A 56,426-nucleotide genomic window follows, 5' to 3' on the forward strand; every position below is an offset into this window, starting at 1 on the left:
AAGGCGCCCGAGGAGGACGCCAAGGAGTCACCTGAACCGAGGGAGCCAGGCGAGCCCGTTCGCAGGGGTGTCGCGGTGGTAAGGCGCGACGGAAGAGGGCTGCGGCGCCCGCCGCGATTACCGAGCGGGCGCGGGCTGTCATTTGCCGAGCTTGATCCGCGTCCAGCCGCGGTTCATCACGCGCTGGATGGCGATCGGCTGGTCGGGCACCGCGTACAGGGTGGCGAGCACGGCCTGCGGCGGGTACGAGGCCGGGTCGTTGCGGATGGCTTCGTCCACCAGCGGCGTGGCGGCGGCGTTGGCGTTGCTGTAGCCGAGGCTGTTGGTGACCTCGGCGATGATGTCCGGGCGCATCAGGAAGTTCATGAACAGGTAGGCGTTGTCGACGTTGGCCGCGTCCTTGGGCATGGCCATCATGTCGTAGAAGCTGCCGGCGCCTTCCTTGGGAATGCTGAAGGCGACCTTCTCCTTGTTACCGGCCTCTTCGGCGCGCGAGCGGGCCTGCAGCACGTCGCCGGAGTAACCCACGGCCACGCAGATGTTGCCGTTGGCCAGGTCGGAGATGTACTTGGAGGAATGGAAGTAGGTCACCGAAGGACGGATCTTCATGAACAGCGCCTCGGCCTCGAGGATCTGCGCCTTGTCCTTGCTGGTCACCGGGTAGCCCAGGTAGTGCAGGGCGGCGGGGAGCATTTCCGTCGGCGAGTCGAGGAAGCTGATGCCGCAGGCCTTGAGCTTCTCGGCGTTCTGCGGCTTGAACAGCAGGTCCCAGGAGTTGGTCGGCGCGTCGCTACCGAGCACCGCCTTGACCTTGTCCGGGTTGTAGCCGATGCCGATCGAGCCCCACATGTACGGGAAGGCGTGGGCGTTGTCCGGGTCGCTGGCGGCGGCGTTCTGCAGCAGCACCGGGTTGAGGTTCTTCCAGTTCGGCAGCCGCGACTTGTCCAGTGCCTGGTAGACCCCGGCCTTGATCTGCTTGGCCAAAAAGCTGTTGGACGGGACCACGATGTCATAGCCGGACTTGCCGGTGAGCAGGCGCGCTTCCAGGGTTTCGTTGCTGTCGAAGACATCGTAGATGACGTGGATGCCGGTCTCGGCCTCGAACTTTTTCAGGGTGTCCGGGGCGATATAGTCCGACCAGTTGTAGACCCGCAGCTCCTTGTCGCTGGCTTGAGCGCCGGTCACCATCGCGCCCATCAAGGACAGTGTTAGCAGAGTCCTGCCAAGCATTTTCATCACTACAACTCCATTTCTTATTGTGCAGAATTGCTGCATTCGCAATGCGCTGTGTCAGGGTGGGCGCCATCGCCAGCAAGCTGGCTCCTACAGGGACGGTGCATGTCTGTAGGAGCGAGCTTGCTCGCGATCCAGGCGCTGCCGTGTGTCGTGAACGCGATGGCCTAGGCCGTCGCAGGCGCTGGTGCAGCAGGTTTGCTGGCGGCCGCTGGCTGCCAGGCTTCGTTGGCGGTGTAGTCCATGGCTTCCTGGATCGCCCGCTTGCGGGCTGCTTCGGCGCGGCGGCCGAAGTACCAGACCAGGAAGGTCACCAGCGACACCGCCAGCAGGATCAGACTGGCCACCGCGTTGATCTCCGGCTTCACGCCGAGGCGCACCGCCGAGAACACTTCCATCGGCAGGGTGGTGGAACCCGGGCCGGAGACGAAGCTCGCCAGTACCAGGTCGTCCAGGGACAAGGCGAAGGACATCATGCCGCCCGCCGCCAACGACGGAGCGATCATCGGGATGGTGATCAGGAAAAACACCTTCCACGGCCGCGCCCCCAGGTCCATGGCCGCCTCTTCGATGGACAGGTCCAACTCACGCAAGCGCGCGGAGACTACCACGGCCACATAGGCGGCACAGAATGTGGTGTGGGCGATCCAGATGGTGACGATGCCACGTTCCTGCGGCCAGCCGATCAGTTGCGCCATGGCCACGAACAACAGCAGCAGCGACAGGCCGGTGATCACTTCCGGCATCACCAGCGGCGCAGTGACCAGGCCGCCGAACAGGGTGCGGCCCTTGAAGCGGGTGACCCGGGTCAGCACAAAAGCCGCCAGGGTGCCCAGGGCCACCGCGGCGATCGCGGTGTAGCAGGCGATCTCCAGGGAGCGCACCACCGAGCCCATCAACTGCTGGTTATCCAGCAGGCCGACGTACCACTTCACCGACCAGCCGCCCCAGACCGTCACCAGCTTGGAGGCGTTGAACGAGTAGATCACCAGGATCAGCATCGGCAGGTAAATGAACACCAGGCCGAGCACCAGCATCAGGCTGGAAAATCCAAAACGTTTCATGCCCGTCCCTCCATCTCTTTGGCCTGGCTGCGGTTGAACAGCAGGATCGGAATAATCAGGATCGCCAGCATCACCACCGCCAGGGCGGAGGCCACCGGCCAGTCACGGTTGTTGAAGAACTCCTGCCACAGCACGCGGCCGATCATCAGGGTTTCCGGACCGCCGAGCAGTTCCGGGATCACGAACTCGCCGACCACAGGAATGAACACCAACATGCAACCGGCAATGATGCCGTTCTTGGCCAAGGGCACGGTGATTTTCCAGAAGTTGTTGAAGTTGCTCGAACCCAGGTCCGACGCGGCTTCCAGCAGGCTCTGGTCGTGCTTGACCAGGTTGGCGTACAGCGGCAGCACCATGAACGGCAAATACGCGTACACCACCCCTATATAGACCGCGGTATTGGTGTTGAGGATCTCGATCGGCTCCGAGGTCAGGCCGCTCCACATCAGGAAACCGTTGAGCAAACCGTTGTTGCTGAGGATGCCCATCCAGGCGTAGACGCGGATCAGGATCGCGGTCCAAGTCGGCATCATGATCAGCAGCAGCAAGACGTTCTGGGTTTCCTTGTTGGCCTTGGTGATCGCGTAGGCCATGGGGAAGCCGATCACCAGGCACATCAGGGTGCTGAGCAGGGCGACCTTCAGCGAGCCGAGGTAGGCCGAGATGTACAGCTCGTCACCCACCAGCAACGCGTAGTTGCCGACATTGAGCAGCAGCTGGAATTTCTGTTCGGCGAAGCTGTAGATCTCCGAGTAGGGCGGAATGGCCAGGGCCGCTTCCGAGAAGCTGATCTTCATTACCAGGAAAAACGGCAGCATGAAGAACAGGAACAGCCAGAGGAATGGAATGCCGATCACCAGCTTGCGACCGCTGGGCAGCACACGGGACAAACGCTGATTGAGAGTCATGCTGGAGGTATTCATGCGCGCAGTACCACGCCGCTGTCGTCTTCCCACCAGACGTACACCTGGTCGTCCCAGGTCGGCCGCGCGCCGCGGCGTTCGGCGTTGGCCATGAACGACTGGACGATCTTGCCGCCGGGCAGTTCGACGTAGAACACCGAATGCCCGCCGAGGTAGGCGATGTCATGCACCTTGCCCCGGGACCAGTTGTAGCGGTGCTCGGGTTGGCTGGTGCTGACCAGCATCTTTTCCGGGCGGATGGCGTAGGTCACCGACTTGTCCTGCACCGAGGTGCTGACGCCATGGCCGACGTAGATCTGCTGTTCCAGCTCCGGGCAGTGGATCACCGCGTGGCCTTCCAGGTCTTCGATGACGGTGCCGTCGAAGGCGTTCACGTTGCCGATGAACTCGCAGACCATGCGGCTGACCGGGGCTTCGTAGATGTCGATCGGGCTGCCGATCTGGGCGATCCAGCCCAGGTGCATGATCGCGATGCGCTGGGCCATGGTCATGGCCTCTTCCTGGTCGTGGGTCACCATCACGCAGGTCACGCCGACCCGCTCGATGATCTCCACCAGTTCCAGCTGCATTTGCGAGCGCAGCTTTTTATCCAGGGCGCCCATCGGCTCGTCGAGCAGTAGCAGCTTCGGCCGCTTGGCCAGGGAGCGGGCCAGGGCCACGCGCTGGCGCTGGCCGCCGGACAGTTGGTGCGGCTTGCGCCTGGCGTACTGGGTCATGTGCACCAGGCGCAGCATCTCTTCCACCCGTGCGTCGATCTCGCTGGCCGGCAGGCGGTCCTGCTTGAGGCCGAAGGCGATGTTCTGCGCCACGGTCATGTGCGGGAACAAGGCATAGGACTGGAACATCATGTTGATCGGCCGCTCATAGGGCGGCATGTCGGTGATGTCCACGCCGTCCAGGTAGATACGCCCCTCCGTCGGCCGCTCGAAGCCCGCCAGCATGCGCAGCAGGGTGGACTTGCCGGAACCCGAGCCACCGAGCAGGGCGAAGATCTCGCCCTGGTGAATGTCCAGGGACACATCATCCACGGCCACGGTTTCATCGAACTTCTTGGTCACGCGGTCGACTCTCACCAGCACCTTCTGCGGTTGCGGGTGACCTTCCAGAGCCTTTCTGTACGTGCTGGAGGCGTTTGCCATGTGGAACTCCCAACAGATGTCAGTCGTCGGGCCAAAACGGCCCGGCTTAATAGATGGATGACAAACCCGCGGTGGCGGGTTTATTCGGCGCTGCCGTCCTGGCGGCCTGACGCTGGTTCTTGTTGTTAAAAGCAGGTTCTCGTAGTGCTGGGTGTGGCTTGAACCGCCCCACGGCCCGGGGCGGGCGCACAAAGGCGCGCCGCCGCCGGCCGGGGGCGTGGCAGTCAATTTCGTGGGTGAAGCTTTTGATCAGTGGCCGTTGCGCTGCGCCGCCCGTTGCCGGCAGGCATCGCCGAAGGCCTGGAAGATCCGCAGGTAGACCGGGTTCGACAGCACCTGCCATTCCGGATGCCACTGCACGCCCAGGGCAAAGGCCGTGCTGTGTTCCACCGACACCGCTTCGATCAGCCCGTCCGGTGCCAGCGCCTCGGCGCGCAGGCCGGGGGCCAGGCGGTCGATGCCCTGGCTGTGGATCGAGTTGACCTGGAATTCCTGGGGCAGGTCCAGGGCCTGGAACACGCCGCCCGCTTGCACCCTGACGGCATGGGCGGGGGCATATTGCACGGCCAGGTCCGGGTGGTCGGCTTCGCGGTGATCGAGGTAGCCCGGCAACTCATGCACCTTCTGGTGCAGGCTGCCGCCGAAGGCCACGTTCATTTCCTGGAAGCCGCGGCAGATGCCCAGCACCGGCACGCCGGCGGCAATCGCCGCGCGCAGCAGGGGCAGGGTGGTGGCATCGCGCTGGGGATCGTGGGCGGTGCCCGGTTCGCTGGCCGGGCCCTGATAGTGGAAGGGCTCCACATTCGACGGCGAGCCGGTGAACAGCAGGCCGTCCAGGTTCTGCAGCAGAGCCTCGGTATCGATGAGGTCCGCCAGGGAAGGAATGATCAGGGGCAGGCCCTCGGCCGCGCTGCTGACAGCACGCAAGTACTTGTCGCCGCTGACGTGGTAGGGGTGCAGCCCGATCTCTTTGACGCACGCAGTAACGCCGATCAATGGCTTGAATGCCATTTTTATCACCTCGAAATTCACGCTGGAACGAGTTTTTCGAGAGCTTATCCTCGTTGATTTTAATTAACAACTTTCGTGTAAAAAATTCTAAACGCAGTTCGTCGGATATTCGGTTTCTGCACGTCTATTGCCAGCTTGATCGGCCATATAGGGCAAAATATTTAACGATTAGGCCCCTCTGTTCGCTATTGACTTCACTTTCCCTTTCGGATTGACTGCTGCCACGAAATCGCTTTGAACATAATAATTAACACATAGGTGCATCATGTCGGTCCCACTGCGTGCCGTTCAGCTCAACGAAGCCAACGCCTTCCTGAAGAACCATCCCGAGATCCTCTACGTCGACCTGCTGATTGCAGACATGAACGGCGTGGTGCGCGGCAAGCGCATCGAACGTACCGCCCTGCACAAGGTGTACGAGAAGGGCATCAACCTGCCGGCCTCGCTGTTCGCCCTGGACATCAACGGCTCCACCGTGGAAAGCACCGGCCTGGGCCTGGACATCGGCGACGCCGACCGCATCTGCTACCCGATCCCCGGCACCCTCAGCGTCGAGCCCTGGCAGAAGCGCCCGACCGCGCAACTGCTGATGACCATGCACGAGATCGAAGGCCAGCCGTTCTTCGCCGACCCGCGCGAAGTGCTGCGGCAAGTTGTCAGTAAGTTTGATCAGTTGGGCCTGACCATCTGCGCCGCCTTCGAGCTGGAGTTCTACCTGATCGACCAGGACAACGTGAACGGTCGCCCGCAGTCGCCGCGTTCGCCGATTTCCGGCAAGCGTCCGCAGTCGACCCAGGTCTACCTGATCGACGACCTGGACGAATACGTCGACTGCCTGCAAGACATCCTCGAAGGCGCGAAAGAGCAGGGCATCCCCGCCGACGCCATCGTCAAGGAAAGTGCCCCGGCGCAGTTCGAGGTCAACCTGCACCACGTCTCCGATCCGATCAAAGCCTGCGACTACGCGGTGCTGCTCAAGCGCCTGGTGAAGAACATCGCCTACGACCATGAGATGGACACCACCTTCATGGCCAAGCCGTACCCGGGCCAGGCCGGCAACGGGCTGCACGTGCACATCTCGATTCTCGACAAGCAAGGCAACAACATCTTCGCCAGCGACGACCCGGAAACCAACGACGCCCTGCGCCACGCCATTGGCGGCGTGCTGGAAACCCTGCCGGCGCAGATGGCGTTCCTCTGCCCGAACGTCAACTCCTACCGCCGCTTCGGCGCGCAGTTCTACGTGCCGAACTCGCCGAGCTGGGGCATCGACAACCGCACCGTGGCCGTGCGCGTGCCGACCGGTTCGGCGGATGCGGTGCGCATCGAGCATCGTGTCGCCGGCGCCGACGCCAACCCCTACCTGCTGATGGCTTCGGTACTGGCTGGTATTCACCACGGCCTGACCAACAAGATCGAGCCCGGCGCGCCGGTGGAAGGCAACTCCTACGAGCAGAACGAGCAGAGCCTGCCGAGCAACCTGCGCGACGCCCTGCGCGTGCTCGACGACAGCGAGGTGATGGCCAAGTACATCGACCCGATGTACATCGACGTGTTCGTCGCCTGTAAGGAAAGCGAGCTGGCCGAGTTCGAAAACTCGATCTCCGACCTCGAATACAACTGGTACCTGCACACGGTCTGACGGCCGTTCCTTTTCCTGCGTTGAGTATTTGCCATGACTAAATCCCGCAGCGACTGGGAGCAGCGCTTCCAGTCCTTGACCCTCGAAGGTCGCGCCTTTATCGACGGCCAGTATTGCCACGCCGCCAGCGCGGCCACCTTCGAGTGCATCAGCCCGGTGGACGGGCGTTTTTTGGCCAACGTCGCCAGCACCGACGAGGCCGACGCCAACCGGGCGGTGCAGGTGGCACGCCAGGCGTTCGAGTCCGGCGTGTGGTCGCGCAAGGCCCCGGCCGAGCGCAAGCGCGTGCTGATCCGCTTCGCCGATTTGATCCTCGAGCACCAGGATGAACTGGCGCTCCTGGAAACCCTGGACATGGGCAAGCCCATCGGCGATTCCCTGAGCATCGACGTACCGGCCACCGCCAACGCGATCCGCTGGAGCGCCGAGGCCATCGACAAGATCTACGACGAAGTCGCGGCCACGCCCCACGATCAACTGGGCCTGGTGACTCGCGAAGCCTCCGGCGTGGTGGCGGCCATCGTGCCGTGGAACTTCCCGCTGATCATGGCCAGCTGGAAATTCGCCCCGGCCCTGGCGGCGGGCAACTCGTTCATCCTCAAGCCTTCGGAAAAGTCGCCGCTGACCGCGATCCGCATCGCCCAGCTGGCGCTGGATGCCGGTATCCCCAAGGGTGTGTTCAACGTGCTGCCGGGCTACGGCCACACCGTGGGCAAGGCCCTGGCCCTGCATATGGACGTGGACGTGCTGGCCTTCACCGGTTCCACCGCGGTGGGCAAGCAACTGCTGGTGTATTCCGGGCAGAGCAACATGAAGCGGGTGTGGCTGGAGGCGGGCGGCAAGAGCCCCAACGTGGTGTTCGCCGACGCGCCGGACCTGCGCGCCGCGGCAGAAGCGGCGGCCAGCGCCATCGCCTTCAACCAGGGCGAAGTCTGCACCGCCGGTTCGCGCCTGTTGGTGGAGCGCTCGATCCGCGAGCAATTTATTCCGCTGCTGGTGGAGGCCCTCAAGGCCTGGAAACCCGGGCATGCCCTGGACCCTGCGACCCGCGTCGGCGCGCTGGTGGATCAGCGTCAGCTGGAGAACGTGCTGCGCTACATCAGCATCGGCAAGGAGCAGGGCGGTCAACTGCTGGCGGGCGGTGCGCGGACGTTGGAAAGCACCGGCGGCCTGTATGTCGAGCCGACCATTTTCGACGGCGTGACCAACGCCATGACCATCGCCCGCGAAGAGATCTTCGGCCCGGTGCTGTCGGTGATCAGCTTCGACACCGAGGAAGAGGCGCTGACGATCGCCAATGACAGCATCTTCGGCCTCGCCGCCGGGGTCTGGACCAGCAACCTCAGCCGCGCCCACCGCTTCGCCCGTGGCCTGCGCGCCGGCAGCGTATGGGTCAACCAGTACGACGGCGGCGACATGACCGCGCCGTTCGGCGGCTTCAAACAGTCGGGCAATGGTCGCGACAAATCGCTGCATGCCTTCGACAAGTACACCGAGCTGAAAGCGACCTGGATCAAGCTCTAGGCGCTTTACGAAAACTCGTCGAGCGGCGATCAGGCAAGGCAAAAACAGGCGAGGAACGGCCGGGGTCGCGTTCGACTGTAGGGGCCTACATGAGCATTCCGAGCCTGTTTTTAACGCAGCATGATCGACGCGCAGACAGTTGTCGTTAAGACGACTACCTATAACAACGGCGGGGCGGGCTACGACCCGCACCTGCTGGGGAATTCGATAATGCAAACCTACGTAAACAGCTACTACGCCGCGACCCGCAACCCGACCAGCGACTTTCCGGTGCTGGAAGAACAGCTGGACTGCGACGTCTGCGTGATCGGCGCCGGCTACACCGGCCTGTCCTCGGCGCTGTTCCTCGCCGAGGCGGGCTACAGCGTCACCGTGCTCGAAGCGGCCAAGGTCGGCTTCGGCGCCAGCGGGCGCAACGGCGGGCAACTGGTCAACTCCTACAGCCGCGACGTCGACGTGATCGAGTCGCGCTACGGCGAAAAAAGCGCCGAAGTGCTGGGCAGCATGATCTTCGAAGGCGCCGACATCATTCGCCAGCGTATCCAGCACTACGACATCCAGTGCGACTACCGCTCGGGCGGGATCTTCGCCGCCATGAACAACAAGCAGCTCAAGGGCCTGGCCGAACAGAAGGCCAGCTGGGAACGCTACGGCAACCACAACCTGAAGCTGCTGGACCAGGCGCAGATCGCCCGGGAAGTCGGTTCCGACGCCTACGTCGGCGGCCTGCTGGACATGCAGGGCGGGCACATTCACCCGCTGAACCTGGCCCTGGGCGAAGCCAGCGCCATCATCGGCCTGGGCGGCAAGATCTTCGAGCAGTCGGCGGCGCTGGAAATCACCTACGGCGAACCGAACATCGTGCGCACCGCCAAGGGCGTGGTGCGTGCCAAGTACCTGCTGATCGCCGGCAACGCCTACCTGCAGCAGGACCTCGACCCACGGGTGACCCGCAAGAGCATGCCGTGCGGCTCGCAGATCGTGGTCACCGAACCGCTGCCTGCACAAATGGCCCGCAGCCTGATCCGCAACAACTACTGCGTCGAAGATTGCAACTACCTGCTGGACTACTACCGCCTCACCGCCGACAACCGCCTGCTGTACGGCGGCGGCGTGGTCTACGGCGCCCGCGAGCCCAACGACATCGAGCAACTGATCCGGCCGAAGATCCTCAAGACCTTCCCCCAGCTCAAGGACGTGAAGATCGATTACCGCTGGACCGGCAACTTCCTGTTGACCATGTCGCGCATGCCGCAATTCGGCCGCATCGAAAAGAACGCCTACTACATGCAGGGCTACAGCGGCCACGGCGTCACCTGCTCGCACCTGGCCGGCAAGCTGATCGCCGAAATGATCCGCGGCGACGCCGAACGCTTCGACGCCTTCGCCTCGCTGCCGCACATGCCGATGATCGGCGGCCGCACCTTCCAGGCCCCGCTGACCGCCATGGGCGCGGCGTACTACGCGCTGCGCGATCGTTTCGGTATCTGATCGCGAACCTGTTCCTGCGTTTGCCCGCGCTCGCGCGGGCTTTTTTCCAGCCGAATTCGCCGCCGCAACCGCTTCACCTGTAGCCGCTGGCGCAGGCTGCGATAAGGGCCGCAGGCCCTTCCAGCACCGGAAAAAATACCGCCGGTTTTCAACGCCTGGCACCACCCACGGCAAGGCCGGTCACCCGCGTCGCCCACCGCTACAGCTCCACCCACAAACGTGATTTAATAGCCGCCTTTCAGGTTCCGGGGCCACTGGATCGGCGAATTTCGCAACTAAAAGTCCCCGGCCGCACTCCAACGCGCAATACCCTCACGTACACCTCACACAAGGCTGCTATGGACACGGGCACTCGACTCAAACTCGTTCGCGAAAGCTACAAACTGTCCCAGCGCGAGCTGGCCCGACGCAGCGGCGTGACCAACGCCACCATCTCCCTGATCGAACAGAACCGCGTCAGCCCCTCCGTCAGCTCCTTGAAAAAGCTGCTCGAAGGCATTCCCATGTCCCTGGCCGACTTCTTCACCTTCGACCAGCCCCCGCGTGAACACCAATACGTCTTCCGCGCCAACGAACAACCCGACCTCGGCCGCGACGGCGCCCGCCTGCTGCTGATCGGCGCCGCCCTGCCAACCCGCCAGATGCGCTTTCTGCGCGAACAATACGCCCCCGGCGCCAGCTCCGGCGACGAGCCGATCGTGCATGCGGAAGGGGAGGAGTGCGGCCTTGTCACTCGCGGCACCGTGGAATTGACGGTGGATGGGCAGGTGAGCGTGTTGAATCCGGGGGATGGGTATTATTTTCCGACTACGCTGCCGCATAAGTTTCGGAATATTGGGGCGGATGAGGCGGAGATTATTAGTGCGAATACGCCGGCGAACTTCTGAGTCGAGCAGTTCCTGAAACTCTCTCTTGTCATGAGCGGCTATTGATCGCCGCTTATCACTGCTGTGATTTTACGGGGCGCTTTTGAGCGATCTCTCGGTTTTTGAATACTGGCGAGTAATGTAGATATCTGCTTGGTTGAGGGGCGTCCGCTTCCGGCCATAAGCAGTCAGTCGGAAATGTCCACGAAACCATGGGCGACTCATCACAATTTTTAACGTCATCAAGATCGCCTAAGTACTAGATACAAAGCCTTCAGCCCTACTAGAAATAGCAGGACTATAGGTCTCACAAATTTCTCTTAGAAACTAATCAAGTATACAAACGAAATGGTAGGTCTTCTGCGACGGCTTGCCCAGGAGTGCAGAGCCACTGCCATACTTGCTGTTGTGTTAGGCTTCCCTCGCACAATCGCAATAGAGCCTCACCCAAATCCCCGCTTTCAACTACGCTTAATCGGCCACAGAATGCAATTTGTTGTGGCACACTCGGATCTACTCCGGGATGGCAAAGAGTTACGCAAAAACAATCTCTAAAGCCATGTATTTCGGAGGCCGCTAAAACCTCTACTGCTTTATTGTAATCGACAAGCTTATCTCCCTCTTTCGATTTTAGCTCGACCACAACAGAAGGCGAATCGAAGAATTTGACTAAATAGTCGGGCGCACCAGTTTTAGTCTTGTCATCTAATTTCTCAAACGCTACACCTAGCTGTAAAAGAACCTGTTCGAACGCCACTTCAAACGCATCACCTTTTGCCTCGTAATAGTTCTCAATTAGAGCCTTGCTATCGCATCTGCTAGCTCGTTTTAGATGCCTCACAGATATTCGCTTTCGCTGGTCAACTTTCCAATCTCGACAAGCGTCTCGTACCCAATTTGCTTTAGCTTGAGCATTAGGCTTAGATTTTACAAAAGCTAAAATTCTTGCTGAGTTCGCCTCAGGACTGCCAAGCATAAGCAATTGCGGCGTTGTGACTCCATGCTGCTTCAAGAGCAACATTTCATGCCTATACAGCTTTAAAGCATTACCCGCCGCAGATACCCCTGTCATCCAGAGAATGTCGTCCGGCAATCCCTCTTGGACTCTGTATGCTAATCTTCGAATGTAGCGCGTCAACTTAGATATAGCGCGCAACAAAGTATCATCCACTCTTAATTGTGGCGGACGAAGAACTGGCGGCACGCGCTTATCGGCGGCGGACATAGCTATCCCAGCTAGGCCCTGTAGGACCCAGGATAGGTTTCTGTTCATCTCTTTTACAGCGCCAGCACTCAGAGATTTAACTTCACGCTCAATTGCCCTAATCTCAACACCGCTAGTCCACTTCTGGCACAACCATGCTGCATTAGTAGGTACTGGATCAACTTGCCAAATTGATTCCATTAGGTCATCTGCGAGGTGCTGCGCATCATAAACGGGATCTTTCAACTGATAAGGCAGGAACCGAGTAGGTTTAACTCCATTTCTCGGACGAAACTCAGGGCTGGATAAGCATGCGGAAAAGATAAGCATCTCTAGCCTGGACTTGAGATCCGCCGATTCAAGCTGCCCAATTAGTTCTGCCAAATAAAGTGACTTCCTAGACAGAAAGTTGATTAAAAACACCCCGGTTTCAGGTAGTAAACCACTGAACCCGACCGCTCGCCCCACTGGCGTAGGGCTCAGGTCCCCACCAGACGTTTCAACAACGAAGCCAGCATCAATCAACCCAGCCAGAGCAACACCTACTTTACTCGGCCACGTCTTAAATGCAGTTAAGTTACTATCTTCTTCCCTTAACGCACTAAAAGTTGTGCAAACAAGCTCTTCAAGCTCGACTCTGTTGTTGCACAACCCTGAAGATATCAGTTGCAGTGAAAGCTGACCAAACCTAGCAGGCACAATTCGCGCTTTGATTTCAGGAAGTTGCTCTATTGATAGATAACTTGTAGCTAATGCGCGTTGCGGCCCGGTACCAAAATATATTACACGCCCTTCTGCATGTTCAAAACCCATACGCCCGACCCGCCCGGACATGTTGTGGAACTCTGCACTATCTATCGCGACATACTGCCTTTGCTGGCCGTCCCAACGTTCCCAATTAGCAAATACTGCAGCCCCTAGAGGGAAATTCACACCTGCCGCTAAAGTACTTGTAGCAAATACAACATCCAGCTTATTTTCGGATAAGTAACGTTCAACTACTCCTCGCTCTTCGTCAGTCAAATCCGCGTTATGACTCGCAACTCGGAGATCGAGTATCTTCGCCAACATCGTGTTGGCTGAAGTTTCAGGCAAGGTATCAAACTCTAACGACAGCTGTCCTTGCTTACCCTTGTGGTATGAAGCTACAAAAGATTCAGCAAGATCATAAGTATCTTGCTTTTTCATGCAAAAAACTATGATTGGAAGCGGTGGACTATCTTGCTTAAGCAGATATGTTAAAGCTGAAATTGTTTCGGCTTTAACTCCAGTAGGCAGTCTCTTGTCCGATTCCATTACATCAGGCTTCGCACTACTTACTGAATAGATCTGATCGCCAATCCAACATTCATACCGTAAATGCTTTTCGCGCTTTTGCTCGAAAATAAGCTGAACCCGCAGCCAGTTTGCTAAGTCCTGGGCGTCCTTGCTTTTTAAAACTGCTGACAATCCTACAAACTGTTTCCAACCCGCATTCCGCATGAGTGTTAAAAGGACTTCAACATTTTGTCCGCGGTTTTCGTCTCCCATCAACTGAATTTCATCGCACACGACAATCGTATTTTGCATGCTTTTCGGCACCCCAGATGCCGACAGTAGCGCTAAATATTTTTCATATGTAGCAATTACCAGAGGAGCACTTAGAGGAGTCGCAGAATACTGTCCCGTGGCATCTTCGACGTAGTCCCCTGTGGCAATAACCATCGAAGCACCATCGCTCTCCAGATATCTGTCCAACAACAACGTTTTGAAGTCTTCAAATTTCTGCTTGGCCAGTGCGCGATGGGTCACCAGATAAACTGTTTTATTCCCAATGAGTAGTCCTTCAGCAATAGCCCAGAGCCCAATTTGAGTCTTTCCGGTGGAGGTAGGGGAAACCACCAGCATGCTTTGTCCATGCGCTACGCCAGACTCCAACGCAAGGTACTGAACATCAGTGAGGGAGATCGCCCCCTCAGATCGGTAGACCAACCCATCGGCCACAGATGCGGACAGACCGTGTTCTACTGGAAAGGTATCCCTCATGCCTAGCAACTCCTGTCATGCGTTTGGGTGCAAGCGCCCAGAGCAATCTGGGCGCCGAGTGTCCGAATCCGGCAGAAGCATACGTAGCATTAAATGGCCATATTGGCCATCCTACTTAGCGTCAGAGCGGCAATCTGGGAAAAGCAGGGCAGTAAAATGCATAGCCATATAATCTGTAACTACATAATTTTTAATAGAGTTACGCTGGATCATGTACTGGATTCGCTTTTTTCGGCCTCCCGCTTTGAATCGCTCCTAGTTTCTCAGAGACCGAATGACTGGTTATGTCCGAAAGTAGCCATTCACAAGCTGATCACGGCATATTTTTTGAAACGATAAACCGAACAGCCTGTCACCTAAAAACTGTCATCAGGCGAATACCGCTTCTATAGTTCAGCACGTCATTGCTGGCTGATGACTGGTCATCGCGGGCCAAAAACTATGTGCATAGCACCTCATTAATCAACAGCTTCTCTGTTTGGTTGGATGACAGAGGCAGGGCTTAAATACTCATGGAGCTTCACCAATGACCCGCACAGAAATTTGCAATCTCGTTCCACTCACCCGCAACGACACCGACCACCCGGTCCTCTACCTGGACGCCAACGCCTCACTCTCCGATCTCTACACCTGCGCCCAACAACGCATCGGCGCCGCCCGCAATCTGCTGGAAATCCTCGACTGTGCTGCCGGCGCCCAAGATATTGCCCAGATACGCTTTGCCATCGGCCTGCTGCTCAGCGACGGCTGTGATCTGTTGCGTACCCTGGGCGATAAGTCTCAGGCGCTGAACGCTTAATCTCGACAACCAACGACCGGGCAGAGCAAGCCCGGTCGTGACTTGGATAGGAGGCATCGCGAGCAGCGGAGGTTGAGTTATTTTCTTTTGCATTCCTCAAGCTCGTTCTGGCTTTTTAAGGTTGTAGTTATACCTAGCCGATACTTGCAGTATTGGATAACCAACTGCCGTTCCATATCACTTAGCTCACTCAGATTTTTGTCATCTGACTCATACGCGAAAATATTTTCAAATTTTATTTGAAATGTCGGGGCTTTCTTGATGAACAATACTTTTTCTGGGTCGGCGTCTTCCATCTTTTCGTAGAAGCCGATGTAGAGAGCGGCGACAAGTGCGATCGAGAGAATGATTTCATGAGGAAGGTGGTTGCAATAGTTGTGTGATGCATGCCGCTGGCTTCGCCATGCTTGACTCCCGGTCAACAAATTTGCCGGGGCCGACTGTATCAGACTTGTATGAAACCGACGCTAGGAACAGTTGTTCGACTGAATCGGATAACTGTTATTTCTCTTGCCGACTAAAACAAAAAAGCCCCGACAAGTCGGGGCCTTTTGCTTCAAGCCGCTGCCACCCGCTCAGTTCGTGCAAGTAAGCCGCGAATACTTCGGCGGATCGAGCAGGATCCCCGGGGTCATGAAGGTCGAGCAGTTGAAGACGCGGCCCTTGGCGGTGGTGGCTTTGAAGGTCAGTTCCGAGCCGCCGAGGAAGTCTTCCTTGCCTTTGGTGACGGGGCCCATGGTGAGTTCGTCGGTGGAGGCCAGGCCGATGGTTTCCGCGGTGACTTTGTGTATTTGCAAGACATTGGGGTTGGTCGAGCAACCGGCCAAGGTAGCCGCCAGAAGCAGTAACGCGGGGGCAAAGAGGTGGTTTTTGTTCATGGCATATCTTCCTTAATAGTGTTTCGCCCTGGTTATCAGCGATCCTCAACGGGGCACGTCAGAAAACGTGGAGTCAGGGAATCTGGCACGGCCGGCCCCTGTTAAATCTGACTCAATAGGGGGATTTATTTCAGCATGGCGTTGGAGGGGGGCATATAGGGCAAATGTGCTATGCCGAGGGCATTTCAGGGCTCTGCTAAAACCCGAGCCATTTCCTCGGTGCTGTACAACGCCTGTCGCCAAACTCTAAAATGAGAAGCATTATCATTAATGCGGATCTGACATGCACGACGACAGCTTTGCCTCGCCCGTCGCCCGGTTGTATGCGAACCATCACGGCTGGCTTCGCGGCTGGTTGCATCGGCGGTTGGGGCACAGTGCCGATGCCGAGGACCTGGCCCACGACACCTTTGTCCGGGTGATGCGCTCGCAGGAGGATGTACGTGAGCTGCGCCAGCCCATGGCGTTTCTCGCGACCATTGCCAATGGCTTGCTGATCAATCGCTGGCGGCGCCAGGCGATCGAGCGGGCTTACCTGGAAGCGCTGGCGGCGCGGCCGGTGGCCGAGGAGCCTTCGCCGGAAGAGCGGCACGTGATGATCGAAACCCTGTTGCAGCTGGATTCGCTGTTGGTGGGGCTGTCGTCGCGGGTGCGGCAGATTTTCTTTTTGTCCCAGCTCGACGGCTTGACCTACCCGCAGATCGCCGCGCGGTTGAACCTGAGCGTGGCCCAGGTGCAGCGGGCCATGGGCAAGGCGTTCAGTGTCTGTTACGCGAGCCGTTTTGAATGAGTGGCACCGTGGTTGATCCGCGGGTGCGGGACAGTGCCATCGACTGGATGGTCCGCGCGCAGTCCGGGTTGATGAGTGATGTCGAGCATCAGGCCTTGCAGCAGTGGCGGCAGGCGAGCGCCGAGCATGAAGACGCCTGGCAGCGGGTCAGCAGCTTGCCGCTGATGCTGCAGCCCGGGGCCAATCTGTTGGCCGATGCCACGGCGCGGCGGGCACTGGAGTCGGCCGGGGCCGATCCGCAGCGGCGTCGGCAGGTGCTCAAGTGTTTGCTCGCCCTGGGACTGTTCGGCGGGGTTGCCTGGCAAGGGGCGGATTCCACCCTGGTGCGTTCGGCCCTGGCGACTTACCGCACGAACATCGGCGAGCGTCGGCGCTGGGCCCTGGCGGACGGTGGCTCGCTGTGGCTGAACACCGCCAGCGCCGTGAACCTGGAGCTGACCGCGCAGCGGCGCAGTGTGCAGTTGGTCGAGGGCGAGCTGGCGCTGGATACGCCGGCGGAATCGGCGTCGCTGCAACTGCTGACCCCGGACGCGGTGCTGTACGGCCGCGGCGCCAATCTGCTGGTGCGCCACGACCGCCAGGGCACCCAGGTCACGGTGCTGCGCGGCCTGGCGCAGGTCAGTACGCGGCGCCATTGGCTACCGGTGCCGCTGCAGGCCGGTTGGCAAACCCGGATCGACAACCAGGGCGTCGCGGCGCCGAGTCGCGTTGACCCGTTTATGGCCCAGGCCTGGCTGCGCGGCATCTTGCCGGCCGAACGCATGCGTCTGGATACGTTGCTGGCTGAACTCTCGCGCTACCGCCCGGGTTTTTTGCGTTGCAGCGAAGCGGTCGCGGCCTTGCGCGTGACCGGCAGCTTCCAGCTGGACGACACCGATGCCGCGTTGGCGCTGGTGGCCAATACGCTGCCGGTGCGCATCGAGCGACGAACCCGTTACTGGGTGACTGTGGTGCCGGCCTGAAAATATTTTTTCCCCGGGGCGCAGTTTTTTCGATCTGGCTTGGCCTTCAGGTATGACCCACCGAGACAGGTGGGTGCCAACCCCTAGGAGCCTTGCATGATCTTCCCCGCCCGAGCCTTGTGTGCCCGCACCTTTGGCCTGCTTTTCCTCAGCCTGCAGCCGCTCTGCGGCGCGGCCGTTTTCGCGGCTGGCGAGCGCCAGCACTACAGTATCGACGCCGGCCCGCTGGACCAGGCGCTGTCGCGTTTCGGTGTGCAGGCAGGCATCAATATGGCGGGCAGCGCCACGCTGACGGAAGGCAAGCGCAGCCAGGGCCTGCAAGGCGATTTCAGCACTGAGGCGGGCCTGGCGCGGTTGCTGGCGGGAACCGGCCTGGGCTATCAGCGCCAGGTTGACGGCAGCTTCGAGTTGTATCGGGCGGGCGGGGATATGGTGCTGCCGTCGCAGAAAGTCGTCGGCGAAGACCTCGAGCAGAAGGAGGTGTACTCGGCGCCGCGCTCCTCGGTGTACATCTCCGGCGAGGACATGCAACGCTTTGGCGTGATCTCGGTCGGCGACGTGCTCAAGGGCCAGCCTGGGGTGCAGGTCGGCGACAGCCGCAACGGCGGCGGCCTGGATGTGAACATCCGCGGCATCCAGGGCCAGAGCCGGGTGGCGGTGACGGTCGATGGCTCGCAACAGGCGCTGGATGTCTATCGCGGGTACGCCGGCACCCAGCAACGCAGCTACATCGACCCGGACCTGATCAGCGACATCGCCATCGACAAGGGGCCGAGCCTGACCTCCAGCGCCATCGGCGGCACGGTGAAGATGCGCACCCTCGGCGTCGAGGACATCCTGCAGGACGGCAAGAACATCGGCCTGCGCTTGAAGGGCGACCTGTGGAACAACGGCGTCGCTCCCGCCTCGCGTGATAGCCATTCGATGACCGAGGAGCTGTTCTCGGAACCGCATCGCAGCCGTGGCGGCCTGTTCGGTTCGAAGGCCGAGTCCGGCAGTGCCGCGTTCGCCTATAGCCATGAGTTTTTCGACGTGGTGGCGGCCTACGCCCACCGCAACCAGGGCAACTATTTCGCCGGCAAGAAGGGCCAGGACCGCTATCGCACCTATGACCGTTACGGCGACGAAGAGACGAGTGTGGCCACCACCTATAACGCCGGCGAGGAGGTGCTGAACTCCTCTTCGGAGACTGAGTCCTTCTTGCTCAAGACCACCCTGCGCCCGGCGGACGGCCATACCTTCGACCTGGGTTACCGCCGCTACGACGGGCGTATCGGCGAAATCATGCCGTCGGACATTTTCCGTTTCGGCACCGGCGGCATTTACCAATACCCCCTGGGCCATACCAAGATCGACACCTACACCGCGCGCTACCACTACCTGCCGGACGGCAATCCGCTGGTGGACCTGACGGCCAGCCTGTGGATGACCGACGCGCAAACCAGCCAGCTGACCTCGGTGGCGGCGCCGGCTTCGCAAGCCTATCGCTCGGACCGCAGCTGGAGCCGCCAGGCCGACCGCCGCATCGGCGGCGACCTGGCCAACACCTCGCATTTGCAGAGCGACTATGGCGATTTCAAGCTGGACCTGGGCGGCTCGTTCCAGGTCGAGGACCTGCGCCCGCAAAAAAGCGTGGTCACCACCCAGCACGACATCAATGCCAACCGCATGCTGCGCGAAGGGTCGCGGCAGGAGTTCAGCCTGAATGGCAAGCTGGAATACCAGCCGGTCGACAGCCTGACCCTGTGGGGCGGCGGCCGTTATACCTACTACCGCACCCAGGACCACGTCGCCCATGCGACGGCGCGTCGGGAAGAACGCGACTTGCGCTACCTCAGCGTCTCCAACGCGCACAGCTACGGCAACATGATGTGGTTCCCGGACCAGAACGGGCAGTACACCGACGCCACCGACCCGCGGTTGAACAACGGCATTGTCTTCAACAACACCAACTATCCGTTCGAGGGCATTCGCTACAACGACTTCGGTGCGACCGACTCGACGGTCTATCCGTCGCAGGTGGGCGAGGTGGTCAGCGGTTATGACTATTCCGGCAAGCAGAGCAACAGCGGCGGCGCCTTTGCACCGGCCTTCGGCATCAATGTCGAGGTGCTGCCAGACACCTTCGTCTATGCGTCCTACACCCAGGGCCTGCGCATGCCCTCGCTGTTCGAAACCAGCCAGGGCGTGTTGCAGACCACGCCGGGCAAAGGCCTGAAGCCCGAGCGCTCCAGCAGTTGGGAAATCGGCGCCAGCACGATGCACAAGGGCCTGCTGCTGGACAACGACTCGGCGGCGATCAAGCTGGCCTACTTCAACAACAGCATCAAGAATTACATCACCCGCTACTACGACCCGAGCCCGGGCCTGATGGGGCAGATGCGCTTCAGCAATACCGACAGCTACAAGACCAGCGGCCTGGAGCTGCAATCGCACTACGACGCGGGTCGGGTGTTCGCGGACTTTTCGTCCACCTACTACCTGAAGACCGAAACCTGCGACTCGGCCTTCGCCGCGCGGCTGCGGGCCAGCAGCAATCGCTATCGGGACTTGAGCAATACGCCGGACTGTACGCCGGGCAGCTTCATGGGCTCGTACTCCAACACCCAGAACCCGCCACGCTTCTCGGCGAACCTGACCTCGGGCCTGCGCTTCTTTGACCAGTCCCTGACCGTCGGCGGGCGCGCCACCTACAGCTCCGGCCCGACGGTCAAGGCCGACGAGAACTGGCAGACCGGTGCGACCACGCCGCAGCTGGTCTACCGCGAGGTGGCGCTGTTCGATCTGTTCCTCAACTACAAGTTGAAGGAGCACACCCACCTCAATGTTTCGCTGCAGAACCTGACCGATCGCTACTACCTGGACCCGCTGGCGCAGAGCTTCATGCCGGCGCCGGGGCGGACGCTGCGGGTGGGGGTGCTGACGAAGTTCTGAGGGCAGGGTGGGGGCTATCGGTCGGCGGCTGGCGCTGGCCGATCCTTGTCTGTCAGCGGGCAGTGCTGGCGGTCAGGTCGCCGTCGTCTATCGGCGTCAGCCCTGTGACCAGGGCCTCCAGCAGGACCCTGACCTTGGGCAGCGTTTCACGACTTTTGACCCAGGCCAGGTTGATCGGCATTCCCTCGCTTGCCCGATGGGCGAGCACCTCCACCAAGGTCCCTTCGTCCAGCTGCCGCTGGATGAGCCAGGACGGCAACTGCGCGATACCGCAACCGGCCATGGCCGCCATCACGATGCCTTCGCCATTGCCCACCACGAGCTGGGCGGCGACCTGCCGGCGCGTCGTGGCGCCCTGGTCGTCGGCGAAGTTCCAGGGATTGGTTCGTCCGTCCACCCAGCCATAAGCGATGCACTGATGCTGCTGCAAATCGCTTTCGGTCAACGGGATGCCCTGCCTGGCCAGGTAGGCGGGGGAGGCACAGAAGAGGTGTCGTTCGCGGGCCAGGCAACGCTGCCCCAGCGTATCGGGCCAGGCATCCGCGCCGCCAATACGCACAACGATGTCCACGCCTTCCTTGAACGGGTCGACGAAACCGTCGGAGAAGGAAATATGCGGAGTCAGCGCCGGATGATCCTGGGCAAGGCGCAGCAGGATCGGCAGCACCTGGGCGCGGCCAAAAGCCCCTGGCAGGTCGATGCGAACGCTGCCGCGGACCTCGCTGGCTTCGGCCTTGAGTGCAAGCTCGGCGTCTTCCAGGTCGGCCAGCACGCCGGTGCAGGTGCGATAGAAGGTCATTCCCGCGTCGGTCAACGCCACGCGTCGCGTGGTCCGATGCAGCAGGCGAGTGCCCAGCCGGCCCTCCAGGCGCGCGATGCTTTTACTGACGGCGGAGCCTGTCAGGTGCATTTTCTCGGCGGCGGCCGTGAAGCTGCCAGATTCGGCCACGCAGACAAATACATCGATACCCTTCAAGCGTTCGGAGGAAAACATAGACATTCCTTATTCGTGAATCTGGCTCCACACACCAGGTAAAAACCATCAGCAATGAGAACTGGATTCAGCAGTATGCTTGATCCGCGCCGGGCTTTCCTGCGATTGCTACAGCGCGAACCCGACAAAAATAATGGCAATAACGATGAGGCAAGGATGCTGGCCACGCTAAGAAACTATCCGACCACGGTAAACCTGCTGCTTTCAGCGTCCCTGATCCTGACCCTCGCCCGCGCGATCACCCTGCCTTATCTGGTCATTTATTTATCGGGCCACTTCCACTTGAGCATCGCCGATGTCGGTTTGGTCATCGGCAGCACGCTGATCATTGGCTCGCTGTTGAGCCTGTATGGCGGGTTCCTGGTGGACCGGATGTCCAGCTACAGGCTGATCCTGGTCTGCAGTGGTGTATTCACCGCGGGTTTCCTCGGCACCTTTGTCGCGCGCGATCTCTGGCTGTTCTACCTGTGCCTGGTGTCGATCAACCTGGCCTACGCGGTCATCGATATCGCCGTGAAATCGGGCTTTGGCAGCCTGCTTCCCGCCGCTGGCCGGGGCGAAGTGTTTTCGATCAAATACACGCTGACCAATATCGGTTATGCCGTCGGCCCCTTTCTCGGCGCGGGGCTGGCCGGGCTGGATATCAGCCTGCCCTTTCTGTTGTCCGCGGGGCTGGGCGCAGGGTTCTTGTTTATCTACTTCGTGTGGGGCGACAGGGGCTTGGCGGGCGTTGAGCCAAGCCAGCCCCGCGCGCCGTTCCTGGCCGTGGGCAAGCTGTTGCTGAGCGATCGCCGGCTGGTGTGCTTTACCCTGGGCGGGCTGCTCAGCGCCGTGGTCTTCGGCCAGTTCAGCGCCTATCTCTCGCAGTATCTGGTGGTGACTACCACAGCCGAAACCGCCTACCGGATTATCAGCAGCATCGTGGCGACCAATGCCCTGACGGTGATCAGCCTGCAATACCTCATCGGCAGGAAAATCTCCCAGCAACACTTGAGCCTGTGGCTCGCCGGCGGGCTGGTTATGTTTGTCCTGGGGCTGGCGGGCTTCGCCCTGTCGACCACCCTGGTGTTCTGGGTCGGCGCCATGGTCATTTTCACGCTCGGCGAGATTATCGTGTTTCCCGCCGAATACATGTTCATCGACAACATCGCCCCCAGCCATTTGCGGGGCATGTATTACGGGGCGCAGAACCTGAACAACCTGGGCGCTGCATTGGGGCCGGTATTGTGCGGGGCGGTCTTGGCGGCGCAGCCGCCCCAATACATCTTCTACATGCTGATGCTGTTCATCATCGCGGGCGGGATGCTGTACTTCCTCGGGGCTTCCATTGCCGGCAATACGGCGCCGGGGGAGGAAGGTGTCGCCGGGGGCTAGCAGGGAAGGGGTTGGACGGTCGCTGAGAAGTAGCTGGTTCGAGCCGGCAGCGGGGTGGGTCCGGCGGGTTGGCCCGCTGATCGCCCGGGCCATTTCCTATGCCTGTGGGGCCAGCGCCTGTCGATTCAACGGCGGGCGCTGTTCCCCGGCCTGGCCATCAGCTGGAAAGTGCCGCGACCCTGGCCCGCGCCGCGTGCAGCTTCTTGTAGCTGTCGATCAGGCGCAGGTGGCGGTCGATCCCTTCCAGCTTCATGCTGGTCGGCGTCAGCCCATAGAAGCGCACATCGCCATTCACCGAGCCAATCACCGCATCCATCCGCTCGTTGCCGAACATGCGGCGGAAATTGGCTTCGTAATCCGCCAGGTCCAGATCTTCGTCGAGCTCCATCTCCAGCACCGCATTCATCGCCTGGTAAAACAGGCCGCGCTCGGCGGTGTTGTCGTTGTACTGCAGGAACATCTCCACGCACTCCTTGGCTTCTTCATATTGCTGCAAGGCCAGGAAGATCAGCAGCTTCAACTCCAGGATGGTCAGTTGGCCCCAGGCGGTGTTGTCGTCGAACTCGATGCCGATCAGGGTGGTGATATCGGTGTAGTCGTCCAGTTCGCTTTCTATCAGGCGCTCGAGCAACGCCTGCAATTCTTCCTCGTTGAGGCTGTGCAGGTTGAGGATATCCTCGCGGAAGAACAGTGCCTTGTTGGTGTTGTCCCAGATCAGGTCTTCCACCGGGTAGATTTCCGAGTAGTCCGGCACCAGGATGCGGCAGGCGGTGGCGCCCAGGTGCTGGTACACGGCCATGTAGGACTCTTTGCCCATGCCTTCGAGAATGCCGAACAAGGTCGCGGCTTCCTGGGTGTTGGAGTCTTCACCCTGGCCGGAGAAGTCCCACTCGACGAATTCGTAATCCGACTGGGCGCTGAAGAAGCGCCACGACACCACGCCGCTGGAGTCGATGAAGTGCTCGACGAAGTTGTTCGGCTCGGTGACCGCCTGACCTTCGAACGTCGGCGGCGGCAAATCGTTCAAGCCCTCGAAACTGCGGCCTTGCAGCAGCTCGGTGAGGCTGCGTTCCAGCGCCACTTCCATGCTTGGGTGCGCGCCGAACGAGGCGAACACCCCGCCGGTACGCGGGTTCATCAGGGTCACGCACATCACCGGGAACTCACCGCCCAGCGACGCATCCTTGACCAGTACCGGAAAGCCCTGGGCTTCCAGGCCCTGGATGCCGGCGAGAATCCCCGGGTATTTGGCCAAGACTTCTGCCGGTACATCCGGCAGGGCGAATTCGCCTTCGATGATTTCGCGTTTGACGGCGCGTTCGAAGATCTCCGACAGGCACTGCACCTGGGCTTCAGCCAGGGTGTTGCCGGCGCTCATACCGTTACTGAGGTAGAGGTTTTCGATCAGGTTCGACGGGAAGTACACCACTTCGCCGTCCGACTGGCGCACGAACGGCAGCGAAACAATGCCGCGCTCTTCATTGCCGGAGTTGGTGTCGAACAGGTGCGAACCGCGCAGCTCGCCTTCGCGGTTGTAGACCTTCCGGCAGTACGCATCGAGGATTTCGCTCGGCAGCTCGTCGTTGGGGCCTGGCTGGAACCAGCGCTCGTCCGGGTAATGCACGAACGGCGCGTTGGCGATCTCCTCGCCCCAGAACTGATCGTTGTAGAAGAAATTGCAGTTCAGGCGCTCGATGAACTCGCCCAGGGCCGAGGCCAGGGCACCTTCCTTGGTCGCGCCCTTGCCGTTGGTGAAGCACATCGGCGACTGCGCGTCGCGGATATGCAGCGACCACACGTTGGGCACGATATTGCGCCACGAAGCGATCTCGATCTTCATGCCCAGGCCGGCCAGGATGCCGGACATGTTGGCGATGGTCTGTTCCAGCGGCAGATCCTTGCCGGCGATGTAGGTGGTGTGCGCCTCGGCGCTCGGCATCAACAGGGCCTGGGCATCGGCGTCGAGGTTTTCCACCTCCTCGATCACAAACTCAGGCCCGGCCTGTACCACTTTCTTGACCGTGCAACGGTCGATGGAGCGCAGGATGCCCTGGCGGTCCTTGTCGGAGATATCCGCCGGCAACTCGACCTGGATCTTGAAGATCTGGTTGTAGCGGTTTTCCGGATCGACAATGTTGTTCTGCGACAGGCGAATGTTATCGGTGGGGATATTGCGGGTGTCGCAGTACAACTTCACGAAGTACGCCGCGCACAACGCCGATGACGCCAGGAAATAGTCGAACGGACCCGGTGCCGAGCCATCGCCCTTGTAGCGGATGGGTTGATCGGCCACCACCGTGAAGTCATCGAACTTGGCTTCAAGTCGGAGGTTGTCGAGAAAGTTGACCTTGATTTCCATGGGGCACACCGAATAACGAGCAAAACGAAATGGCGGCCATTATCCGGTTTTTCAGCGCGAAGTCTTGCGCTTTTCGGCAAGCGGGCCAGGTGGTTGGGGGAGGTGGTCGCGGCCTGCGGCATCAGCTCCTCTCACTCATCACCGATTGACATCAGGCTGGCGGCCCACGCTTGGCTGGCAGTGTAGCGAGCGAAATAGGCCTGCTTCTCGGTCTCGCCCAAGCCGGTAAAAAACGGCAGGAAGTACTGGTCGTTGTAGTAACCCTGGGCACCTTGCAACTGCGTTCCCCACCATGCAGGGTCGTAACCCTCGAAGGCTACCCAGGGCGGCGGAACGGCGAAACGCTGGCGCTGAATGGCTTCGAGAAAGTCAGTGCTGTTGGTTACCAGGCGTACCGTGACGGCGTTGAATTCCCGGGTGGATATAAAACAGATCAGGTGCTGGTGGTTTTGGAGGTTTTCATACTGCCTGACGGGGAGGTCGTTGAAGCTGCGCTCGTCGGCCAGGGTGAAGCTGGATTCGATAAGGGCCTGGAAAGAATCCCTGTCGCTTCCATCGATCAGCAAGGCCCCGTAATAAGCCGGTACGCCTGTGCCTTCCAGAGAAACCGCGCGCAGTGGAAGGGGTAGGGCAGGAGTGGTGTGTTTAAGGGGCTCGGTGAAAACCGCTCGGAGTTCTGACAGGGAATAGCCCGCAATTTGCTCCTTGGGGGGGCGGTCAAAAAGACCTGCGATACGGCTGAAAAAATTCATATCGTCCTTGATTCAGCTTTGGTGGGTTTATTGGAATGGCGCTTCAAGGCCATTGATTTAGGGTTCTTTGAAACCCGGAAAACCGTTGGCCGAGCGCCAGTCTTGGACTGTTTTCAAAATTCCCTTTGGCGAATCGTCTTCACCATCCTCGGGATAGTAAATCCAGTCAGATGCAGCGGGATTGCCAGTTATTTTAATAAAGTGCTCTAACAGCTCATCCTGATATTTCTCTGTACCCACCGCATTGCATATTTCTTCGAGTAGCTCAAGAAAATCACTTTCGGTGTATTCGGACAAAGAGCTTGCAAGCTTGATCATCGTTTGTTGTTCCTGTGCAAGTCGATGTGGTGTCTTGGCGTGACGACACCAAGGTTATCTAAATCGTAAACCTCACCGCTTTCTGAAATAGGTATCTTGTGGTGCAGTTCAAAGGAGCGTCGCCCGCCAACGGTATCAGAGGCTCTTGCGCGTGGAGCCATGCCGTCTCGCACTCGTGCCTTGTTGCTGTTGTTAAACTGCGCAGCTAATTCTGGATCATCACTTACAGCCCTCCACAACTCCTCCCGAAAAGCATCAAAGCTTCTGAACTCCCTCCCGCGCAACTGATCAGCAATCTCCGTGGGTATCGGAGAACCTAACCCGGAGTCGGCCCCCGCGAGCCAGAGACCTTCTACGTCCTGCCCCCGACCCGTAACCGTACCGGGCGTCTTGCGCACGCTCAGCACGATATAGAGCGGCCGAACCCCAGACCCCGGCGGGAACACCAGGATGAAGTCCTTGTACTCCGGTGGGTAGATCGGGTTGACGATGAGGGTGTCCGCCTGTTCGGTGGGCGGAAAGATCCAGATGTGCGGCGCTTGGGGTGCGGCCTCCAGCGGGGGGATGCCGGAGGTGCTGGACGGGTCCACCGCGGGGGTCCAGATCAGGGTGACGCCGTCGCCGAAGTCGGCCACCTGTTGCTGGCCTTCGGCAGCAAAGCGCACCACCGGGACCATTTCCCAGTCACGCTGCTTTTGCGTGTTGTAGCCATAGCCCTTGAGCGTGCCGTCGGGCCGTTGTTCGAGATGCAGGCGCACGCGGGTACGGCCTTCTTTCAGCGCGTCGAGTTGCTCGGGCGTGTACAAGGCGCTATCGCCCAGGCTCGAAGGCCAGAGCATGGCCACCATGCCAGCCAGGGCACCCGCGACCACGCCGCCGACCCCGGCGGACGCCACGGCCTCGCCACCCAGCGCAAGGCTGCCCAGCGCGGCGGGAAGGGCGCCGCTGATTTTCTTGAGCGGGATATTCCCCGTCGCGTCCGCGCCACGGCCCCCCAGCAAGACAAGCTCGCCATAGTCCTTGATGGCGTCGGTGGGAATCGCCCCGGACGGGCTGAGGTAGTCCATGACCCCGTCGGGCAGCTTGCAGGATTTGGTAAAGGTGCAGCCGGCCATCGCCTGTTGCTTGCGGGGTGGGCTGGCGAGGCTGTCTGCGTAGGCTTGTTGGCGAACCAGCATCCGTTCATAGGCGTTTTGCCTGGCCTCTTGCTCAGCCCGTTCGCTGGGGGTCATGTCTCGATAGCTGACGTGGTGCCCGTCGCCGGAAGGGGGATTCTTGATCGGGGGGAGTCTGTTGCGCGCCATCGAGGGTTCTGCCTGTCCATCCAGTGCGGTTTTCCAGCCGGCGGCGGGATGGCATCAACCCTATTGGCTATGGCGAGGCATTACTGCGGGAGGAGTCTGAAAGGTTTGAAGGGCAAATCTTTACTTTTACGGGCTGACAAGCAGGACGATTCTGGCTAATGCCGATCCGTTAAGGACGAGAGTGGGGGCTGGTGTAGGAGCGAGCTTGCTCGCGATGGACTTGAGAGCGCCGCGTTCATCCACTCGACACGCGTTATCGTTAACCGCCATCGCGAGCAAGAACTAGGCGTCCCCCTTGTAAGCTGGTTTTACCTGCTTCAGATCGTGGTTCCCAACGGTTTCAAGATCGTGAGCGAGCCTGAGCCGGTTCAGGCTTCCCGGCCGTGGGCCGCTGCGGCCAGTTGCTCGGTATCGACCCGCACGAAGATCGAGTCGCCAATCGCCGTCAGCACATCGCCGGCGTAGACCTCGCAGATCACCCGGCTCTTGCGCCCGACTTCGCCTTCGACCTTGGCGCGCAAGGTCAGGGGCACGCCCATCGGTGTGGGCTTGATGAATTTGATGCCGAGGTTACCGGTCACGCAGTTGATCCGCGGCTGGCTGTCCAGGGTGCGATTTTCGGCGCGGTAGTGGTAGGCCATGGCGGTCCAGTTCGAGTGGCAGTCCACCAGCATGGCGATCAGGCCGCCGTACACCAGCTCGGGCCAGCCGCAGTATTGGCTGTCCGGCAGGTGCTCGGCCATCACATGCACCCCATCCTCATGCCAGTGGCTCTTGATGTGCAGGCCATGGGGGTTGCGGCTGCCGCAGCCAAAACAAACGCCGTCCGGCGCGGTGCTGTCTTGCAGGGAGAGTGGGTGCATGTGTCTTACCTTTTTTATTGTTGGAGAAGGAAAGCCTCAGGCTGCCTGTGCCTGTATCTGCAGGTCGCCGTCGACGTCCTTGACCAGCCCGCTGGCCAGCAGCAGGGGCAGCAGGCGTTGGTGCAGTTGCGGCTCGACGAACTCCTTGACGGTGTCCAGCGCCAGGTTGCCGCTGGTTTCCAGCTCGGCCTTGGTGTAGGACAGCCAGGCCTTCTTCAGCACCAGCAGCACGTCGCTGCCGGCGGTGGTGGCGAAGCGGCGGTGGGTGACTTTACCGTCGAAATCGAAGCTGTGCTGGTAGGCATAACCGCTCTCGACGCCCGCGCTGGCGACACAACGACCGCAGGTGCATTTGCCGTCGCCGAAGGCCGTGCGCAGATAGGTGTTGAAGTCCACCACGGGCTTGAGCCCCAGGCGCTTGTCGACTTCGAACAGATCCCCGGTCAGTTTTTCTTCAGTGCTCAACGTCCATTTCCTCAAGTCATGCGGCGTGTTTTGACAGGGCCGCACGATACCAGCCGGGCGCTTGCAGGGGTAATTTTCTGCCCGGAGGTGGCGAGAAACCCGCATTAGGAACCTGGACCGGCGGCTGTTGCCAAGCCTGGCGCCCGTAGTGAACAAGTGGCCAGTAAAAGAGAGGCATATTGCCTTCTCCAATAAGGCCCGATGCTGGCCCCGCGCTCACTCAATCACCGCCAAAATCACTTTAATTTCAGGTGGTTAGGTAGATCGAAAAATGCGCAATGTGTGGATGACGCTGACCTCGTTCGCCTTGGTCAGCGTGGCTGTCGCGGCCGAGGGCAAGGAGTTGCCGGCCAATGACCGGTATGTGTGCAGTTGGGGCGCGGGGACGGCGGCGCGGGCGCAGGAGCTGAAACTGTCGGGGGTTTCGTTGTATGCCGCGCGGCAGAAGCTGCAGACCTACAAGTTCAGCAAGGGCTGGATGCGCATGCTGGCCCTGGGCATTACCGAACAGACCTACGACAGCCCCTCGCGGGCCAAGCCGGCGACGGTGCGGCAGAGTTTTTACGACGATTGCGTGCGCTACAAGCTGGCGCGCAAATAACCCGGGAAGGCACGCGCAATTGCCGGTTGCCCGGGCTGCCATGCTGGCCTGGGCGCCGGCGATCCTGGGTCGAGGCCTGTCGGCTTTGCCTCATGTACCCGGACCTTTGGTCCATGGGCCGACAGCGTTCGCCGCCATCTGATCCGTATTTTTCTTCATCACCTGCGTCTGTATCGGGATCAGATCTGGCCTGACAATAACGCACCCCTCAGGCGCACCGGCCCGCCGGCTGGAGCCTGAGGCTGCGTTCTGCTTTTCGCGTTGGCGAAAACCTATTGTTCAGGAGGCCTTTATGGCGAAGATGGCGATTTTCTTGTTTGGATTCTTGGCGCTGACCATCGCGATCGGTCTGCTGGCGACCATCTCTCCGGTCTGAGGGGAAAACCTCAGGCCAGCCCCGTCTTGCCGAGGCGGGCCGAACCGCTATTTGGAAAACTTCCTCGCCCCGGCCACGCATAAAATCACCGCCACGGTCACTCCCAGCATGCCCAGGCTGACCTGCTCATGCAGCAGGGTGGCCGCCAGGGCCAGGCCAAAGAATGGTTGCAGCAATTGCAACTGGCCGACGGCGGCGATCCCACCCTGGGCCAGCCCGCGATACCAGAAGACAAAGCCGATCAGCATGCTGAACAACGCGACATACCCCAGGCTCAGCCAGGCGGGCAGGGTAATTCCGCTAAATGAAGGCGGGGCGCGCAACAGGCTCAACACGGCCATGACTGGCAGCGCCAGCACCAAAGCCCAGGAAATCACCTGCCAGCCGCCCAGGGTGCGGGAGAGCTTGGCGCCTTCCGCGTAACCCAGGCCGCAGACCAGGATCGCCAGCAGCATCAGGATGTCTCCGGCCGGCGCGGCGCTCAGCCCCTGGGACAGGGCAAACCCCACCACCAGCAGGCTGCCCAGCACCGAGAACAGCCAGAACACCGGCCGCGGCCGCTCGCCGCCGCGCAGCACGCCGAACACCGCGGTGGCCAGTGGCAGCAAGCCGAGAAAGACGATGGAGTGGGCCGAGGTCACGTACTGCAGGGCCAGCGCGGTCAGCAGCGGAAAGCCCACCACCACGCCCAGGGCGACTATCGCCAAGGGCCACAGCTGGTTTCTGTTCGGGCGTTTTTCCTTGAACAGCAGCAACAGGCACAAGGCCAGGACCCCGGCGATGCTGGCGCGGGCCACGGTCAGGAACAGCGGGTCGAATTCCAGCACGGCGACCCGGGTGGCCGGCAGCGAGCCGCTGAAAATCAGCACGCCGATAAAACCGTTGAGCCAGCCGCTCGCGGCCTTTTGCGTGGTGGGGTGTGGCAGGGGGGATGTCCGTTCCATTCAGGGGCTCAGCTCTGTTCAAGGGGGAAGCGCTACGCCGCAGGGCGAGATTGCGCCTGGGCTGCTCAGGCCCCATCCTAGGAGTGCTAAGCAATACAATCAAAATATTGTTATGGATACATTTCGCTATGGCCCGTGCCCGCTACAAACAACTGGTCGATGCTTTTGCCGCCGATATCCGTGGCGGCGCACTGCCGCCCGGCGCCCGTCTGCCGACTCACCGCGAGCTGGCCGCCAGGGAAGGGCTGGCCCTGGTGACCGCCTCGCGGGTGTATGCCGAGCTGGAGGCCATGGGCCTGATCAGTGGCGAAACCGGGCGCGGCACCTTTGTCCGCGAGACCGCATTGCCGCCGGGGCAGGGCATCGACCAGCAGGCCACGGCGGCGGGCACCCTGGATCTGAATTTCAACTATCCGGCGTTGCCCGGGCAGGCCGAAGTGTTGCGCGGCGGCCTGCGCCAACTGGCGGCCGCCGGTGACCTGGAGGCGCTGCTGCGCTACCAGCCCCACAGTGGCCGCAGCCACGAGCGGGCCGCGGTGGCGCGGTATCTGGTCTCTTGCGGGTTGCGGGTAGACGCCGAGCAGGTGTCGATCGTCAGCGGCGCCCAGCATGGCCTGGCGACCACGGTCATGGCGCTGCTCAAGCCCGGCGATGTGGTCGCCACCGATGCCCTGACCTACCCGGGGTTCAAGGTGGTGGCCGACGCCCACGGCGTGGAGCTGGTGTCGATTGCCCTGACCGAGCACGGCCCCGACCTGCAGGCTTTCGAGCAGTTGTGCCGCAGTCGGCGGGTGCGGGCGGTGTATGCCATGCCGACCCTGCACAACCCCATGGGCTGGGTGCTGGACCTGGCGTGGCGCGAGCGTCTGGTGCACATAGCCCGACAGCATCGCCTGCTGATTATCGAGGACGCCGCCTATGCCTTTCTCGCCGAGGATCCGCCCGCGCCGCTGGCGGCCCTGGCGCCGGAACTGACGGTGTATGTGTCGGGCTTTTCCAAGAATGTCGCCACCGGGCTGCGGGTCGGTTTTGTCGTCGCGCCGCCGGCCTGGGTGCCGCTGATCGAACGGGTGATCCGCGCGACCACCTGGAACACCCCCGGGGTGATGACGGCGCTGGTCTGCAACTGGATCGACGACGGCACCGTGGCGCGCCTGGAAACCGAGAAACGCCAGGATGCGCAAGCCCGGCAGGCGCTAGCCAGGGAGGTGTTGGCCGGCCTGGCGTACATCGGGCATCCGGCGTCCTATTTTCTCTGGCTGCCGCTGCCCGAGGAGGTGCGTGCCGATCAGGTGGCGATGGCCTTGCTGCGGGAGAATGTCTCGGTGTCCATCGCCGAGCCCTTTGTCAGCGCCGCGCCGGTGCCCCACGCGATCCGTCTGGCCCTGGGCTCGGTCGATATGGATCAGCTGCGGGTGGCGCTGGAAAGGGTGCGCAAGGTGATTGCTCAATACGCCTACTGAAGGCCCCGCGCGGTGAGGCGCGGGAGCCCGTTGGCCGTCAGACCTTGAACTGGGTTACCAGGCCGCTGAGTTCCACCGCCAGGCGCGACAGGTCCTGGCTGGCGGCGTTGCTCTGGTTGGCCCCGGCCGAGGTCTGGGTCGCCAGGTCGCGGATGTTCACCAGGTTGCGGTCGACCTCGCGGGCGACCTGGGCCTGCTCTTCGCTGGCGCTGGCGATCACCATGTTGCGTTCGTTGATCGAGGTGATGGCCTGGGTGATCTGGTCCAGGGCCAGGCCCGAAGCGCGGGCGGCTTCCAGGGTCAGGTGGGCGCGTTCGTTGCTGTGGCGCATGGCGCTGACCGCGCCTTCGGTGCCTTCTTCGATGGTGTTGATCATGCTTTCGATTTCCTGGGTCGACTGCTGGGTGCGATGGGCGAGGGCCCGCACCTCATCGGCGACCACGGCGAAACCGCGTCCGGCATCGCCGGCCCGGGCGGCCTCGATGGCCGCGTTGAGGGCCAGCAGGTTGGTCTGCTCGGCGATCGAGCGGATCACCTCCAGGACTTGACCGATATTGCGCACATCCACCGCCAGGTGCTCGACCTGCTCGCAGGTGCGGGTCACCTCGTCGGCCAGTTCGTCGATGGAGTCGACGGTGTGCTGCACCTGTTGCCGGCCGTGGTGGGCGGTGGCGTCGGTTTCCCGGGATGCTTCGGAGGTGCTGACGGCGTTGCGCGCCACTTCTTCCACCGCCGCGGTCATTTCGTTGACCGCGGTGGCGGCCTGTTCCAGTTCGTTGCTCTGCTGGTGCAGGGTCTTGCTGGAATCCTCGGTCACCGCATGCAGTTCTTCGGCGGCCGACGCCAGTTGGCTGGAGGAATCGGCGATCTTCTGCAGGGTGCTGCGCAGGCTGTTCTGCATGCGTTGCAGGGCGTGCAGCAGGCGCGCCGGTTCGTCGTTGCCGGTCACGCTGATGGCATGGCACAGGTCGCCGCTGGCGATGGTTTCGGCGACTGCCACGGCCTGGCTCAGCGGCCGCACGATGCTGCGGGTGAGCACGATGGCCAGGCCGACGGTCAGCACCAGCACGATGGCCAGGATCGCCAACACCAGCCCGACCGCGCTCTGGAACACTTCGTTGCTGCGCGCGGCCGCTGTTTCGCCGCCGTGGGTATTCACCTCGACCACGCTCAGCAGTTCCTTGAGCATGGCGTCGGCATTGGTCAGGAACGGCCCGCCGTCGACGATGGCGATCGCCTCGTCCTTGCGCCCCTGGCGCGCCAGGTCGAGGACGCGCTGCTGGTCCTTGAGGTACAGCGCCCTGACCCCCAGGTAGCGCGCGTACGCCGCCTTTTCCTCGGGGTCGATACTGAGTTTTTCGTAGGCCAGTTGCTGGGCCGACAGTTGCTCGTCGAGCTGCTTGACCCGGTCCAGCAGGGCCTCGACTTCGGTTCTGTCGCGTACGACCAGCAGGCGCAGGGTCAGGGTACGGATCTGGGTACTGGTCAGGGCCACGGCGTTGGCCGCGACGATCGAGGGCAGCCAGTTCCTGTCGACCTCGAGCGACTGCTCGTTCATGCGCCGCATTTCCAGCAGGGAGAACGCCCCGAGCGCAACCGCGAGCAACGCGATCAGGGCAAAACTGAGGCCTGCACGGCGGGAAATGTTCATCGATCGTAAAAGCATGACTGTGTTCCTTGTGGCGGCAAAAGGCACAACCTGCGCGGCATCCGGCAGGTTCGCAGCAAAGCGGCGCGCGCTCGGAAAGGCTCCGGGGCGTCGTCGGTTCTTGCAGGCAAGACAGGCGGGAGGCGCATCGTGGCGCCTTCTTTTATGGGGTCTTCCGGGGTGGGTGGGGTCGTGCGGACCTTGGCCGGAGAGGGGGCGATGATATCACAGTGATGTCGCTTTTTTGGCCGGAGCAACCTGTGTTTGGCTGATGAAAAAGGCGAGCTGCGGCTCGCCTTTTGTTTTTCACAGTGCTTGCGGGGACCGTCGGACCCCGTCAGTCACTCTCGGCTTCATCCAGGAGCGAGACGTAGCTCTTGATGTCGAACCGGCTGTCTCTATTGAAGGAAAGCCAATTGGAGAGGCTGCAAAGAAAGGCGAAAACCGCGCTGTCCCCGGATGCTTCGAAGTTTCCAGAGGGTTCGAAGCTGAAAAAGTAAGCGGGTTCCAGGCAGAGGATTCCGGTGGGGTAATGCTGGCCTTTCTCTCTGCATTCTTCGAACAGCCATTTGGCAATGGTGTCTTCGTTCGGTCCTTTGAAAGCAATGATGTAGGAAGGAACAAGGTATTCATTTCTGAAAATGAATTTTTCTTCCGACTTTTTCCGTTGCAGCCGCTGGACGGCGTGGCTCTGTTCGAACGCCTGGACCTTCTGGACCCGCAGGTCGGACTTCACTTCGATGGCCGCCGCCACGGTATCGGCAAAGTACAGCCGTTGCTTGCCGGAGGTAATCGGCAGGCTGAAGCTTTGCTCGCACTCAAGGACGATATCCATCTGGCCGGTGGTTTGGCCGTAGCAGTCCATGATGACCCCGGAGCCATAGCGGATATTTTGCGGCAGAACCCGGGCCAACAGGCTTTCAATGATGAGTTCCCGTTCATTTCCAATAACCGTCGAAGGGTACTTTTGCGATTGCTTGTGCCCCAGCATCAAGCTTTCTTTCAGCGTCTCGATGCTGTTAAGCAACAGGTCTTTCCCTGGCATGACTCACTCCGTGTATGACATTTATGGATCAAGCAGCCCCGTTTGAATCCGGGGCTGCTCGACAGTAAGAAAGCCTGGAAGGGGTGTAAAGGCATTTGTCGGAACAGAAGTGCCGCTGAAGGTGGCCGTTCCGTGAGCCTGGGTTCAACCGTGCTGGATGCCCGCGCGTTTCAGCAACTGCTTGCAGCGCTCGGACAGGTGGGTCACCCGCAGGTGCTTGCCGGCCTTGCCGTAGCGTTCGCGCAGGGTTTTCAGGGCGGCGATGGCCGAGTAGTCGACGAAGCTCAGGTGGCGGCAGTCGAGGGTCACCTGGGCCGGGTCGCCCGCCGGGTCGAAGTGGTTGAGGAAGGACGTGGTCGAGGCGAAGAACAGGGTGCCGTGGACCCGGTACAGCTTGCTGCCGTCGGCTTCCTCGTGGCTGTCGGCGTACAGCTCGCGCGAATGCTGCCAGGCGAAGTTGAGGGCGGCGATGACGATGCCGCACAGCACCGCGATGGCGAGGTTGGTGAACACGGTGATGATGGTCACCGCGACTATCACCAGCATGTCGTTCAACGGCACTTTGTGCAGCACCCGCAGCGAGCCCCAGGCGAAGGTCTGCTGGGCCACCACGAACATCACACCGACCAGCGCCGCCAGCGGAATGCGCTCGATCAGGGGCGAGAGAAACAGCACGAACAGCAGGATCATCGTCCCGGCGACCACCCCGGACAGCCGGCCACGACCGCCGGAGCTGAGGTTGATCACGGTCTGGCCGATCATCGCGCAACCGCCCATGCCGCCGAACAGGCCGGAGGCGATATTGGCCGCGCCCAGGGCCACGCATTCGCGGTCGGGGAAGCTGCGGCTCTCGGTGATTTCGTCGGTGAGGTTGAGGGTCAGCAGGGTTTCCAGCAGCCCGACCATGGCCATCAGGAACGCGTAGGGGGCGATGATGCCCAGGGTCTCCAGGTTCCACGCAATGTCCGGCAGCATCAGGCGCGGCAGGCCGCCGGCGATATGGGCCATGTCGCCCAGGGTGCGGGTCGGCAGGCCCAGCAGGTAGACCAGCAGGCCGACCCCGAGGATCGCCACCAGCGCCGGCGGCACCGCGCGGCTCAGGCGTGGCAGCAGATGGACGATGGCCATGGTCAGCGCCACCAGCCCGAGCATCAGCCACAGGGGCGTGCCGCCGAGCCAGCGTTCATCGGCCTTGAAGTGTTCCAGCTGGGCCAGGGCAATGATGATCGCCAGGCCATTGACGAAGCCGAGCATCACCGGGTACGGCACGATCCGCACCAGCTTGCCCAGGCGCAGCAGGCCGAAGGCGATCATGACCAGGCCACCGAGCAGCACCGTGGCCAGCAGGTACTGCACGCCGTGCTGCACCACCAGCGCGACGATCACCACCGCCATCGACCCGGCGGCGCCGGAAATCATCCCCGGGCGGCCGCCGAACAGCGCGGTCAGGGTGCAGATGATAAAGGCCCCGTACAGGCCCATCAGCGGGTTGAGGTGGGCGACCAGGGCGAAGGCGATGCACTCGGGCACCAGGGCGAAAGAGGTGGTGAGTCCGGCCAGGACGTCGGCGCGAAGGCGAGCGGGTTTCATGGTTTACCTGAGAGGGGGCCAGGGTCGGCCGGGGTTGCGGGGGATTGTCGAAAGGCGGCGAATGTTACGGAATTACAGCCGCGCCAGCCAGCCATGGGGCTTGTATTGATGGGCGCTCGCGGCAAGACTGCATGGTCCCGACGCTTAATACCGGGCAGCCAAGGAGCCACCATGCCATCAAGCAAACGCGAGCAGGCGCGTCTCGAACGCCGCCTGGCTGCCAGCCTCACCGACGCCTGCGAAACCGCCAAGGCGGAAATCGTCGGGTTCTCCTGGCTGACCCATGTGGCCGATTACGCGGCGTTTCCCGCCAGCCTGAGGGTGGTATGGGTGTTCGACACCCAGGCCAGCAAGTCCCTGGCCCTGGCCTGCGGGCAGGGCGAGCGCATGCTCGAACTGACAGCCGTGGCGCTGCATGACGCCGGCGTGGAGTTGCAGGCGCTGGCGGCCCATGTGCGCTACGACAGCGAAGAACAGTGCCAGCGCATCAACGGCGGCAACTGGCAACAACGCCTGGCGCGGCTGGGCTGAGCGCCGCTGGCAAGCGCGGCTAAACGCCGCACCCGACCAAGGTCGCACACAACCTGTCATCCATTTGGCAGGAAGCGGGGCGCCGCGTTTTGCTACCATGCGTGGCTTTTACGGATGGGCCGCCTGGCGGGTCGTCTGGACTTTCGGCTCCTCAAAGGGCGGTAACGAATGAGTGTTTTGTTGAGTCGCCGCGAGGTGATTGCAGGTATGGGGGTGTTGGGTCTCGGTCTTCTGGCCGGCTGCGATACCCGGGGCCAGCTGTCGTACAAATATGGCAAGGATCTGAGCGACAAGATCATGGGCCGTACCTTCAAGCTGAAGGACACCGAGGGCAACGTCAGGACGCTCTCAAGCTATAGCGGCCTGATGCCGATGGTGTTCTTCGGTTTCACCCAGTGCCCGGCGATCTGCCCCACGACGCTGGCGCGCGCGGCCCAGGCCAAGAAACTGATGGGCCGCGACGGCGACCGCCTGCAGGTGATCTTCATCACCCTGGACCCCGAGCGGGATACCCCGGAGGTTCTCGACGCCTACGTCAAGGCCTTCGACCCGTCGTTCGTCGCGCTGTACGGCACGCTGGAGCAGACCGCGGCCACGGCCAAGGAATTCGACGTGTTCTACGAGAAGATCCCCAGCGGTTCGACCTACACCCTGTCCCACACCGCCACCAGTTTTGTCTACGACTCCCGGGGCACGTTGCGCCTTGGCTTGTCCCAATCGCTTACCGCGCAAGAGTGCGCGGAAGATCTACTGACCGTCATGGAGGTCTGCTGATGTACCCGGCCCTGAATAAAACCGCTATCGCCCAACGTGCCAAACGCATCCTGATCGGCCTGTCCCTGTTGGGCCTGGCGGGCCAGGCCGCGGCCCAGACCCAGGTCGACGACGCCTGGGTACGCGCCACCGTCGCCGGGCAACAGGCGACCGGGGCCTTCATGACCCTGACCGCCAGCGACGACAGCAAGCTGCTCAGCGTCGAGTCGCCAGTGGCCAAGATCGTGCAGATTCACCAGTCGAGCATGCACAACGATGTGATGAGCATGCGCCCGGCGGACTTCGTCGCGTTGCCGGCCGGCAAGGCCGTCGCCCTGGACCCCCACGGTTATCACGTGATGCTGATCGACCTGGTGGCCCAGGTGAAGGAAGGCGACAAGGTGCCGCTGACCCTGGTGGTGGAAAACGCCAAGGGCGAGAAAGAGTCGATCAAGGTCGAGGCCCAGGCCCGCGCGCTGAACATGCCCGACCACAGCAAGATGCAGCATTGATGGTTGGCAGCACCTGCGACGACCGACAGCCAGGCTGACGCATGGCCAAGGAAATCGACAACCCCTGCATCGCCGTTTGCCAGCTGAGCGGCGATCTGTGCCTGAGTTGCGGGCGCAGCAAGGACGACATCCGCCAATGGAAGCGCATGAAGCGCCCGGAAAAGATGGCGGCGGTGCAGCGGGCGAGCCAGCGCTTGAAGGCGCTGCGCAAGAAGGGCGGCGGCGCCAGCCGCTGATCTCCCCCCCCAGCCGGCCTCCAGCGCCGGCCTTCAGGTTCCCGGCGTCTGCGCCGCACACTCGCGTAACCAGGCGATACAGGCCGAGACCCGTCGCGGCAGGGTCTCCAGGGCCGGGTGGACGATGTAGTAATCGTATTCGCCGCTGCGGGTAAACCCCGTGAACGGCAGCACCAACCGGCCTTGCCCGATCGCCTCGCTGACCAGATGCTCGCGCCCGATCGCCACGCCGGCATGGTGGATGGCGGCGGTGACGCAAAGGTCCGAGCGATCGAAAGTCACCCCGCGTTTCGGCATGGCCACGCCAGCGCCGTGCTGGCGAATCCACAGCGCCCATTCGGAATCGAAGGTGGCGTGGTCCCAGGCCAGCGAGTCATGCAGCAGGGTGCACTGTTGCAGTTGCTCGACTGCGCCGGTCAATCCATGGCGTTCGGCGTATTGCGGGCTGCACACCGGCGCAACCCGTTCCTGCATCAGCTTGTGCGCCACCAGCCCCTGGAACTCGCCATTGCCGTAGTACAGCGCCAGGTCGATCTGCCGGGTGCGGAAGTCGATGCGGTCGTTGCCCACCCGCAGGTCGAGCCTGACCCCGGGAAAGCGCTGGCCGAACTCGGCCAGGCGCGGCACCAGCCAGGCATGGGCGATGGACGGGTGGGCGTACAGGGTCAGCGGCCCGGCCAGGTCGGCGTCGACCGGCTGGGCCAGGACTTCGGACAGCTCGCCCAGGGTCTGCTGGAGGATCGCGAAAATCCGTTCGCCGGCCTCGGTCAGCTCCACCCGCCGGGTCAGCCGGCGGAACAGCTGGATCGACAGCTCCGCCTCCAGCCGGGCGATGCGATGGCTGACCGCGCTGGCGGTCAGGCACAACTCATCGGCGGCCTTGCTGAAACTCAGGTGGCGGGCCGCGGCCTGGAAGGTGAACAGGTTCGAGAACTGGCTGCTGTTGAGCTTGGCATCCAGTCGGGGCGGTAGGTTGTACAAGCCGGCGCTTCTCCTGTCGGTCGGTTATGAGCCTTGCAGCACCCGGGCGCCTTGCGCCAGGTAGGCCTGCATCTCGGTGTCCGGGACCATGCTGCCGCCCGTGGCCCAGACCAGGTGGGTGGCCCGGGCGTAAGCCGCTGCGCTCAGGCCGCTGCGCTGCAGGTACTGGTCACGCTGCGCGTGCACCCGGGCGATGCCTGGGACGCCGGCCACTGCCGAAGGCTCCAGGTGCAGCTGTTGGTGCTTGGCCATCAGCCAGACCAGGGCATGCAGTTCGTCATCGCTGACGGTGTAGTAACCCTCGATCAGCCGCTGCATGGCGCGGCCGACAAAACCCGAGGCGCGGCCGACGGCCAGGCCGTCGGCGGCGGTGAGGTTGTCGATGCCGAAGTCCTGCACCGACACCTCGTCATGCAGCCCGGTGTGCACCCCCAGCAGCATGCACGGCGAATGGGTGGGCTCGGCAAATATACAGTGAACGGCGTCGCCGAACGCCAGCTTCAGGCCGAACGCCACGCCGCCGGGGCCGCCGCCGACGCCGCAGGGCAGGTAGACGAACAGCGGGTGCTCGGCATCGACCCGGACCCCGGCCTGTTGCAGTTGCCGGCTCAGGCGTTCGGCGGCCACGGCGTAGCCGAGGAACAGGTCGGTGGAGTTTTCGTCATCGACGAAATGGCAGGCCGGATCGGCGCTGGCCTGCCGGCGCCCCTGGGCCACGGCGATGCTGTAGTCGCTCTGGTATTCCATGACATTCACACCGTGGGCGCGCAGCTTGTCCTTCTTCCATTGGCGGGCGTCGGCGGACATGTGCACCGTGACCTGGAAGCCCAGCCGGGCGCCCATCAGGCCGATGGACAGGCCCAGGTTGCCGGTGGAGCCGACGGCGATCCGGTAGTGGCTGAAGAACGCCCGGGCCTCGGGCGAGTCGAGCACGCTGTAGTCCTGGTCCGGGCGCAGCAGGCCGGCCTCCAGGGCCAGGCGTTCGGCGTGCTTGAGCACCTCGTAGATACCGCCCCGGGCCTTGATCGACCCGGAGATCGGCAGGTGGCTGTCCTGCTTGATCCACAGCGCGCCGGGCAGGGCCTGGCCATAGCGGTCCGCCAGCACCGCCTGCAAGGCCGGCAGCGGCTGGATCGGCGATTCGAGAATGCCGTGGCTGGCCAAGGTCTCGGGGAAGGCCACGCGAAAATACGCGGCAAAACGCGCAAGGCGCGCGCTGGCGTCGGCCACGTCGGCGGCACTCAGCGCAAGATCGCCCAGGCCATCGGCCAGGGGCGCGCGGGTGGCGGTGAACCAGGTGGTTTCGCGCAACGCCATCAGCTCTTCGAGCAGCGGGAAGCGACGGGTCCAGGTAGCGAGTGGCTGGCCTGCGATCATGGGGAGGTCTCCTGTGGCAAAGGTTTAAACGAAATGAGAGAGGGCCAGGGTCAGCAGCAGGGCGACCACCGAGGCCAGGACCGTGGCGCTGGTGAAGGTCTTGAGGGCATCGGCCAGCGACACCCCGAGGTATTCCTTGACCACCCAGAAGGCCGAGTCGGTGACGTGGGTCCAGCCGATGGCCCCGGCGCCGATGGCGACCACGATGATCTCCTTGCTGTAGCCGGAGTCGACGCCCAGGGTCGGCAGCACAATGGCGGCGGCGCTCATCATGGCCACGGTCGCCGAGCCCACCGCGAAGTGCATCAGGCCCGCCACCAGCCAGGCCAGCACCACCGGGTTGATGTCCAGCCGGGTCAGGGAGTCGGCCAGCACCTTGCCCACGCCGCTGTCGATCAGGATGCCGTTGAAGGCGCCGCCGGCACCGATGATCAGCAGGATGCTGGCCAGCGGCGGCAGGCTTTTCTGGGTGTGCCCCAGCAGGTCCTGCATGCCCAGGCCGCGGCGCAGGCCCAGGGACCAGTAGGCGAAGACCACGGCGATCAGCAGCGCCACCAGCGGGTTGCCGAAGAACGACAGCAGCCCGGACAGCGTCGAGCCGGCGGGCAGGGCGCTGGCGAAGGTCTTGCCGATCATCAGCAGCAGCGGCAGCAGGATGGTCAGCAACGTCAGCCAGAAGCCCGGCAGCACTCGTTCGCCACGGGCCTCGCAACGCTCCTCGAGGAAGGCCGCCTGCCAGGGTTCGGCCCGGCTGCGCGCCACCAGGCGGATCCACAGCGGCCCGGCGACGATGGCGGTGGGCAGGCCGACGATCAGGCCGTAGAGGATCACCTTGCCGACGTCGGCCCCCAGCAAGTGGGTGATGGCCATGGCCGCCGGGTGCGGCGGCAGCATGCAGTGCACGCACATCAGCGACACCGCCAGCGGCACGCCGAGGTGCAGCAGGTTGAGGCGGGTGGCCTTGGCCACCACGTACACCAGCGGAATCAGCAGGATATAGCCGACCTCGAAGAACACCGGGATGCCGGCGATGAACCCCACCAGCATCATCACCCAGGAGGCGCGACGCTCGCCCAGGGTGTCGAGCAAGGTCCGGGCGATGCGTTCGGCGCCCCCCGATTCTTCGAGCATCTTGCCGAGGATACTGCCCAGCCCGATGATCGCGGCGAGAAACCCCAGGGTATCGCCCAGGCCCTTCTGGAACGATTCGAGCATGGCATTCAAGGGCATTCCCGAGCCCAACCCGACCAGGCCGCAGGCGGCGATCAGCGCCAGGAAGGCATGCACCCTGAACCTGACAATCAACACCACGATCATCACGATCGCGGCTAACAACACCCACAGCAACGCGCCATTGCTTTGCATCGGCCAACCCTCTTATTGATTTTGTGACGGGGTCCGTCAAAGGACTTCGCGGGGCGAGAGTTAACGCTCGGCCGCGCGGGGCTGACAAAAGATCATTGCTCAGCAGATGGGTGATGCTGGGTCAGGCGTGGGAATGGGCTTGGGAATGGGAGCCGCGAGGCCGGTCTGGCCGTGGAATCCCGGGCCACGGGCGTGACCCGGTCGAGGGGTGTGAGTCAGCCGGCGGTGCTTTCCGGCAGTCTGGCGATGACCTTGATCTCGAAGTCGAAGCCATAGAGCCAGGTCACGCCCACGGCGGTCAGCGTCGGGTGCGGCGCCTGGCCCCAGAACTCCGGCACCACCTTCCAGATGGCTTCGAATTTGTCCTCGGGGTCGACGATAAACACGGTGACGTCGATCACCTCGTCGAAGGAGCTGCCGGCGGCCGCCAGGATGGCGTTGAGGTTGGTGAACGCGAGGCGGACCTGGGCCTCGAGGTCCGCCTCGGGCGAGCCGTCGGCGGTGCTGCCGACCTGCCCCGAGACGAACAGAAAACCATTGGAACGGATCGCCGGCGAGTAGCGGTTGCGCTGGTAAAGCGCCTGGCGTCCGGGCGGAAAAACCACGTCGCGCTGAGTCATGTGTTGCCTCCATCGATAAGGGCCGAAGCCGGCCTGGAATGAACGATGAAGCTGACTCTAGGCACTTGCGCCGGGCCGATAAACCAGCAACCGTAGCCATCACTGTTTGTGGAATCCAAACAATCCAATGGTTAGCCGGGGTGGAAATGGACCGATTTGATGCGATGCAGGCCTTTGCCCGGGTGGTGGAGGCGGGCAGTTTCACCAAGGCCGCCGACACGCTGCACATGAGCAAGACCAGCGTGACGCAACTGGTGCAGCAGCTGGAGGCGCGCCTGCGGGTCAAGTTGCTCAACCGCACCACGCGCCGGGTCCACCTGACCGCCGACGGCGCGGTGTATTACGAGCGTGTGGTGCGCCTGCTGGCCGACCTCGACGATGCCGAGACCAGCCTGTCCAGTGCCTCGGCGTTGCCCAGGGGACGCCTGCGGGTGGATGTGCCCAGCCCGTTGGCGAGCATGATACTGGTGCCGGCGCTGCCCGGGTTTCACGCTCGCTACCCGGACATCCAGATCGACCTGGGCGTCAGCGACCGCATCGTCGATGTGCTTGGCGAGAACGTGGATTGCGTGGTGCGCGGCGGCGAGCTGACGGACCAGTCGCTGATGGCGCGGCGGGTCGGCGACCTCCAGCTGGGCGTGTATGCGGCGCCCGGCTACCTGGAGCGCCTCGGCACGCCCGCGCATCCGCGCGAGCTGGAGGATTCGTTGCATCGCATCGTCGGTTTTCTCTGGGCGCGCACCGGCAAGGCCTTGCCCTATGCCATGCACGGCCACGGTGAGAGCCTGCAGATCAAGGGCCGCTACGTGCTGGCGGTCGACGATGGCAATGCCTACCTCGCCGCCGGCCTGGCGGGCCTGGGCGTGCTCTGGCTGCCGGACTACATGGCCCGGGCGCATCAGGAACGGGGCGAGCTGGTGCGTCTGTTCGAGGACTGGCGGCTCGAGCCGATGCCAATCTACGTGGCGTTCCCGCCCAACCGGCATATCAGCATCAAGCTGCGGGTGTTCATCGACTGGGTCGCCGAGCTGATGGCCCGACATGCGCCCATCGCCAGCCGAGCGGGGGCGTGAAGCGACCGGTTACATGAATTTTTTGGGTGACCCCCAGAAACCCGCCAGAGCAGCTTTACTTGTCCAGGCAAGTCGCGCCTGTAGATGGCCGTTCGGCCGCCGCATTCTGCCCGGGACCGGCATTGCGAGAAGGACACGGAGTGTCGTTCAACCCCGTACAAAACCCTTGTCGCCCCCCCTGACATGAACGCCTGTTGGAGCAGTCGTTTGCTGGCCAGTACCTCATCGCGGTCTGGTCGCGCCCGTGCCATCGCAGCCCGGGCGCCGCCTCTTTAAAGGAGTAAAGACATGACTCAGTACGACAAACAGCTCAACAACCCCAAACAGTCGTCGCGCCAGGCACGCCTGGAAAGCACCGGCGCCGAACGCCTGACGCTGGCCAACGCCGGGCCGATCCAGATGGGCTTCTGGGTGCCCAACCGGGTATGGGCCACGGCCAAATTCCTGGTGCCGCTGCGCAACCTGATCGCCGAGAAGAAAAAGGCCGGCACCCTGACCCCGATGCGCGCGGAAATCATCGAGTTCAAGACCTGGGTCACCCACAACAGCGTGTACCGCATGTGGGTCAACTCGATGATCGAACAGTCCAACGCCTACGTGGCGACCCTGGACGAGGCGACCAAGGAGCAGATCAAGGACTCGGACGGCGATGCGCTGTGGATCGCCGGCTACGACAGCTTCTTCGAGATTCTCAACGAGATCATCAGCACTTCCTCGTCGTTCAACACCACGGCCCAGGTCGGCACGCCGATGAACGCCTTCCTGGCGGTGTCGATGGGCACCGAGGCGGGTGTCGCGCTGTTCCATGACACGACCTTCAACCAGCAGTTCAAGAAGGTGCTCAATGCCTGGAACGCCTTCCTCAAGAGCAGCGCTTCCCTCGACAAGCTGGACATCAACGACCCGGAAAAAGAGGGCTCGTGGATCTCCGCGGCGGCCCACGAGGCCGGGGTCTGGAAGCAGATGGAGCATGACCCGAACCTGCCCGGCTATGGCTTCGATTCCTGGAACGCGTTCTTCATCCGCAGGTTCGTGCCCGGCGCGCGGCCGTTCCAGGGCAACCCGCTGACCCAGGTCGATATCGGCTGCGAGACCACGCCCTGGCAGTACGAAAACGATGTGGCGTTCGAGACCGAGTTCTGGATCAAGGACGTCAATTACTCGCTGCTCGATCTGTTCGGCGGCCAGGAGCAGTGGGCCGCGCCGTTCCAGGGCGGGCAGGCTTACCAGGGCTTCCTGTCGGCGACCCACTATCACCGCTGGAACGCCCCGCTCGACGGCAAGCTGGTGCGCTCCTGGGTCCAGCCGGGCACCTATTTCGCCCAGCGTCCGGCCCAGGGTGAAGGCGAGGGCACCTGGGAGGGCACCGAGTCGCAGCCGTACCTGGGGCATGTCGCCGCCCGGGCGATCTTTGTCTTCGAGCACCCGACCTGCGGTTATGTCGCGCTGATCTGCATCGGCATGGTCGAGGTCTCGACCTGCGTGATCGAGCCGCCGTTCATCGTCGACGAAGGCGCGGCAGCGGTGAATATCACCCGTGGCACCGAGATCGGGCATTTCGAGTTCGGCGGTTCGACCCACATGATGATCTTCCAGAAGGGCCGGGTGCAGTTGGAGGACTGGGCGGTGAACGCGGTCGCGCACCAGAACGACCCGCAACCGACGCCCATGGGCACGGTGATCGCCACGGCGTTGCTGAACAAGGGCTGAGCCGCTGAGAACAAGCGACGGCGCGCTCGCGCCGTCGCCTGCAAACCGCTGTCAGCCGCTGGCCTGGACCAGGTACTTGTGGAACCACGCCAGCGTCCGGTCCCAGGCCAGGGTGGCCGCCGCCTCGTCGTAGCGCGGGGTCGAGTCGTTGTGAAAACCGTGGTTCACCCCGGGGTAGATATAGGCTTCGTAGGTCTTGCCCGCGGCTTTCAGTGCCTGCTCGTAGGCCGGCCAGCCTTCGTTGATGCGGGTGTCCAGTTCGGCATAGTGCAGCAACAGCGGCGCCTGGATCCGCTCGACTTCCGCGCTGTCCGGCTGGCGTCCGTAGAAGGGCACGGCCGCCGCCAGTTCCGGATAGGCCACGGCCGCGGCATTGGCCACGCCACCGCCATAACAGAAGCCGGTGATGCCGACCTTGCCGGTGCTGGCCTCGTGCTCGAGCAACCATTCGACGGCGGCGAAAAAGTCGTTCATCAGCTTTTCCGGATTGACCTTCAGTTGCAGCTCGCGGCCCTTGTCGTCGTTGCCGGGGTAGCCGCCGAGGGAGGTCAGGCCGTCGGGGGCCAGGGCGATGAAACCGGCCTTGGCCAGGCGTCGCGCAACGTCCTCGATATACGGGTTGAGCCCGCGGTTTTCATGGGCCACCACCACCGCCGGCAACTTGCCTTCGGCTTTCGCCGGGCGCACCAGATAACCCCGGACCTGTTCGTGGCCCTTGGGCGAGGGGTAGGTGATGTATTCGGCGACGATCGCCGGGTCGGTGAACGACACCTGTTCGGCCAGGGCGTAGTTCGGCGTCAGGGCGGCGAGGGTGGCGCTGGCGGTCAGCCCGACCAGGGTGAAGGCCGCCGCCCGGTCGAGAAACTCGCGGCGGCTGATCTTGCCGTGGGCGTAGTAGTCGTAGAGCTCAAGCAGCTCGGGGGCGAAGTCTTTGGCACTGAGACGTTGCATCGCGCGTTATCTCCTCACTCATGGGCGTCCGGGTGCCACATGACTTGTGGGCGGGACGAATTCGCCCCGGTTGCCTCAGTAAAGCAAGCCTGGGCCCGGGCGGCCAATGCGCAGGGCTGGCGTTGTGTTTGGGCAAAGCCTTGGCTAATCTCGCATAAACACGCAAAAGCAGGCATAACCATGCAAAACCAGCATTCCATCGCCGAACTGCCCCATGTGCGCCGGCAGAAGATCCTGTTGCTGCTCGAACGCGACGGCAAGGTCATGGCCTCCGAGCTGGGCCAGCATTTCGCGGTCTCCGAGGACACCATCCGCCGCGACCTGGCGGAACTGGCCGATGCCGGGCTGCTGCAGCGGGTGCACGGCGGCGCGCTGCCACGGCCCAAGGACACCGGCAAGGATGTGTTCACCCGCCTGGGCGAAAGCAGCGAGGTCAAGCGCCACCTGGCCAGGCTCGGCGCGCAGCGGGTGCAGGAAGGGCAGATCGTGATGTTCGACTCGGGCTCGACCACGCTGCTGATCGCCCAGTCGCTACCTGCCGATATCGGCATCACCGCGGTCACCGCTTCGCCGCTGATCGCCGTCGCCCTGGCCGAATACCCGCGCAGCCAGGTGATTCTCGCCGGCGGCCGGCTCAACCCGGCGACCCTGTCCTCCGGTGGCCATGAGGCGGTACGCCTGATCCAGGGCATCCGCGCCGACCTGCTGTTCACCGGGGTGTGCGCGATTCACCCGGAGGTCGGCATCACCTCGCTGCACTTCGATGAGGTACCGGTGAAGCAGGCCTTGCTCGACAGCGCTTCCCAGGTCATCGCGGTGACCACCGCCGACAAGCTCGGCGCGGTGGAACCCTTCGCCGTGGCGCCGTGCAATCGTCTGCATACGCTGATCACCGAGCAGCACCTGGCCTCGGGCAGCATCGAGGACTACCGGCGCCTGGGCATCGAGGTGGTGCAGGCGCCGGTGTGACGGTGGTGGCAAGAGCCGGGAGGTGCTGGGCTTTATCAGGGGCTGGCCTGGGTCGGTGGATGACGAGTTCGGACCTGTGGCAAGCCCGGCCTGAACCGCCGCGGGTTTATTCGACTCGGCGGAACACCAGGGCCTTCAAGCCGCTCTCGATATCGCTATCGGGAAACTCCGGTGGGTTGTCCAGGCGTTGCTCGAAGCGCAGGCCCGGGGCCTCGCGGGTGACGCCGTCGATCAGGAAGTCCGAGCCGACGGCCGGGTCGTTCATGCAGGCCAGCACGCAGCCGTCGGCGGTGAGCAATTCCGGCAGGCGCCGCAGCACCCGGGCGTAGTCCTTGGTCAGCAGGAAGCTGCCTTTCTGGAAGGAAGGCGGGTCGATGATCACCAGGTCGTAGGGCCCGCCGCTTTTCACTTTGCTCCAGGACTTGAACAGGTCGTGGCCGAGAAAACTCACCCGGCTCAGGTCGTGGCCGTTGAGCCGGTGATTGTCGCGGCCACGGCTCAGGGCCGCGCGCGACATGTCGAGGTTGACCACATGGGTCGCGCCGCCTTCGATGGCCGCCACCGAGAAGCCGCAGGTGTAGGCGAACAGGTTCAGCACGCGCTTGCCCCGGGCATTGGCGCGCACCCAGTTGCGACCGTAGCGCATGTCGAGAAACAGGCCGTTGTTCTGCTTCTGGCCCAGGTCCACCCGATAGCGCAGGCCTTCCTCGACCAGGGTCCATTCATCGATAGGTTCGCCTACCAGCCAGTCCACCGGGCTTTGCAGCTGATAACGGTGTTGCAGCAGCAGGGTATGGGCGCCACAGGCCTGCCACTCGGGCGAGGTGCTGAGTGCCAGCAGCAACTGCTTGAGCGCCTCCAGCTGCTGCAGCTCCGGCTCCTTGAACAGCGCCACCAGCACCACGCCCTGCAGCCAGTCGACGGTCAGTTGCTCCAGCCCCGGCCAGCAACGCCCGCGGCCATGGAACAGGCGCCGGGTTTCCGCCGGAGCGCAGGCCAGGGCTGTCAGCAGGTGGTGGTGCAGGGTGGCGAGGGCGTCGGGGTTCATCGAAGGAGGGCCGGCAATAAAAGGGCGGGCATTTTAAACACAAATGCCGCGTGGGGAACGCGGCAAGTCAGTGTCTGGCACCCGTGCCGATGGCTGGGGGCTATGTCGAGCGGGGCTGCCGATCAGGTGTGGAACAGGGCGATGGCAAAGGAAACCACGATCATGCAGGCGACCGCAAAATTGATATTCATGACGTACTTGTCCGACGGTATTGAAGGTGGCGCCATTCTGAAGGCATCGGCGGAAAATGAAAAATCCGCTTTCATGATTTGAATGATCGACGGCCGTGATGATTGGCGGCGGCGTGGCAGGGGGCCGTCAGGCAGCGGGCGAGTGGATATCTGCGCGAAGCTGATTATGCTTCAGGGAAACCTGGCAGCGATGCGAGGCCGTCAGTCTGTTTCCATGCTTTGTGCAATCCGTAGTTCGATGAGCTTCAGTCCGGTGACATCTGTTCAATGAGCTTCAGTTCGATGACATCAGCCCAGGGCCTGGGTGCGGCAAGGGTAGTAAGGCACTCCGGCCTATAACAAGAACAAGACGGAGAACCCTCATGCCGGCAATCGACAGTACAACCACGGGCAGTGCGCCCAACCGCGGGATCACCAGGGAGGAACGCAAGGTCATTTTCGCCTCGTCCCTGGGCACCGTATTCGAGTGGTACGACTTCTACCTCTACGGCTCTCTCGCCGCGATCATCGCCAAGCACTTCTTTGCTGGCGTCAACGAAACCACCTCCTTCATCTTCGCCCTCCTGGCATTCGCCGCGGGCTTTGCCGTGCGACCGTTCGGCGCCATCGTGTTCGGCCGCCTGGGCGACATGATCGGGCGCAAGCACACCTTCCTCATCACCATCGTGATCATGGGTGTCTCCACCGCTGTGGTCGGCCTGCTGCCCAGCTATACGACCATCGGTGTGGCGGCGCCGATCATCCTGATCAGCCTGCGCCTGCTGCAGGGCCTGGCCCTGGGCGGTGAGTACGGTGGGGCGGCGACCTATGTGGCCGAGCATGCCCCCAAGGGCAAGCGCGGCTACTTCACGTCGTGGATCCAGACCACGGCGACCCTGGGCCTGTTCCTGTCGCTGCTGGTGATCCTCGCCTGCCGCACGATCCTCGGCACCGAAGCCTTCGAGGCCTGGGGCTGGCGGATTCCCTTCCTGCTGTCGATCCTGCTGCTGATCGTCTCGGTGTACATCCGCCTGCAACTGAGCGAGTCGCCGGTGTTCCAGAAGATGAAGGCCGAAGGCAAGTCGTCCAAGGCGCCGCTGACCGAGTCCTTCGCCCGCTGGGACAACCTCAAGATCGTGATCATGGCGCTGCTCGGCGGCACCGCCGGCCAGGCGGTGGTCTGGTACACCGGGCAGTTCTACGCGCTGTTCTTCCTGCTGCAGACGCTCAAGATCGACCCGCAGACCGCCAACCTGCTGATCGCCGGCTCGCTGCTGATCGGCACGCCGTTCTTCATCCTGTTCGGCAGCCTGTCGGACCGCATCGGCCGAAAGGGCATCATCATGGCCGGTTGTGTCCTCGCGGCGCTGACCTACTTTCCGATCTTCAAGGCGCTGACCGAATACGGTAACCCCGAGGTGTTCAGCGCCCAGGAGCGCAACCCGGTCACGGTGATCGCCGATCCTAGCCAGTGCTCGTTCCAGTTCGACCCGGTGGGCAAGGCCAAATTCACCAGTTCCTGCGACCTGGCCAAGAGCGTGCTGGCGAAGAAAGCCATCCCTTACGCGAACGAGAAGGCCGAGCCCGGCGCCGTGGCGCGGATCCGGATCGGCGACAAGGTGCTGCCGAGCTTCGAAGGCACCGGCATGCCGGCCGTCGACTTCAAGGCGCAGAACGATGCCTTCGTCGCCACCCTGGGCAGCGCCCTCAAGGACGCCGGCTACCCCGAGAAGGCCGACCCGGCCAAGACCAACTACCCGGCGGTGCTGGCATTGCTGACCCTGCTGGTGATCTACGTGACCATGGTCTACGGCCCGATCGCCGCCTGGCTGGTGGAGCTGTTCCCGGCGCGCATCCGCTACACCTCGATGTCGCTGCCATATCACATCGGCAACGGCTGGTTCGGCGGCTTCCTGCCGACGGTGGCGTTCGCCATGGTGGCGGCCACCGGGGACATCTACTACGGGCTCTGGTACCCGATCGTCATCGCGGTGATGACGGCGATCCTGGGCACCTTGTTCCTGCCGGAAACCAAGGACCGGGACATTCACCACACCTGAAGGTCTTCACCCGTCCTCTCCCGCAAGGGAGAGGGCTTTCAGCGCACCGCGCCGGTTCAGTTCTGCTGGACGATCTGGATCAGGTTGCCGCAGGTGTCGTCGAAGACCGCGAGGGTCACCGGGCCGGCGACCGTCGGCGGCCGGGTGAACTGCACGCCCAGGGCGCTCAGCCGGGCATATTCGGCGTGCACATCCTCGACTCCGAAAAAGGTGAAAGGGATGCCATCGCGTTTCAGTGCCGAGGTGAATGGCTTGGCGGCCGGGTGGGCGTCGGGCTCCAGCAGCAATTCGACGCCGTCGGGGTCGCCGGGGGAGGTCAGCGTCAGCCAGCGATGCTCGCCCATGGCGATGTCGTGCTTGAGCTGAAAACCCAGCACATCCCGGTAGAAGGCCAGGGCCTTGGCCTGGTCGTCGACGACCACGCTGGTGATGACGATCTTCATGGGTTTGTTCTCCGTATTGATGCGCGAATGGCCAGCAGGATATCGAGGGTCTGTCGGCGATAAATGCCTGACAGGGATAATAGTCGGGCAGCAGCGTCGCCCTCGCCCTGGAGTGTTACAGGCTGCCACCGGGCGAGGAGGGCGGGCCGGGTTTTCCCGCCGATTCGCGCACGACCCGGCGCCGGGGCTGTAAACTGGCGCCCTTTATCCCCTCGAACAAGAGAGCCCCATGGCCAACCACGATATCGATTTCATTCCCGATCCCGACGCGGACTCCATCTCTTCCGACGTTGCCGGTTTCGCCGGCATCCTGGTCTCCACCCAGATCCCCACCCGCGCCGACGGCAGCCTGGAGCTGGGCGACATCACTGCGCAGAGCGCGTGCACCCTGCAGGCGCTCAAGGTGGCCCTGGAAAAGGCCGGCAGCTCCATGGACCGGGTCCTGCACCTGACCATCTACCTCACCGACATGGCCGACCGCGCGGCGTTCAACGAGGTCTACCAGCGCTTCTTCGCCAAGCCCTGGCCGGTGCGCGCCGCCGTTGGCGTGGCGTCCCTGGCGGTCGAAGGCATGCGCGTGGAAGTCACCGCGATGGCGGCCAAGGGCTGAGTTTGCGGCGTTATCCGGTGGTGCCGCTCGGCGAGTGGGCGCCACCGGGCAGTACACGGGTGCCGGTCAGGCGTTTCGCCGCTACAATGCGCGCCTCGACCGTGACAAGCCTGACTAAAAAAATATGTCCTTGCCCAAGCATCACCTGGAATTGCTCAGCCCTGCCCGCGATGTCGCCATCGCCCGCGAGGCCATCCTGCATGGCGCCGACGCCGTGTACATCGGCGGCCCGAGCTTCGGCGCGCGCCACAACGCCTGCAACGAAGTGAGCGAAATCGCCGAGCTGGTGGAGTTCGCCCGCCGTTACCACGCGCGGATCTTCACCACCATCAACACCATCCTCCACGACAACGAGCTGGAGCCGGCGCGCAAGCTGATCCACCAGCTGTACGACGCGGGCGTCGATGCGTTGATCGTCCAGGACCTGGGCGTGATGGAGCTGGACATTCCGCCGATCGAGCTGCACGCCAGCACCCAGACCGATATCCGCACCCTGGCCCGGGCCAAGTTCCTCGACCAGGCCGGCTTCTCGCAACTGGTCCTGGCCCGCGAGCTGAACCTGCAGGAAATCCGCGCCATCGCCGACGAGACCGACGCGGCGATCGAGTTCTTCATCCACGGCGCGCTGTGCGTGGCCTTCTCCGGCCAGTGCAACATCTCCCATGCGCAGACAGGCCGCAGCGCCAACCGTGGCGACTGCTCCCAGGCCTGCCGCCTGCCGTACACCCTCAAGGACGAAAAGGGCGGGGTGATTGCCTACGAGAAGCACCTGCTGTCGATGAAGGACAACAACCAGAGCGCCAACATCCGCGCCCTGGTGGAGGCCGGCGTGCGTTCGTTCAAGATCGAAGGGCGCTACAAGGACATGGGCTACGTGAAGAACATCACCGCCTATTACCGCCAGCGCCTGGACGACGTGCTCGAAGACCGTATCGACCTGGCCCGCGCTTCCAGCGGCCGCACCGCGCACTTCTTCCTGCCCGACCCGGAAAAGACTTTCCACCGCGGCAGCACCGATTATTTCGTCACCGATCGCAAGATCGACATTGGCGCCTTCGACTCACCGACCTTTACCGGCCTGCCGGTGGGCGTGGTCGAGAAGGTCGCCAAGCGCGACCTGCAAGTGGTGACCCATGAGCCGCTGTCCAACGGCGACGGCCTCAACGTGCTGGTCAAGCGCGAAGTGGTGGGTTTCCGCGCCAACATCGCCGAGCCCAAGGGCGAGTTCGAAGAGGACGGCGAGAAGCGCTATCGCTATCGCGTCGAGCCTAACGAGATGCCGGAAGGCCTGTACAAGCTGCGGCCGAACCACCCGCTGAACCGAAACCTCGATCACAACTGGCAGCAGGCCCTGCAGAAGACTTCGTCCGAGCGTCGCGTGGCCCTGAGCTGGGTCGCGCGCCTGCGCGAAGAACAGCTGGAAGTGACCGCGACCAGCGAAGAAGGCATCAGCGCCAGCGTGACCCTGAACGGCCCGTTCGGCGTCGCCAACAAGCCGGAACAGGCGCTGGAGCAGCTGCGCGACCTGCTCGGCCAGCTCGGCACCACGCAGTACCACGCCATCGACATCAAGCTCGATGCGCCGCGGGCATTCTTCATCCCCAACTCGCAGCTCAAGGCCTTGCGCCGGGAAGTGATCGAAGCCTTGACCGCCGCGCGGATCGCCGCTCACCCGCGTGGCAGCCGCAAGGCCGAGACCACGCCGCCACCGGTGTACCCGGAATCGCATCTGTCGTTCCTGGCCAACGTCTACAACCAGAAGGCCCGCGATTTCTATCACCGCCATGGGGTGAAGCTGATCGATGCGGCCTACGAGGCCCACGAAGAGGCCGGCGAAGTGCCGGTGATGATCACCAAGCACTGCCTGCGTTTCTCCTTCAACCTGTGCCCGAAACAGGCCAAGGGCGTCACCGGCGTGCGCACCAAGGTGGCGCCGATGCAGCTGATTCACGGTGACGAAGTGCTGACCCTGAAGTTCGACTGCAAGCCGTGCGAGATGCACATCATCGGCAAGATGAAAGGCCACATCCTCAACATGCCGCAACCGGGCAGCGTGGTCGGCCACATCAGCCCCGAAGACCTGCTCAAGACCATCCCCCGCGCCCCGCACTGAGTGACGGGCGGGCGCGGTGCCATTACGGCGTCGCGCTCGCTCAAGCGCTGGCTGTCGCGCATCAACGCCATTGTCGACCTGGGTCGGCCATGGCGTTGTTGTTTCTGCGAACCGCCTTAACGCGCTGGATCTTCCTCGGCGCGCAACTGAACACTCATATCGTCGCAGCTTTGCGACCAGTCTTGCAGCCACTGTGGCAACTCGGGCGATATGTCTATGCCCAGTTCGTGGACGAACTCGCCGGGGGCAATCGTGCCTTTGGCCGAGCGGAACAGCCCGCGCATCACCACCACGCCGATCACCCGGCCTTTGCTCACGAAGCGGTGTTCCATAAAGCTCCATTTCTCGTCCCAGCCGAGGATCCGGCTGTGGATCTCGAAGGCTTCGAACAGCTTCAGTTCACGGCGGAACTTGCCCCACACATCGCCAACGATCGGCACGGCCCTGTGGCGCAGGGCCACGCGATAGGCGCCGCTGCGCAGGACAAAATCCATGCGCCCGAGGTCGGCCAGGGTGAAGTAGCGGCCATTGGTGACGTGGCGGTTGAGGTCGAGGTCGAGCGGCCAGACGCGCATGCGCACGACGGTGGTGGCCAGGCCTTCGACCGGCTTGCGCCACGGACGACGAAACAGCATGAGCAGCATGCGGAACCAGAGATTCATGAGTACACCGATGATTGAAAGGATGGCCGCACTTTAGGCAAGGGGGATCGGCTAAGCTAGGTGCGCAAATGACATTTTTCATGCGAAAAGCGCAACGGAATCCACTATGCACGTCACCTTGCTTCTGGCCGATCACTGTTCCGCCGCCAGCGCCACCCTGGCCCTGGAAGTCCTGAGCGCCGCCAACCTGTTCGCCGACAGCGCCAGCGCGCCGTTCGAGGTGGTGGTCGCTTCGCTGGATGGCGCCGATGTCAGCGCCTGGGGCGGGCAGGCGCTGCGGGTGCAGCGTTCGGTGGCCGAGATCGCCCGGACCGACCTGGTGCTGATCCCCGGTTTTCTCTTCACCTTGAAGGAAGCCTTGCCGGCATTTGCCAGGCATGGGCCCTGGTTGCGGCAACAGCATGCCCAAGGCGCGGTGCTGGCCTCGATGTGCACCGCCACCTTCCTGCTGGCCGAAGCCGGCCTATTGAAGGGCGCCCGCGCCACCACCCACTGGGCTTTTGCCGAGCTGTTCCGGCGGCGTTATGCCGGGGTCGAGCTGGACGAGGGGCAGCTCCTCTGCGAGGACGATCGCCTGATCACCAGCGGCGGCGCGAGCGCGGCCATGGACCTGCTGCTGCATTTGGTGCGGCGTTTCGCGTCCCTGGAGCTGGCGCAGAAGTGCGGTAAGTACCTGCTGATCGACAAGGTGCGCAGCGAGCAGTCGGTCTATGTCATGTGGTCGTTGCCCAAGAGCCACGGCGATGGCGAGATCCTGCGGGTGCAGGACTGGCTGGAGGAACACTTCGACCAGCCGCTGCTGATCGACGACACGGCCCGGCGCTTCGGCTTTGGCGTGCGGAACTTCAAGCGCCGCTTCAAGGAGGCCACCGGCTACACGCCCCTGGCCTATCTGCAGACCCTGCGCCTGGAAAAGGCCAAGGAGCTGCTGGAATCCACGCGCATGACCCTGGACAGCATCACCTACAAGGTGGGCTACGAAGACAGCAACTCGTTTCGCCGGCTGTTCCAGCAACGGGTCGGCCTGCTGCCGGCGGCGTACCGCAAGAAGTTCCAGGCCGGTGCGAGTTGATTCGTAGGCGAGTGCCGAAGCTTGCGCTTCTGTAGGAGCGCAGCTTGCGCGCGAAGAACGCTAACGCGATGGGGCAGGCGTTCGGCGGCGTGGCCAGCGCGGGCCTAGGCAGCCCTGGCCGCCTACAAAACCTTGCTCATAAAGACCCGGCTGCTGCCTTCGGGATCGCAGGCGACCTCGCCGAAGCGTTGCCAGCCGTGTTTTTCATAGAACGACGGCGCCTGGAAGCTCAGGGTGTAGAGCACGGCCGAGCGGCAGCCGCGGCGCCGGCCTTCGTCTTCGCAAGCCTGCAGCAGTCGGGCGCCGAGGCCCGCGCCGCGCAGGCTGTCGGGCAGGTAGAACAGGTCGATGAACAACAGGCCCAGGGAGGTGCGGCCGCTGATGCCGCCCAGGACCTGGCCGGTCTCCGGGTCCTTGAGTTCCACGGCCAGCGGCTGGCGATCGTTGTAGCCGGTCATCTGCTCATTGAAGGTGGCGAGACCGATGTCGAGCAGGGTTTCGAAGGTGCTGTCGAGCGTGTCGCTGATAACGATCAAGGGGTTGGTCGTGACGATGGGTTTCATAGGGGATTCCAGTTCAGGCGTCGCGC

At 62.6% G+C, this 56,426-nt stretch carries 51 protein-coding genes (1 of these 51 running past the window's edge); 23 read left to right on the plus strand and 28 right to left on the minus strand.

The genetic code is table 11. From position 1 onward, the window contains the following. Positions 1-138: 138 nt before the first annotated feature. The 5 genes from BMY68_RS03625 to BMY68_RS03645 all read right to left on the minus strand — a co-directional run bounded on the left by BMY68_RS03625 (position 139) and on the right by BMY68_RS03645 (position 5,370). Positions 139-1,236: a polyamine ABC transporter substrate-binding protein gene (locus BMY68_RS03625; RefSeq protein WP_062822838.1), complete on the minus strand. Its 1,098-nt coding sequence runs from the start codon at positions 1,234-1,236 to the stop codon at positions 139-141. 164 nt (positions 1,237-1,400) lie between these two features. Further along, entirely contained in the window at positions 1,401-2,297 is an 897-nt protein-coding gene (locus BMY68_RS03630; RefSeq protein WP_009043201.1) for an ABC transporter permease subunit, read from the minus strand. Then, the gene (locus BMY68_RS03635) at positions 2,294-3,175 is read right to left on the minus strand and encodes an ABC transporter permease subunit (RefSeq protein WP_162270021.1); all 882 of its coding nucleotides are present in this window, start codon (positions 3,173-3,175) and stop codon (positions 2,294-2,296) included. Before BMY68_RS03635 ends, BMY68_RS03630 begins: the two co-directional genes overlap by 4 nt. Before the next feature lie 41 nt (positions 3,176-3,216). After that, positions 3,217-4,359, minus strand: a complete 1,143-nt coding sequence (gene potA / locus BMY68_RS03640; RefSeq protein WP_062822835.1) for an ABC transporter ATP-binding protein — start codon at positions 4,357-4,359, stop codon at positions 3,217-3,219. A 249-nt stretch (positions 4,360-4,608) separates the two neighbouring features. Further along, complete coding sequence (locus tag BMY68_RS03645) at positions 4,609-5,370, minus strand: gamma-glutamyl-gamma-aminobutyrate hydrolase family protein (protein WP_085530440.1); 762 nt, start codon at positions 5,368-5,370, stop codon at positions 4,609-4,611. Positions 5,371-5,635: 265 nt separating this feature from the next. Between BMY68_RS03645 and BMY68_RS03650 the strand changes: the two genes are divergently transcribed. The 4 genes from BMY68_RS03650 (at position 5,636) to BMY68_RS03665 (ending at position 10,914) form a co-directional block, all read left to right on the plus strand. Next, positions 5,636-7,012, plus strand: a complete 1,377-nt coding sequence (locus tag BMY68_RS03650) for a glutamine synthetase family protein (RefSeq protein ID WP_062822834.1) — start codon at positions 5,636-5,638, stop codon at positions 7,010-7,012. A gap of 33 nt (positions 7,013-7,045) precedes the next feature. After that, complete coding sequence (locus tag BMY68_RS03655; RefSeq protein ID WP_085530441.1) at positions 7,046-8,536, plus strand: aldehyde dehydrogenase; 1,491 nt, start codon at positions 7,046-7,048, stop codon at positions 8,534-8,536. Positions 8,537-8,746: 210 nt separating this feature from the next. Then, positions 8,747-10,027 carry an NAD(P)/FAD-dependent oxidoreductase gene (locus BMY68_RS03660; protein WP_175534804.1) on the plus strand — a complete coding sequence of 427 codons (1,281 nt, stop codon included), beginning with the start codon at positions 8,747-8,749 and terminating at the stop codon, positions 10,025-10,027. 338 nt (positions 10,028-10,365) lie between these two features. Continuing rightward, the gene (locus BMY68_RS03665) at positions 10,366-10,914 is read left to right on the plus strand and encodes a cupin domain-containing protein (protein ID WP_085530442.1); all 549 of its coding nucleotides are present in this window, start codon (positions 10,366-10,368) and stop codon (positions 10,912-10,914) included. 310 nt (positions 10,915-11,224) lie between these two features. On the opposite strand, the gene BMY68_RS29965 is transcribed toward BMY68_RS03665, so the two are convergent. Then, complete coding sequence (locus BMY68_RS29965) at positions 11,225-14,122, minus strand: DEAD/DEAH box helicase (RefSeq protein WP_085530443.1); 2,898 nt, start codon at positions 14,120-14,122, stop codon at positions 11,225-11,227. 526 nt (positions 14,123-14,648) lie between these two features. Here BMY68_RS29965 and BMY68_RS03675 point away from each other — a divergent pair. Further along, a complete protein-coding gene (locus BMY68_RS03675; RefSeq protein WP_085530444.1) occupies positions 14,649-14,921 on the plus strand; it encodes a hypothetical protein in 273 nt (90 codons plus the stop codon). Positions 14,922-15,496: 575 nt separating this feature from the next. Here BMY68_RS03675 and BMY68_RS03685 read toward each other — a convergent pair. After that, the gene (locus tag BMY68_RS03685) at positions 15,497-15,799 is read right to left on the minus strand and encodes a hypothetical protein (RefSeq protein WP_085530445.1); all 303 of its coding nucleotides are present in this window, start codon (positions 15,797-15,799) and stop codon (positions 15,497-15,499) included. Positions 15,800-16,082: 283 nt separating this feature from the next. On the opposite strand from BMY68_RS03685, the gene BMY68_RS03690 reads away from it, so the two are divergent. The 3 genes from BMY68_RS03690 (at position 16,083) to BMY68_RS03700 (ending at position 20,485) form a co-directional block, all read left to right on the plus strand. Beyond that, positions 16,083-16,589, plus strand: coding sequence for a sigma-70 family RNA polymerase sigma factor (locus BMY68_RS03690; protein WP_009043211.1), 507 nt, complete (start codon positions 16,083-16,085; stop codon positions 16,587-16,589). Then, a complete protein-coding gene (locus BMY68_RS03695) occupies positions 16,586-17,551 on the plus strand; it encodes a FecR domain-containing protein (RefSeq protein ID WP_085530446.1) in 966 nt (321 codons plus the stop codon). Before BMY68_RS03690 ends, BMY68_RS03695 begins: the two co-directional genes overlap by 4 nt. Positions 17,552-17,647: 96 nt before the next feature. After that, on the plus strand, positions 17,648-20,485 hold the full coding sequence (locus tag BMY68_RS03700) for a TonB-dependent receptor (protein WP_085530447.1): 2,838 nt from the start codon (positions 17,648-17,650) through the stop codon (positions 20,483-20,485). A gap of 52 nt (positions 20,486-20,537) precedes the next feature. Here BMY68_RS03700 and BMY68_RS03705 read toward each other — a convergent pair whose 3' ends face one another. After that, positions 20,538-21,479 carry a LysR family transcriptional regulator gene (locus BMY68_RS03705; RefSeq protein ID WP_085530448.1) on the minus strand — a complete coding sequence of 314 codons (942 nt, stop codon included), beginning with the start codon at positions 21,477-21,479 and terminating at the stop codon, positions 20,538-20,540. A 156-nt stretch (positions 21,480-21,635) separates the two neighbouring features. On the opposite strand from BMY68_RS03705, the gene BMY68_RS03710 reads away from it, so the two are divergent. Beyond that, complete coding sequence (locus tag BMY68_RS03710) at positions 21,636-22,853, plus strand: MFS transporter (RefSeq protein WP_085530449.1); 1,218 nt, start codon at positions 21,636-21,638, stop codon at positions 22,851-22,853. Positions 22,854-23,010: 157 nt separating this feature from the next. Here the strand turns inward: BMY68_RS03710 and BMY68_RS03715 are convergent, their stop codons facing one another. The 6 genes from BMY68_RS03715 to BMY68_RS03740 form a co-directional block, all read right to left on the minus strand. Next, positions 23,011-25,212: an OsmC domain/YcaO domain-containing protein gene (locus tag BMY68_RS03715; protein ID WP_085530450.1), complete on the minus strand. Its 2,202-nt coding sequence runs from the start codon at positions 25,210-25,212 to the stop codon at positions 23,011-23,013. A gap of 131 nt (positions 25,213-25,343) precedes the next feature. Next, entirely contained in the window at positions 25,344-25,964 is a 621-nt protein-coding gene (locus BMY68_RS03720) for a hypothetical protein (RefSeq protein ID WP_085530451.1), read from the minus strand. Positions 25,965-26,021: 57 nt separating this feature from the next. Continuing rightward, positions 26,022-26,282, minus strand: coding sequence for a bacteriocin immunity protein (locus BMY68_RS03725; RefSeq protein WP_085530452.1), 261 nt, complete (start codon positions 26,280-26,282; stop codon positions 26,022-26,024). Next, a complete protein-coding gene (locus BMY68_RS03730) occupies positions 26,279-27,586 on the minus strand; it encodes an S-type pyocin domain-containing protein (RefSeq protein ID WP_085530453.1) in 1,308 nt (435 codons plus the stop codon). The genes BMY68_RS03725 and BMY68_RS03730 overlap by 4 nt, the downstream gene beginning before the upstream one ends. A gap of 368 nt (positions 27,587-27,954) precedes the next feature. Beyond that, a complete protein-coding gene (locus tag BMY68_RS03735; protein WP_085530454.1) occupies positions 27,955-28,449 on the minus strand; it encodes a PaaI family thioesterase in 495 nt (164 codons plus the stop codon). Positions 28,450-28,485: 36 nt separating this feature from the next. Next, positions 28,486-28,914 (minus strand): hypothetical protein, encoded by a 429-nt coding sequence (locus BMY68_RS03740; protein ID WP_085530455.1) that lies wholly within the window; start codon positions 28,912-28,914, stop codon positions 28,486-28,488. A gap of 271 nt (positions 28,915-29,185) precedes the next feature. Here BMY68_RS03740 and BMY68_RS03745 point away from each other — a divergent pair, with 271 nt between their 5' ends. Further along, positions 29,186-29,515 (plus strand): hypothetical protein, encoded by a 330-nt coding sequence (locus BMY68_RS03745; protein WP_007924875.1) that lies wholly within the window; start codon positions 29,186-29,188, stop codon positions 29,513-29,515. Positions 29,516-29,938: 423 nt separating this feature from the next. Here BMY68_RS03745 and BMY68_RS03750 read toward each other — a convergent pair whose 3' ends face one another. Beyond that, positions 29,939-30,835: a DMT family transporter gene (locus BMY68_RS03750; RefSeq protein ID WP_053260573.1), complete on the minus strand. Its 897-nt coding sequence runs from the start codon at positions 30,833-30,835 to the stop codon at positions 29,939-29,941. 128 nt (positions 30,836-30,963) lie between these two features. On the opposite strand from BMY68_RS03750, the gene BMY68_RS03755 reads away from it, so the two are divergent. Then, on the plus strand, positions 30,964-32,298 hold the full coding sequence (locus tag BMY68_RS03755; RefSeq protein ID WP_085530456.1) for an aminotransferase-like domain-containing protein: 1,335 nt from the start codon (positions 30,964-30,966) through the stop codon (positions 32,296-32,298). Between the two features lie 37 nt (positions 32,299-32,335). Here BMY68_RS03755 and BMY68_RS03760 read toward each other — a convergent pair whose 3' ends face one another. From BMY68_RS03760 to BMY68_RS03770, 3 genes are all read right to left on the minus strand, one after another. Continuing rightward, positions 32,336-33,964, minus strand: coding sequence for a methyl-accepting chemotaxis protein (locus tag BMY68_RS03760; RefSeq protein ID WP_085530457.1), 1,629 nt, complete (start codon positions 33,962-33,964; stop codon positions 32,336-32,338). Positions 33,965-34,283: 319 nt separating this feature from the next. Further along, positions 34,284-34,991 (minus strand): DUF6602 domain-containing protein, encoded by a 708-nt coding sequence (locus tag BMY68_RS03765; RefSeq protein ID WP_085530458.1) that lies wholly within the window; start codon positions 34,989-34,991, stop codon positions 34,284-34,286. A gap of 144 nt (positions 34,992-35,135) precedes the next feature. Next, a complete protein-coding gene (locus BMY68_RS03770) occupies positions 35,136-36,581 on the minus strand; it encodes a SulP family inorganic anion transporter (protein ID WP_085530459.1) in 1,446 nt (481 codons plus the stop codon). Positions 36,582-36,752: 171 nt separating this feature from the next. On the opposite strand from BMY68_RS03770, the gene BMY68_RS03775 reads away from it, so the two are divergent. The 4 genes from BMY68_RS03775 (at position 36,753) to BMY68_RS03790 (ending at position 38,613) form a co-directional block, all read left to right on the plus strand. Next, positions 36,753-37,112, plus strand: a complete 360-nt coding sequence (locus tag BMY68_RS03775) for a hypothetical protein (RefSeq protein WP_062825387.1) — start codon at positions 36,753-36,755, stop codon at positions 37,110-37,112. A 168-nt stretch (positions 37,113-37,280) separates the two neighbouring features. Beyond that, entirely contained in the window at positions 37,281-37,886 is a 606-nt protein-coding gene (locus tag BMY68_RS03780; protein ID WP_007924889.1) for an SCO family protein, read from the plus strand. Further along, the gene (locus tag BMY68_RS03785; RefSeq protein ID WP_007924890.1) at positions 37,886-38,377 is read left to right on the plus strand and encodes a copper chaperone PCu(A)C; all 492 of its coding nucleotides are present in this window, start codon (positions 37,886-37,888) and stop codon (positions 38,375-38,377) included. Before BMY68_RS03780 ends, BMY68_RS03785 begins: the two co-directional genes overlap by 1 nt. A gap of 41 nt (positions 38,378-38,418) precedes the next feature. Continuing rightward, a complete protein-coding gene (locus BMY68_RS03790; RefSeq protein WP_007924891.1) occupies positions 38,419-38,613 on the plus strand; it encodes a DUF1289 domain-containing protein in 195 nt (64 codons plus the stop codon). A gap of 33 nt (positions 38,614-38,646) precedes the next feature. On the opposite strand, the gene dsdC is transcribed toward BMY68_RS03790, so the two are convergent. The 4 genes from dsdC to BMY68_RS03810 all read right to left on the minus strand — a co-directional run bounded on the left by dsdC (position 38,647) and on the right by BMY68_RS03810 (position 42,956). Next, positions 38,647-39,594, minus strand: coding sequence for a DNA-binding transcriptional regulator DsdC (gene dsdC / locus BMY68_RS03795; protein WP_085530460.1), 948 nt, complete (start codon positions 39,592-39,594; stop codon positions 38,647-38,649). 24 nt (positions 39,595-39,618) lie between these two features. Further along, positions 39,619-40,971, minus strand: a complete 1,353-nt coding sequence (locus BMY68_RS03800) for a D-serine ammonia-lyase (RefSeq protein ID WP_085530461.1) — start codon at positions 40,969-40,971, stop codon at positions 39,619-39,621. Between the two features lie 24 nt (positions 40,972-40,995). Next, complete coding sequence (locus BMY68_RS03805) at positions 40,996-42,336, minus strand: GntT/GntP/DsdX family permease (RefSeq protein ID WP_085530462.1); 1,341 nt, start codon at positions 42,334-42,336, stop codon at positions 40,996-40,998. 215 nt (positions 42,337-42,551) lie between these two features. After that, positions 42,552-42,956, minus strand: a complete 405-nt coding sequence (locus tag BMY68_RS03810; protein ID WP_085530463.1) for a RidA family protein — start codon at positions 42,954-42,956, stop codon at positions 42,552-42,554. Between the two features lie 146 nt (positions 42,957-43,102). On the opposite strand from BMY68_RS03810, the gene BMY68_RS03815 reads away from it, so the two are divergent. Then, positions 43,103-44,029 carry a LysR family transcriptional regulator gene (locus BMY68_RS03815; protein ID WP_009043232.1) on the plus strand — a complete coding sequence of 309 codons (927 nt, stop codon included), beginning with the start codon at positions 43,103-43,105 and terminating at the stop codon, positions 44,027-44,029. A 288-nt stretch (positions 44,030-44,317) separates the two neighbouring features. Then, the gene (locus tag BMY68_RS03820; RefSeq protein ID WP_085530464.1) at positions 44,318-45,739 is read left to right on the plus strand and encodes a phosphatidylserine decarboxylase family protein; all 1,422 of its coding nucleotides are present in this window, start codon (positions 44,318-44,320) and stop codon (positions 45,737-45,739) included. A gap of 51 nt (positions 45,740-45,790) precedes the next feature. Here the strand turns inward: BMY68_RS03820 and yghX are convergent, their stop codons facing one another. After that, positions 45,791-46,690, minus strand: coding sequence for a YghX family hydrolase (yghX, locus tag BMY68_RS03825; RefSeq protein ID WP_085530465.1), 900 nt, complete (start codon positions 46,688-46,690; stop codon positions 45,791-45,793). Between the two features lie 180 nt (positions 46,691-46,870). Between yghX and BMY68_RS03830 the strand changes: the two genes are divergently transcribed. Next, positions 46,871-47,659 carry a DeoR/GlpR family DNA-binding transcription regulator gene (locus tag BMY68_RS03830; RefSeq protein WP_007924902.1) on the plus strand — a complete coding sequence of 263 codons (789 nt, stop codon included), beginning with the start codon at positions 46,871-46,873 and terminating at the stop codon, positions 47,657-47,659. Between the two features lie 106 nt (positions 47,660-47,765). Here the strand turns inward: BMY68_RS03830 and BMY68_RS03835 are convergent, their stop codons facing one another. After that, positions 47,766-48,707 carry a class I SAM-dependent methyltransferase gene (locus BMY68_RS03835; RefSeq protein WP_085530466.1) on the minus strand — a complete coding sequence of 314 codons (942 nt, stop codon included), beginning with the start codon at positions 48,705-48,707 and terminating at the stop codon, positions 47,766-47,768. A 141-nt stretch (positions 48,708-48,848) separates the two neighbouring features. On the opposite strand from BMY68_RS03835, the gene BMY68_RS30245 reads away from it, so the two are divergent. Continuing rightward, entirely contained in the window at positions 48,849-48,980 is a 132-nt protein-coding gene (locus BMY68_RS30245; protein ID WP_256596225.1) for a hypothetical protein, read from the plus strand. 280 nt (positions 48,981-49,260) lie between these two features. Further along, positions 49,261-50,937 carry an MFS transporter gene (locus BMY68_RS03840; protein WP_009043238.1) on the plus strand — a complete coding sequence of 559 codons (1,677 nt, stop codon included), beginning with the start codon at positions 49,261-49,263 and terminating at the stop codon, positions 50,935-50,937. Between the two features lie 56 nt (positions 50,938-50,993). Here BMY68_RS03840 and BMY68_RS03845 read toward each other — a convergent pair whose 3' ends face one another. After that, positions 50,994-51,380 (minus strand): VOC family protein, encoded by a 387-nt coding sequence (locus BMY68_RS03845; RefSeq protein WP_038580070.1) that lies wholly within the window; start codon positions 51,378-51,380, stop codon positions 50,994-50,996. Positions 51,381-51,609: 229 nt separating this feature from the next. Between BMY68_RS03845 and BMY68_RS03850 the strand changes: the two genes are divergently transcribed. Both BMY68_RS03850 and BMY68_RS03855 read left to right on the plus strand, forming a co-directional pair. Then, positions 51,610-51,990 (plus strand): RidA family protein, encoded by a 381-nt coding sequence (locus BMY68_RS03850; RefSeq protein ID WP_085530467.1) that lies wholly within the window; start codon positions 51,610-51,612, stop codon positions 51,988-51,990. 124 nt (positions 51,991-52,114) lie between these two features. Continuing rightward, positions 52,115-54,103 carry a peptidase U32 family protein gene (locus BMY68_RS03855; protein WP_085530468.1) on the plus strand — a complete coding sequence of 663 codons (1,989 nt, stop codon included), beginning with the start codon at positions 52,115-52,117 and terminating at the stop codon, positions 54,101-54,103. Between the two features lie 116 nt (positions 54,104-54,219). Here BMY68_RS03855 and BMY68_RS03860 read toward each other — a convergent pair whose 3' ends face one another. After that, positions 54,220-54,765, minus strand: coding sequence for a thioesterase family protein (locus tag BMY68_RS03860; RefSeq protein WP_009043242.1), 546 nt, complete (start codon positions 54,763-54,765; stop codon positions 54,220-54,222). A gap of 106 nt (positions 54,766-54,871) precedes the next feature. Between BMY68_RS03860 and BMY68_RS03865 the strand changes: the two genes are divergently transcribed. Beyond that, on the plus strand, positions 54,872-55,837 hold the full coding sequence (locus BMY68_RS03865) for a GlxA family transcriptional regulator (protein WP_009043243.1): 966 nt from the start codon (positions 54,872-54,874) through the stop codon (positions 55,835-55,837). A 122-nt stretch (positions 55,838-55,959) separates the two neighbouring features. On the opposite strand, the gene BMY68_RS03870 is transcribed toward BMY68_RS03865, so the two are convergent. Further along, the gene (locus tag BMY68_RS03870; RefSeq protein WP_085530469.1) at positions 55,960-56,400 is read right to left on the minus strand and encodes a GNAT family N-acetyltransferase; all 441 of its coding nucleotides are present in this window, start codon (positions 56,398-56,400) and stop codon (positions 55,960-55,962) included. A gap of 13 nt (positions 56,401-56,413) precedes the next feature. Beyond that, positions 56,414-56,426, minus strand: partial view of a hypothetical protein gene (locus BMY68_RS03875; RefSeq protein WP_007924960.1) — the 3' portion only. 386 nt of this gene lie beyond the right edge of the window; the window shows 13 of its 399 coding nt (coding positions 387-399); its start codon lies off the right edge, out of view — the gene reads right to left on this strand; the stop codon is at positions 56,414-56,416.

Origin of the sequence: Pseudomonas sp. NFACC41-3 (assembly GCF_900109505.1) — a bacterium.
Classification (GTDB): Bacteria; Pseudomonadota; Gammaproteobacteria; order Pseudomonadales; family Pseudomonadaceae; genus Aquipseudomonas; species Aquipseudomonas chlororaphis.

Coding starts and splice junctions, on each gene's coding strand:
- BMY68_RS03625 (WP_062822838.1), bottom strand. CDS start 1,236: ATGAAAATGCTTGGCAGGACTCTGCTAACACTGTCCTTGATGGGCGCG.
- BMY68_RS03630 (WP_009043201.1), bottom strand. CDS start 2,297: ATGAAACGTTTTGGATTTTCCAGCCTGATGCTGGTGCTCGGCCTGGTG.
- potA (WP_062822835.1), bottom strand. CDS start 4,359: ATGGCAAACGCCTCCAGCACGTACAGAAAGGCTCTGGAAGGTCACCCG.
- BMY68_RS03645 (WP_085530440.1), bottom strand. CDS start 5,370: ATGGCATTCAAGCCATTGATCGGCGTTACTGCGTGCGTCAAAGAGATC.
- BMY68_RS03650 (WP_062822834.1), top strand. CDS start 5,636: ATGTCGGTCCCACTGCGTGCCGTTCAGCTCAACGAAGCCAACGCCTTC.
- BMY68_RS03655 (WP_085530441.1), top strand. CDS start 7,046: ATGACTAAATCCCGCAGCGACTGGGAGCAGCGCTTCCAGTCCTTGACC.
- BMY68_RS03660 (WP_175534804.1), top strand. CDS start 8,747: ATGCAAACCTACGTAAACAGCTACTACGCCGCGACCCGCAACCCGACC.
- BMY68_RS03665 (WP_085530442.1), top strand. CDS start 10,366: ATGGACACGGGCACTCGACTCAAACTCGTTCGCGAAAGCTACAAACTG.
- BMY68_RS29965 (WP_085530443.1), bottom strand. CDS start 14,122: ATGAGGGATACCTTTCCAGTAGAACACGGTCTGTCCGCATCTGTGGCC.
- BMY68_RS03675 (WP_085530444.1), top strand. CDS start 14,649: ATGACCCGCACAGAAATTTGCAATCTCGTTCCACTCACCCGCAACGAC.
- BMY68_RS03685 (WP_085530445.1), bottom strand. CDS start 15,799: ATGAACAAAAACCACCTCTTTGCCCCCGCGTTACTGCTTCTGGCGGCT.
- BMY68_RS03690 (WP_009043211.1), top strand. CDS start 16,083: ATGCACGACGACAGCTTTGCCTCGCCCGTCGCCCGGTTGTATGCGAAC.
- BMY68_RS03695 (WP_085530446.1), top strand. CDS start 16,586: ATGAGTGGCACCGTGGTTGATCCGCGGGTGCGGGACAGTGCCATCGAC.
- BMY68_RS03700 (WP_085530447.1), top strand. CDS start 17,648: ATGATCTTCCCCGCCCGAGCCTTGTGTGCCCGCACCTTTGGCCTGCTT.
- BMY68_RS03705 (WP_085530448.1), bottom strand. CDS start 21,479: ATGTTTTCCTCCGAACGCTTGAAGGGTATCGATGTATTTGTCTGCGTG.
- BMY68_RS03710 (WP_085530449.1), top strand. CDS start 21,636: ATGCTGGCCACGCTAAGAAACTATCCGACCACGGTAAACCTGCTGCTT.
- BMY68_RS03715 (WP_085530450.1), bottom strand. CDS start 25,212: ATGGAAATCAAGGTCAACTTTCTCGACAACCTCCGACTTGAAGCCAAG.
- BMY68_RS03720 (WP_085530451.1), bottom strand. CDS start 25,964: ATGAATTTTTTCAGCCGTATCGCAGGTCTTTTTGACCGCCCCCCCAAG.
- BMY68_RS03725 (WP_085530452.1), bottom strand. CDS start 26,282: ATGATCAAGCTTGCAAGCTCTTTGTCCGAATACACCGAAAGTGATTTT.
- BMY68_RS03730 (WP_085530453.1), bottom strand. CDS start 27,586: ATGGCGCGCAACAGACTCCCCCCGATCAAGAATCCCCCTTCCGGCGAC.
- BMY68_RS03735 (WP_085530454.1), bottom strand. CDS start 28,449: ATGCACCCACTCTCCCTGCAAGACAGCACCGCGCCGGACGGCGTTTGT.
- BMY68_RS03745 (WP_007924875.1), top strand. CDS start 29,186: ATGCGCAATGTGTGGATGACGCTGACCTCGTTCGCCTTGGTCAGCGTG.
- BMY68_RS03750 (WP_053260573.1), bottom strand. CDS start 30,835: ATGGAACGGACATCCCCCCTGCCACACCCCACCACGCAAAAGGCCGCG.
- BMY68_RS03755 (WP_085530456.1), top strand. CDS start 30,964: ATGGCCCGTGCCCGCTACAAACAACTGGTCGATGCTTTTGCCGCCGAT.
- BMY68_RS03760 (WP_085530457.1), bottom strand. CDS start 33,964: ATGCTTTTACGATCGATGAACATTTCCCGCCGTGCAGGCCTCAGTTTT.
- BMY68_RS03765 (WP_085530458.1), bottom strand. CDS start 34,991: ATGCCAGGGAAAGACCTGTTGCTTAACAGCATCGAGACGCTGAAAGAA.
- BMY68_RS03770 (WP_085530459.1), bottom strand. CDS start 36,581: ATGAAACCCGCTCGCCTTCGCGCCGACGTCCTGGCCGGACTCACCACC.
- BMY68_RS03775 (WP_062825387.1), top strand. CDS start 36,753: ATGCCATCAAGCAAACGCGAGCAGGCGCGTCTCGAACGCCGCCTGGCT.
- BMY68_RS03780 (WP_007924889.1), top strand. CDS start 37,281: ATGAGTGTTTTGTTGAGTCGCCGCGAGGTGATTGCAGGTATGGGGGTG.
- BMY68_RS03785 (WP_007924890.1), top strand. CDS start 37,886: ATGTACCCGGCCCTGAATAAAACCGCTATCGCCCAACGTGCCAAACGC.
- BMY68_RS03790 (WP_007924891.1), top strand. CDS start 38,419: ATGGCCAAGGAAATCGACAACCCCTGCATCGCCGTTTGCCAGCTGAGC.
- BMY68_RS03800 (WP_085530461.1), bottom strand. CDS start 40,971: ATGATCGCAGGCCAGCCACTCGCTACCTGGACCCGTCGCTTCCCGCTG.
- BMY68_RS03805 (WP_085530462.1), bottom strand. CDS start 42,336: ATGCAAAGCAATGGCGCGTTGCTGTGGGTGTTGTTAGCCGCGATCGTG.
- BMY68_RS03810 (WP_085530463.1), bottom strand. CDS start 42,956: ATGACTCAGCGCGACGTGGTTTTTCCGCCCGGACGCCAGGCGCTTTAC.
- BMY68_RS03815 (WP_009043232.1), top strand. CDS start 43,103: ATGGACCGATTTGATGCGATGCAGGCCTTTGCCCGGGTGGTGGAGGCG.
- BMY68_RS03820 (WP_085530464.1), top strand. CDS start 44,318: ATGACTCAGTACGACAAACAGCTCAACAACCCCAAACAGTCGTCGCGC.
- yghX (WP_085530465.1), bottom strand. CDS start 46,690: ATGCAACGTCTCAGTGCCAAAGACTTCGCCCCCGAGCTGCTTGAGCTC.
- BMY68_RS03830 (WP_007924902.1), top strand. CDS start 46,871: ATGCAAAACCAGCATTCCATCGCCGAACTGCCCCATGTGCGCCGGCAG.
- BMY68_RS03835 (WP_085530466.1), bottom strand. CDS start 48,707: ATGAACCCCGACGCCCTCGCCACCCTGCACCACCACCTGCTGACAGCC.
- BMY68_RS30245 (WP_256596225.1), top strand. CDS start 48,849: ATGGCAAAGGAAACCACGATCATGCAGGCGACCGCAAAATTGATATTC.
- BMY68_RS03840 (WP_009043238.1), top strand. CDS start 49,261: ATGCCGGCAATCGACAGTACAACCACGGGCAGTGCGCCCAACCGCGGG.
- BMY68_RS03845 (WP_038580070.1), bottom strand. CDS start 51,380: ATGAAGATCGTCATCACCAGCGTGGTCGTCGACGACCAGGCCAAGGCC.
- BMY68_RS03850 (WP_085530467.1), top strand. CDS start 51,610: ATGGCCAACCACGATATCGATTTCATTCCCGATCCCGACGCGGACTCC.
- BMY68_RS03855 (WP_085530468.1), top strand. CDS start 52,115: ATGTCCTTGCCCAAGCATCACCTGGAATTGCTCAGCCCTGCCCGCGAT.
- BMY68_RS03860 (WP_009043242.1), bottom strand. CDS start 54,765: ATGAATCTCTGGTTCCGCATGCTGCTCATGCTGTTTCGTCGTCCGTGG.
- BMY68_RS03865 (WP_009043243.1), top strand. CDS start 54,872: ATGCACGTCACCTTGCTTCTGGCCGATCACTGTTCCGCCGCCAGCGCC.
- BMY68_RS03870 (WP_085530469.1), bottom strand. CDS start 56,400: ATGAAACCCATCGTCACGACCAACCCCTTGATCGTTATCAGCGACACG.